The organism is Acinetobacter johnsonii CIP 64.6 (assembly GCF_000368045.1).
Taxonomy (GTDB): domain Bacteria; phylum Pseudomonadota; class Gammaproteobacteria; order Pseudomonadales; family Moraxellaceae; genus Acinetobacter; species Acinetobacter johnsonii.
Window position 1 is genome coordinate 727731 of sequence record NZ_KB849236.1, and the last position, 57671, is coordinate 785401.

52 protein-coding genes and 2 pseudogenes are annotated in these 57671 nt (G+C 40.6%); 18 read left to right on the top strand and 36 right to left on the bottom strand.

Going from position 1 to position 57671, the window contains the following annotated elements:
- Together F986_RS14645 and F986_RS18085 are read left to right on the top strand one after the other, a co-directional pair.
- The coding region (locus F986_RS14645; RefSeq protein WP_004696379.1) for an IS5 family transposase at positions 1-602 on the top strand (602 nt) is incomplete at its 5' end.
- 290 nt (positions 603-892) lie between these two features.
- Positions 893-1496, top strand: a pseudogene (locus F986_RS18085) (AraC family transcriptional regulator ligand-binding domain-containing protein).
- Here the strand turns inward: F986_RS18085 and F986_RS14655 are convergent.
- Positions 1493-2356 carry an IS982 family transposase gene (locus F986_RS14655; protein WP_004696385.1) on the bottom strand — a complete coding sequence of 288 codons (864 nt, stop codon included), beginning with the start codon at positions 2354-2356 and terminating at the stop codon, positions 1493-1495. The pseudogene F986_RS18085 and the gene F986_RS14655 sit on opposite strands and share 4 nt — an antisense overlap.
- 245 nt (positions 2357-2601) lie before the next feature.
- On the opposite strand from F986_RS14655, the gene F986_RS18635 reads away from it, so the two are divergent.
- Positions 2602-2847, top strand: a complete 246-nt coding sequence (locus F986_RS18635; RefSeq protein ID WP_004696387.1) for a helix-turn-helix domain-containing protein — start codon at positions 2602-2604, stop codon at positions 2845-2847.
- A gap of 40 nt (positions 2848-2887) precedes the next feature.
- Here the strand turns inward: F986_RS18635 and purD are convergent, their stop codons facing one another.
- The 8 genes from purD to F986_RS14700 form a co-directional block, all read right to left on the bottom strand.
- Positions 2888-4171 carry a phosphoribosylamine--glycine ligase gene (purD, locus tag F986_RS14665; RefSeq protein WP_017397144.1) on the bottom strand — a complete coding sequence of 428 codons (1284 nt, stop codon included), beginning with the start codon at positions 4169-4171 and terminating at the stop codon, positions 2888-2890.
- 128 nt (positions 4172-4299) lie between these two features.
- Positions 4300-5874 carry a bifunctional phosphoribosylaminoimidazolecarboxamide formyltransferase/IMP cyclohydrolase gene (purH, locus tag F986_RS14670; protein WP_004696391.1) on the bottom strand — a complete coding sequence of 525 codons (1575 nt, stop codon included), beginning with the start codon at positions 5872-5874 and terminating at the stop codon, positions 4300-4302.
- Positions 5875-5964: 90 nt separating this feature from the next.
- Positions 5965-6234, bottom strand: coding sequence for a DNA-binding transcriptional regulator Fis (fis, locus tag F986_RS14675; protein WP_001086304.1), 270 nt, complete (start codon positions 6232-6234; stop codon positions 5965-5967).
- A 380-nt stretch (positions 6235-6614) separates the two neighbouring features.
- Positions 6615-7514 (bottom strand): DUF3426 domain-containing protein, encoded by a 900-nt coding sequence (locus F986_RS14680; protein ID WP_004696393.1) that lies wholly within the window; start codon positions 7512-7514, stop codon positions 6615-6617.
- A gap of 18 nt (positions 7515-7532) precedes the next feature.
- Positions 7533-8435, bottom strand: a complete 903-nt coding sequence (gene prmA, locus F986_RS14685; protein WP_004696394.1) for a 50S ribosomal protein L11 methyltransferase — start codon at positions 8433-8435, stop codon at positions 7533-7535.
- Between the two features lie 114 nt (positions 8436-8549).
- A complete protein-coding gene (locus F986_RS14690; protein WP_004696396.1) occupies positions 8550-9431 on the bottom strand; it encodes a bile acid:sodium symporter family protein in 882 nt (293 codons plus the stop codon).
- A 44-nt stretch (positions 9432-9475) separates the two neighbouring features.
- Positions 9476-10363, bottom strand: coding sequence for a bile acid:sodium symporter family protein (locus F986_RS14695; protein ID WP_004696397.1), 888 nt, complete (start codon positions 10361-10363; stop codon positions 9476-9478).
- Between the two features lie 137 nt (positions 10364-10500).
- The gene (locus F986_RS14700) at positions 10501-10851 is read right to left on the bottom strand and encodes a hypothetical protein (RefSeq protein ID WP_004696401.1); all 351 of its coding nucleotides are present in this window, start codon (positions 10849-10851) and stop codon (positions 10501-10503) included.
- Positions 10852-11104: 253 nt separating this feature from the next.
- Between F986_RS14700 and mnmG the strand changes: the two genes are divergently transcribed.
- Positions 11105-12985: a tRNA uridine-5-carboxymethylaminomethyl(34) synthesis enzyme MnmG gene (gene mnmG / locus F986_RS14705; RefSeq protein WP_004696403.1), complete on the top strand. Its 1881-nt coding sequence runs from the start codon at positions 11105-11107 to the stop codon at positions 12983-12985.
- Between the two features lie 60 nt (positions 12986-13045).
- Here the strand turns inward: mnmG and F986_RS14710 are convergent, their stop codons facing one another.
- The gene (locus F986_RS14710; protein ID WP_004696405.1) at positions 13046-14791 is read right to left on the bottom strand and encodes an SIR2 family protein; all 1746 of its coding nucleotides are present in this window, start codon (positions 14789-14791) and stop codon (positions 13046-13048) included.
- A 136-nt stretch (positions 14792-14927) separates the two neighbouring features.
- Here F986_RS14710 and F986_RS18090 point away from each other — a divergent pair.
- Positions 14928-16060 (top strand): IS3 family transposase gene (locus F986_RS18090; protein WP_227509860.1). Its coding sequence is split into 2 segments (ribosomal slippage): positions 14928-15180 and positions 15180-16060, totalling 1134 coding nucleotides; the frame shifts between segments, so codons are not numbered across the junction.
- A 31-nt stretch (positions 16061-16091) separates the two neighbouring features.
- Here the strand turns inward: F986_RS18090 and F986_RS14725 are convergent.
- Together F986_RS14725 and F986_RS14730 are read right to left on the bottom strand one after the other, a co-directional pair.
- Positions 16092-16283, bottom strand: coding sequence for a hypothetical protein (locus tag F986_RS14725; protein ID WP_004696408.1), 192 nt, complete (start codon positions 16281-16283; stop codon positions 16092-16094).
- Positions 16284-16776: 493 nt separating this feature from the next.
- Positions 16777-17778 carry a helix-turn-helix transcriptional regulator gene (locus tag F986_RS14730; protein WP_004696410.1) on the bottom strand — a complete coding sequence of 334 codons (1002 nt, stop codon included), beginning with the start codon at positions 17776-17778 and terminating at the stop codon, positions 16777-16779.
- A 239-nt stretch (positions 17779-18017) separates the two neighbouring features.
- On the opposite strand from F986_RS14730, the gene F986_RS14735 reads away from it, so the two are divergent.
- The 6 genes from F986_RS14735 to F986_RS18095 all read left to right on the top strand — a co-directional run bounded on the left by F986_RS14735 (position 18018) and on the right by F986_RS18095 (position 23528).
- The gene (locus F986_RS14735; protein WP_004696412.1) at positions 18018-19568 is read left to right on the top strand and encodes a circularly permuted type 2 ATP-grasp protein; all 1551 of its coding nucleotides are present in this window, start codon (positions 18018-18020) and stop codon (positions 19566-19568) included.
- Positions 19569-19593: 25 nt separating this feature from the next.
- A complete protein-coding gene (locus F986_RS14740) occupies positions 19594-20196 on the top strand; it encodes an alpha-E domain-containing protein (protein ID WP_004696419.1) in 603 nt (200 codons plus the stop codon).
- Complete coding sequence (locus F986_RS14745) at positions 20193-20972, top strand: transglutaminase family protein (RefSeq protein ID WP_004696421.1); 780 nt, start codon at positions 20193-20195, stop codon at positions 20970-20972. The genes F986_RS14740 and F986_RS14745 overlap by 4 nt, the downstream gene beginning before the upstream one ends.
- Before the next feature lie 24 nt (positions 20973-20996).
- The gene (locus F986_RS14750; protein ID WP_004696423.1) at positions 20997-21731 is read left to right on the top strand and encodes a proteasome-type protease; all 735 of its coding nucleotides are present in this window, start codon (positions 20997-20999) and stop codon (positions 21729-21731) included.
- Between the two features lie 47 nt (positions 21732-21778).
- On the top strand, positions 21779-22204 hold the full coding sequence (locus F986_RS14755; RefSeq protein ID WP_004696426.1) for a BLUF domain-containing protein: 426 nt from the start codon (positions 21779-21781) through the stop codon (positions 22202-22204).
- Positions 22205-22290: 86 nt separating this feature from the next.
- Positions 22291-23528, top strand: a protein-coding gene (locus F986_RS18095; RefSeq protein ID WP_115613876.1) for an IS3 family transposase whose coding sequence is annotated in 2 segments (ribosomal slippage) — positions 22291-22627 and positions 22627-23528 — 1239 coding nt in all. Because the reading frame shifts where the segments join, the coding sequence is not laid out codon by codon here.
- 27 nt (positions 23529-23555) lie between these two features.
- Here the strand turns inward: F986_RS18095 and alr are convergent.
- The 14 genes from alr to ppsA form a co-directional block, all read right to left on the bottom strand.
- On the bottom strand, positions 23556-24638 hold the full coding sequence (gene alr / locus F986_RS14770; protein WP_004696429.1) for an alanine racemase: 1083 nt from the start codon (positions 24636-24638) through the stop codon (positions 23556-23558).
- 47 nt (positions 24639-24685) lie between these two features.
- Positions 24686-26131, bottom strand: coding sequence for a replicative DNA helicase (dnaB, locus tag F986_RS14775; protein WP_004696432.1), 1446 nt, complete (start codon positions 26129-26131; stop codon positions 24686-24688).
- A gap of 272 nt (positions 26132-26403) precedes the next feature.
- A complete protein-coding gene (gene rplI, locus F986_RS14780) occupies positions 26404-26850 on the bottom strand; it encodes a 50S ribosomal protein L9 (protein WP_004696433.1) in 447 nt (148 codons plus the stop codon).
- Between the two features lie 9 nt (positions 26851-26859).
- A complete protein-coding gene (gene rpsR, locus F986_RS14785) occupies positions 26860-27087 on the bottom strand; it encodes a 30S ribosomal protein S18 (RefSeq protein WP_004278792.1) in 228 nt (75 codons plus the stop codon).
- Between the two features lie 11 nt (positions 27088-27098).
- Positions 27099-27485 carry a 30S ribosomal protein S6 gene (rpsF, locus tag F986_RS14790; protein WP_004696436.1) on the bottom strand — a complete coding sequence of 129 codons (387 nt, stop codon included), beginning with the start codon at positions 27483-27485 and terminating at the stop codon, positions 27099-27101.
- 144 nt (positions 27486-27629) lie between these two features.
- Positions 27630-28385: a DUF3142 domain-containing protein gene (locus F986_RS14795; protein ID WP_004696437.1), complete on the bottom strand. Its 756-nt coding sequence runs from the start codon at positions 28383-28385 to the stop codon at positions 27630-27632.
- A 6-nt stretch (positions 28386-28391) separates the two neighbouring features.
- The gene (locus F986_RS14800; RefSeq protein ID WP_004696439.1) at positions 28392-30500 is read right to left on the bottom strand and encodes a PA5441 family protein; all 2109 of its coding nucleotides are present in this window, start codon (positions 30498-30500) and stop codon (positions 28392-28394) included.
- Positions 30501-30611: 111 nt separating this feature from the next.
- Positions 30612-31490: a heme o synthase gene (cyoE, locus tag F986_RS14805; RefSeq protein ID WP_004696441.1), complete on the bottom strand. Its 879-nt coding sequence runs from the start codon at positions 31488-31490 to the stop codon at positions 30612-30614.
- Between the two features lie 10 nt (positions 31491-31500).
- Positions 31501-31830: a cytochrome o ubiquinol oxidase subunit IV gene (locus F986_RS14810; RefSeq protein ID WP_026056475.1), complete on the bottom strand. Its 330-nt coding sequence runs from the start codon at positions 31828-31830 to the stop codon at positions 31501-31503.
- The gene (gene cyoC, locus F986_RS14815) at positions 31827-32447 is read right to left on the bottom strand and encodes a cytochrome o ubiquinol oxidase subunit III (RefSeq protein ID WP_004696446.1); all 621 of its coding nucleotides are present in this window, start codon (positions 32445-32447) and stop codon (positions 31827-31829) included. The genes F986_RS14810 and cyoC overlap by 4 nt, the downstream gene beginning before the upstream one ends.
- A gap of 4 nt (positions 32448-32451) precedes the next feature.
- A complete protein-coding gene (gene cyoB, locus F986_RS14820; protein ID WP_004696447.1) occupies positions 32452-34440 on the bottom strand; it encodes a cytochrome o ubiquinol oxidase subunit I in 1989 nt (662 codons plus the stop codon).
- A gap of 3 nt (positions 34441-34443) precedes the next feature.
- Positions 34444-35517 (bottom strand): ubiquinol oxidase subunit II, encoded by a 1074-nt coding sequence (gene cyoA, locus F986_RS14825; RefSeq protein ID WP_004696450.1) that lies wholly within the window; start codon positions 35515-35517, stop codon positions 34444-34446.
- A gap of 300 nt (positions 35518-35817) precedes the next feature.
- Positions 35818-36585 carry an RDD family protein gene (locus tag F986_RS14830; RefSeq protein ID WP_004696452.1) on the bottom strand — a complete coding sequence of 256 codons (768 nt, stop codon included), beginning with the start codon at positions 36583-36585 and terminating at the stop codon, positions 35818-35820.
- A 343-nt stretch (positions 36586-36928) separates the two neighbouring features.
- Entirely contained in the window at positions 36929-39307 is a 2379-nt protein-coding gene (gene ppsA / locus F986_RS14835) for a phosphoenolpyruvate synthase (protein WP_004696454.1), read from the bottom strand.
- A 156-nt stretch (positions 39308-39463) separates the two neighbouring features.
- On the opposite strand from ppsA, the gene ppsR reads away from it, so the two are divergent.
- Complete coding sequence (gene ppsR / locus F986_RS14840) at positions 39464-40300, top strand: posphoenolpyruvate synthetase regulatory kinase/phosphorylase PpsR (RefSeq protein ID WP_004696455.1); 837 nt, start codon at positions 39464-39466, stop codon at positions 40298-40300.
- A 132-nt stretch (positions 40301-40432) separates the two neighbouring features.
- Positions 40433-41107, top strand: a complete 675-nt coding sequence (locus F986_RS14845) for a hypothetical protein (RefSeq protein ID WP_017396990.1) — start codon at positions 40433-40435, stop codon at positions 41105-41107.
- 35 nt (positions 41108-41142) lie between these two features.
- On the opposite strand, the gene F986_RS14850 is transcribed toward F986_RS14845, so the two are convergent.
- From F986_RS14850 to F986_RS14865, 4 genes are all read right to left on the bottom strand, one after another.
- On the bottom strand, positions 41143-41706 hold the full coding sequence (locus F986_RS14850) for an NAD(P)/FAD-dependent oxidoreductase (protein WP_004696460.1): 564 nt from the start codon (positions 41704-41706) through the stop codon (positions 41143-41145).
- A 241-nt stretch (positions 41707-41947) separates the two neighbouring features.
- Complete coding sequence (locus F986_RS14855; RefSeq protein WP_004696463.1) at positions 41948-42949, bottom strand: LLM class flavin-dependent oxidoreductase; 1002 nt, start codon at positions 42947-42949, stop codon at positions 41948-41950.
- 290 nt (positions 42950-43239) lie between these two features.
- Positions 43240-43767: a hypothetical protein gene (locus tag F986_RS14860; protein WP_004696464.1), complete on the bottom strand. Its 528-nt coding sequence runs from the start codon at positions 43765-43767 to the stop codon at positions 43240-43242.
- A gap of 224 nt (positions 43768-43991) precedes the next feature.
- The gene (locus tag F986_RS14865) at positions 43992-44417 is read right to left on the bottom strand and encodes a glycine zipper domain-containing protein (RefSeq protein ID WP_004696467.1); all 426 of its coding nucleotides are present in this window, start codon (positions 44415-44417) and stop codon (positions 43992-43994) included.
- A 461-nt stretch (positions 44418-44878) separates the two neighbouring features.
- On the opposite strand from F986_RS14865, the gene prfA reads away from it, so the two are divergent.
- Both prfA and prmC read left to right on the top strand, forming a co-directional pair.
- A complete protein-coding gene (prfA, locus tag F986_RS14870; RefSeq protein WP_004696469.1) occupies positions 44879-45967 on the top strand; it encodes a peptide chain release factor 1 in 1089 nt (362 codons plus the stop codon).
- Entirely contained in the window at positions 45967-46785 is an 819-nt protein-coding gene (gene prmC, locus F986_RS14875; protein WP_004696471.1) for a peptide chain release factor N(5)-glutamine methyltransferase, read from the top strand. Before prfA ends, prmC begins: the two co-directional genes overlap by 1 nt.
- A 56-nt stretch (positions 46786-46841) precedes the next feature.
- On the opposite strand, the gene F986_RS14880 is transcribed toward prmC, so the two are convergent.
- From F986_RS14880 to F986_RS14905, 6 genes and pseudogenes are all read right to left on the bottom strand, one after another.
- Positions 46842-47663, bottom strand: coding sequence for an ABC transporter permease (locus tag F986_RS14880; protein ID WP_004696473.1), 822 nt, complete (start codon positions 47661-47663; stop codon positions 46842-46844).
- Positions 47663-48622 (bottom strand): aliphatic sulfonate ABC transporter substrate-binding protein, encoded by a 960-nt coding sequence (locus F986_RS14885; RefSeq protein WP_004696475.1) that lies wholly within the window; start codon positions 48620-48622, stop codon positions 47663-47665. Before F986_RS14885 ends, F986_RS14880 begins: the two co-directional genes overlap by 1 nt.
- 290 nt (positions 48623-48912) lie before the next feature.
- A complete protein-coding gene (locus F986_RS14890) occupies positions 48913-49266 on the bottom strand; it encodes a hypothetical protein (RefSeq protein WP_026056476.1) in 354 nt (117 codons plus the stop codon).
- Between the two features lie 479 nt (positions 49267-49745).
- Positions 49746-50705, bottom strand: a complete 960-nt coding sequence (locus F986_RS14895; RefSeq protein WP_004696479.1) for a hypothetical protein — start codon at positions 50703-50705, stop codon at positions 49746-49748.
- Positions 50706-50714: 9 nt separating this feature from the next.
- A pseudogene (locus tag F986_RS14900) lies at positions 50715-52037 on the bottom strand (sphingomyelin phosphodiesterase).
- A 328-nt stretch (positions 52038-52365) separates the two neighbouring features.
- A complete protein-coding gene (locus tag F986_RS14905; protein ID WP_004696487.1) occupies positions 52366-53391 on the bottom strand; it encodes an AraC family transcriptional regulator in 1026 nt (341 codons plus the stop codon).
- A 143-nt stretch (positions 53392-53534) separates the two neighbouring features.
- Here F986_RS14905 and F986_RS14910 point away from each other — a divergent pair, with 143 nt between their 5' ends.
- The 3 genes from F986_RS14910 (at position 53535) to F986_RS14920 (ending at position 57611) form a co-directional block, all read left to right on the top strand.
- A complete protein-coding gene (locus tag F986_RS14910; protein ID WP_004696490.1) occupies positions 53535-54305 on the top strand; it encodes a 3-hydroxyacyl-CoA dehydrogenase in 771 nt (256 codons plus the stop codon).
- Positions 54306-54567: 262 nt separating this feature from the next.
- Complete coding sequence (locus tag F986_RS14915; RefSeq protein ID WP_004696491.1) at positions 54568-55704, top strand: acyl-CoA dehydrogenase family protein; 1137 nt, start codon at positions 54568-54570, stop codon at positions 55702-55704.
- Between the two features lie 260 nt (positions 55705-55964).
- Complete coding sequence (locus F986_RS14920; protein WP_004696493.1) at positions 55965-57611, top strand: AMP-binding protein; 1647 nt, start codon at positions 55965-55967, stop codon at positions 57609-57611.
- Positions 57612-57671 lie beyond the last annotated feature (60 nt).

Sequence of the window (57671 nt, forward strand, 5' to 3'; positions counted from 1 at the left end):
AAAGTAGCGATGGGCTGCATCTACTCATGGACTCTACAGGCATGAAGTTTCTAGGTGAGGGCGAATGGAAACGCAAGAAACATGGACCTGAATATCGTCGCCAATGGCGTAAACTTCATATTGGTATAGATGCTAAAACCCTACAAATACGAGCAGTTCAGCTTACAACCAATAATGTCAGTGATTCACAGGTGCTTGGTGATTTACTTAATCAGATTCCACAAGATGAGCAGATTAACTCTGTTTATACCGATGGAGCTTATGACACCAAGCAATGCCGTCAGGTCATTGCAGATCGGCAAGGGCATGCGGTGATTCCACCTAGAAAAAATGCGAAACAATGGAAAGATACAAAGAGTAGCTCGCTAGAACGAAATGAATTACTTAGAACAATTAAACGTTTAGGCAGGACACTATGGAAAAAATGGTCAGGCTATCATCGGCGAAATTTGGTTGAAACTAAGATGCATTGCATCAAATTATTAGGAGATAAACTCAGTGCAAGGAGTTTTGATAGCCAAGTGAATGAAATCCATGCACGTGTAGCAGTCCTTAACAGATTTACGGAATTAGGTCGACCACTTACCCAAGTTACGCCTTAAATTTAGCTCAATTAGGGGCGCTTTGCATTTCAAATCTTTGTGCAACAAAGCCGTTTGAAGCGCAAAATTGATGAACAAATAAATTGCTCATAGGGCTATTCTGCCGTGGCTTTTTTATGCTAACTTGACGTAATGAGTCAATTTTTTGACGTATTGAGACAGGGATTGTGGAAATGAATCAGGATGATTCGATCGCAGTTGAGTACCCGAGAAATATCCATGAGGATATGGTGCATAGTTCAGGGCTACGTGGCTATCTAGAGGTAATGCAACATTTGGGCATCGACCCAATGCCGTTGTTTGCCAAGCATGGAATTCAACTTGCACAATTACAAGATGACAATGCATGGATTTCACATACAGCACTAATCCAACTTCTAGAAGAAAGTGCGCAACAGGCCAACTGTGCCGATTTAGGTTTACGGATCTCACAGTATCAAGATATTGGCATTTTGGGTGTACTTGGGCTGATCTTACAGTGCATCGAAACTTCATGAAGTGATTAAATACAGTTCAGATTTACTGTTTTTACATGGTTCTGCACTACGTTTATATATCAATGATCGTGTTAGCACAGATGCATTTGAACCCAGCTCGGATATTGTAGAGCTTATTTTTGATATTCAGCTCCATGACGCTACGCATATTTTGAGTAAACGACAAACCATGGATCTGGGGCTTGCTGTGTGTCATCGGGTTCTACGTTATTTGAGTGGTGAGCGTTATCAGCCGCTCCGAGTTGCACTACCGCACAGTCCAATTGCGCCCTTAAATGTGTATAAACGGTTTTTTCATGCCGAAGTCATGATAGATCAACAGCATGCAGCTTTGTATTTTCACAAAGATATGTTGAATATTACTTTAGATAACCTGAGTTCGACGAAATCTGCTTAGCCTTTTAGCATATTTTGGAAAGTTGGCTTATTGGGATTCAAACAATAAGCCACTACAGCAGCCATGATATTCACCATGAAGTTATTTACCGAACGATGACGTGAATGTTCAAGTTGATGTAAATTTTTTAATTGATCATTCACGGTTTCGATCAATCCTCTTCTGCAAAGTAATTGTTTTTCTTCTTCAGTTTGGATGGGTTTATTTTTCATATTCCGACGTGATGGGGTCAATATTTTCAGTCCTCTTGCTGCTAAAGCTTCGGCTTTTGCTTTGCTCAAATAGCCTTTGTCTCCGAGTAGGATTCCTTTTAATTCTTGAGTTAAAGATTCTAATATAGCAACATCATGAACATTTCCCGATGTCAGTTTGAGATTAATAATTTCACCCAAGTTGTTGATAACAATATGGACTTTAAATCCATAAAACCAACCTGTGCTACTTTTACCACGACCAGCTAAGCCTTTAAATACACGATGCCTTTTAATCCGAAGATTATGGCAAACTACCAATTTAGTGGAGTCAATGATACTGATTCCCGTATCTTTTCCTTTCACCTGGTGGAAGAAACTACTCAGAGCTTGCAAACAACGGGGCATGATTTCAATAAATCGGTTGTAGCTAAGCAGTTTAGTAAAAGCAGATTTCCAGAATGGAACGATCATTTGGCAATAAAAATATTTGAAGAATCTAAAACCGGATTGATGAAATAAAATGACAATGGTCATTGCTTCAGACAAGCTCAAGGCTGACTTTTTCAGCTTGGATTTTTGATCAGAAATTAAAGCTTTTTCTAAAGATTCATTAAATGTTTTGCAGAAATCGTCCAAAATACAAAATAATTCGGTAATATGATCCATCGAGAAGCCTTGTTTTATAACATTTTGTATTGAGAACCAATATGTTATAAATTCAGGGCTTTTTTTCTACTCTTTTTTATATCGAACTCAGGTTAGATAGTATTGATCATGGCTTACGTGAAATTGTCGATAGTTATCTGGAGCGGAGTTTTCGGAGTCATCAAGGTTCATTTAGTGATCGTGTACGACATGCGATACGCATTCATTTATCTGGTCCAAAAGCCAATAAAACAGATATTGCAAATATGCTCGCGATGCATCCTCGAAGCTTACAACGTAAATTAGATGAAGAAGGGACCAGCTTTGAGCAGATTCGAGATAAACTCAGACAACAGTTGTTGTTGCAATATTTAGCAGACTCAAAAGCATCGATGAGTCAAATCGCTTCTGTACAGGGTTTTTCCGAGCAGTCCGCATTAAGCCGTGCTTGTAAAAATTGGTTTGGTGTAACACCGAGACAGCTAAAAAAGCTTCGCAGCGGTTTGCAATAAAAAAACCCGCATTTAGCGGGTTTTTACGGTATGAATGTTTTTAAGCATTTTCACGCGCAATAGCACGATAACCAATGTCTGTACGATATTGCATACCCGTAAATGTAACTTGACCACAAACTTCTAAAGCATTGACTTGCGCTTCAAGTACGGTATCGCCAAGAGCTGTGACACATAAAACACGACCACCCGCAGTCAAGATGTGACCGTCGGCACTCATTGTAGTGCCCGCATGGAAGATTTTTGTGTTTTCAGGAGATTGACCAAGACCAGAGATGACGTCACCTTGACGAACAGTTTCTGGGTAGCCTGCTGCCGCAAGAACAATACCAATTGATTTGCGTTCATCCCATTCAGCTTCTGCTGGAAGATTACCTGCAATACCAGCTTCAACCAAATCGACCAATGATGATTTTAAACGCATCATAATCGGTTGAGTTTCAGGGTCACCAAAACGACAGTTAAATTCGATTACACGAGGTTGACCTTGTTCATCAATCATGAGGCCTGCATATAAGAAGCCTGTGTAAACATGACCATCTTTTTTCATGCCTTCCACAGTTGGACGCATAATTTCAGTCATTGCACGATCAAATACTTCAGCTGTAACCACTGGAGCAGGAGAGTAAGCACCCATACCACCAGTATTTGGACCTTGGTCACCTTCAAAAATACGCTTATGATCTTGTGAAGTTGCCATTGGCAGGATGTTATTTCCATCGATCATACAAATGAAAGAAGCTTCTTCACCCGCAAGAAATTCTTCAATAACAACTCGTGAACCTGCGTCACCAAATTTGTTGCCTGCAAGCATGTCATCAATTGCTGCAAATGCTTCTTCATTTGTCATTGCAACGATAACGCCTTTGCCAGCAGCCAGACCGTCCGCCTTGATCACGATTGGTGCGCCATTTTTTTCAACAAATGCTTTCGCTGCATCGACTTCAGTAAATACATCGTAGAACGCGGTAGGAATGTTGTGGCGTTTTAAGAAATGCTTAGCAAAGGCTTTTGAGCCTTCTAACTGGGCAGCAAACTGGGTTGGGCCCCAAATTTGAAGCTCTGCCGCGCGGCAAGCATCCACTACACCATTTACAAGCGGTGCTTCTGGACCCACAATAATCAAATCTACTACATTATTTTTTGCAAAGTCGATAATTGCAGAATTGTCTAAAATATTGAGTGCAATATTTTCACATTTGTTTTCTGTTGCAGTTCCTGCATTACCTGGTGCAACAAAAACTTTTGCAACTTTTTCATCTTGCGCGATTTTCCATGCCAATGCATGTTCACGACCGCCATTACCCAAAACTAAAATGTTCATCGGTTCATACTCCATGAATCGAAATGACATAAAGTCCTCAGCCTAAGAAGGAGAGGACTTTATGTAAGATTTAGAAATCTGTTTTAAACCACATGTATGACTTTGTCATTACGGTCTGCATCTATCACTTAGTGACGGAAGTGGCGCATGCCAGTGAAGACCATTGCAATACCTGCTTCATCTGCAGCAGCAATGGTTTCTTCATCACGCATTGAACCACCCGGTTGGATAATACATTTAATACCTGCTTTCGCTGCATTATCAATACCATCGCGGAATGGGAAGAATGCATCAGATGCCATGACAGCACCTTCAACCACTAAGCCTGCGTGCTCCGCTTTAATCGCAGCAATACGCGCTGAGTTAACACGGCTCATTTGACCTGCGCCTACACCAATGGTTTGACGACCTTTAGCATAAACAATGGCATTTGATTTTACATATTTTGCAACTTTCCATGCAAAAATTAGGTCATCAATTTCAGCATCCGTTGGCGCGCGTTTCGTCACGACTTTTAGATCATCTTTAGTGATCATGCCTAAGTCTTGGTCTTGAACCAATAAACCACCATTGACGCGTTTATAGTCCAATTGTGGCGTACGCTCATCAAGTGCAGGTAATTCACCACAAACGAGAACACGAACATTTTTCTTCGCGCCAGTGACTTCAAGTACGCCTTTAGCAATGCTTGGTGCAATGATAACTTCAACAAACTGACGGTCAACAATCGCTTGTGCAGTTGCAACGTCTAATTCACGGTTGAATGCAATGATGCCGCCAAAAGCTGATTCAGGATCTGTCGCATAAGCCAAGTCATATGCCGCTTGAATACCATCTAAAGACACCGCAACGCCACATGGGTTTGCGTGTTTAACGATGACACAAGCAGGTTTTGCAAATGATTTCACACATTCAAGTGCGGCATCTGTATCTGCAATGTTGTTATAAGAAAGTTCTTTACCTTGAAGTTGTTTCGCTGTTGAAACAGAGGCTTCAGTTGCTGTGCTTTCTACATAGAATGCTGCTGACTGATGCGGGTTTTCACCATAACGCAAGTCTTGAGCTTTATTTAATTGTGTATTGAAGGTACGTGCAAACTTGTCTGCTTGACCTTCTTCCTTGCCTACGCGAGCGCCTAGGTAAGAAGCAATCATGCCATCATACTGTGCTGTATGTTCAAATGCTTTAACGGCTAAGTCAAAACGAGTTTCGTAAGACAAAGCACCATTTGCTTTTAGCTCAGCAACAACAGTGTCATAGTCTGTAGCATTGACCACAATACCGACAGAAGCATGGTTTTTTGCCGCAGCGCGAACCATAGTTGGACCGCCGATGTCGATATTTTCAATCGCATCCGCAAGTGAGCAGTTTGGTTTAGCGACTGTTGCAGCAAATGGATAAAGGTTCACAACCACAAGATCGATCGCATCGATATTGTGTTCAGCCATCACAGCTTCGTCTAGACCGCGACGAGCTAAGATACCACCATGAATTTTCGGGTGTAGCGTTTTTACACGACCATCCATCATTTCTGGGAAACCAGTATGCTCTGAAACTTCGACTACAGCGATATTGTTGTCTTTTAACAACTTATATGTACCGCCAGTAGATAAAATTTCTACCCCTAGAGCAACAAGGTTTTGAGCGAACTCAACAATGCCAGTTTTATCGGAAACAGAGATTAAAGCGCGTTTAATGGTCATGATCTTCGTCACAGTTATCAAGAATTAAAACAAAAAGCCAAAAATAGCAGGTAAAAAAAATGCCTGCGGAAGCCGCAAGCATTTTATCATTTATTCACTCATTAAACCGTGAGCTTTCAACTTTTTACGTAAAGTTCCACGGTTAAGTCCTAGAATCTCCGCAGCACGTGTTTGGTTGCCGCGGGTATATTCTAAAACTACAGATAGAAGAGGTTTCTCCATTTCTGCCAGCACCATGTCGTAGACCTGAGATGGTTGCTCGCCTTGCAGTTGTGCAAAATAGTGGCGAACTGCGCGATCTACGTGAATACGAAGAGCGACATCAGACTGTGCAGTAAAAATAGGAGATTTGCTATTCATGCGAAGTAATCCGAAAAATCTAAATATCACTTGGGTAAAGTGACATATATAAAGTGGTCTAAAATTAAAATGAACTTCGTTTTAGATCCTAAAACGACTAGTTCTAAAACTGTACATTTAGCATGCCACAATATCGCCAAGTTGGTCGAAATATAAGCGTAACAATAGTTAAATATTTGTTACCGACCTTTTTTAAACAAAAAAATCTGCTCAATACGCGATATTTTGATAACGCGCATTTTTGCTGATGTTCTATTTGTATTAAAAGACTGAGGAGATTGCAGCACTAAGCTTTTGTGGCGCGTATCATACCATTGTCTAAGAAAAAGTGAGCAAGAAAACTGCATTTTTTTTCACTTTTTTTACATTTTTTTTAAATTTTAGGGCTGGACTATTTCTAAACTGTAATGATTGAAGCTTTTACGACTTACTGGCAGGCTAAATTTGAATTTGAATGGACTATTTTTAGGAATTCGTTTAATTCCAACCAGGCTATCAATCAAATATTCATTTGCATGTAGTTGATAGGTTGAATCGACTTCACCATCCACTTTTAAAATGACCTTAAGATCTGGTAGGGGAAGACTGGTGTCATGATAATTGATCAGTTCACCTGAAAATTGAGTTTTCTGTGCATCGAGACGTTTTACTTTTAATTTATTAATGCTGATCAGACTGTAACGTTCTTGTAGGCTGCTACAGTTCAGTACGAGACAAATTTTATTATAGGTTGCACCTAATGCGGGGCTATTATTGAGGATATGTGGGTTAAACCATAAGTATTGGAAACACAATAATGCCAATAAGCTGAAGTTAATCATACCCCAAAGCATATAGTACATCGGGCTTTTTTGTGGTTTCGCTGGATTGTTGTCTGCCAAATTCATGGCAGGATAGTTACCAATCGGGTCGGTACTAAAATAGTTTAAATTGTTTAAATAAGTTTTGAGGTCAATGTTGGAGTGCTCAACTTTCAGGTTGAAAATATCAAGCAAATTTGATGTCGACATTGAAAGCGCAGCAGATTGTGATAAATCAAAATGAATGCTGTCTACACGAGGAGAGGAAAATGCTGAATTTGAAGACATGCTCATGTCATTCTGATTCGACGATCTTTCCTCACCTGTGTCAACAGTATGACCCGTGGTTAAATGCGAGAGCGCATTAAAGGTCATCGAACACTTTGGGCAACAAACCATACCTTGCGCAACAGTGAGTTGCGCAACACTTACTTTGTAGATGGTTAGGCATTTAGGGCAAGAGGTTTGTTTGTCGCTCATAGTGTATTAAGGGTTCATTTAAAGGGTGTGGCGTTTACCCGAGATTCGGCACCAGTTTTCATCACGTTTCTCGACCTCTAATATATCAAAAAACTCAGAATAAACACTAGAAACATCAGAAACTTGCTCTTCAATTACACCTGCAAGTGCGAACTCTCCCTCAGATTTGACTAAAGTTGCGAATTCAGGCGCTAACATCATGAGCGGGCCTGCCAAAATATTTGCAACAAAGACATCTGCTTTTTGGTCAGCAAGCTCTAAATTAAACTCATCTGGTAAGCCGACATAAAGGTTCTCAGCCACGCCATTGAGCGCCGCATTTTGTTCAGTGGCTAAAATTGCTTGTGGATCAATATCTGTGGCATAGACTTTTTTTGCACCTAGAAGTAGAGCAGCAACACCTAAAATACCTGAACCGCAACCATAGTCGATCACGATTTTATCTTTAACATCAGTTTTACCTAACCACTGCAGGCAAAGAAAAGTAGAGGCATGGTTCCCCGTGCCAAACGCTAAGCCTGGATCAAGTTTAATGTTGACTGCATCTGGTTCTGGTGCTTCCATCCATTCAGGAACGATCCAGTATTTGTCAGCAATTTGAATTGGTTCGTAGGCATCCATCCATGTGCGTTCCCATTCTTGGTCTTCAAGAAATTCGCTACGCATCGGTGCATCAGGCATTTGAGTGCGAATAAAAGTTTCTAATGCATTGACATCAATTTCTTCGTCGTCTTCTTGCGCATAGATACCCGTCACAATGACTTTATTCCAAAGTGGCGTTTCACCTGGAAGTGGTTCAAGTAAGTCTTGGTTTTCTGCATCATCTAATGTGACACTGACTGCACCCAAAGATTCTAAAAGGGTTTCAGTAAAATCGACTTGCGCTTGATCAACCGTAATATGAATTTGTAACCACTTCACAGGAATAACCTAATATTTATGTATAAATAAATATTGTAGCGGAACGGGGGGCAGTTCGACAGCATTCCTCAAAATAAAAAAGGATGCCGAAGCATCCTTAGATCTACATCTGTTCTAGGCTTGTTCTGTACTGGTTTGAACCGATGGAGCATAACGGTTGAGTAATGTCCCAAAGATGGCTGCAAAGATATACATAAAAATAGAATAGACCGCTGCGGGCATGGCAATGGTGGTACTGGCCATCACGGTAAGTGCAATGGTCATGGCAAGGGTGCTGTTATGAATGCCAATTTCAAAGGCACAGGCCCGAGCTTGAGCACTATTGATCCCCAGTAGTCTTGGTACAAAATAACCGATCATTAAACTGCAAATACAGAAAATGACTGTGGCTAAACCGACCTGAGTCAGATATTCCAGAATATGTGCGCGTTCTTTGGCTATTGCTCCAACAATGATTAAGACCAAAAATACAACAGAAAAAATACGCAATGGTTTATTCAGCCTCTTGGTAAAAGAGGGTGCATAGTGGCGAATCAACATACCAATACAGACGGGGATAAGAATAATAGCGAAAACCTGTAAGATTTTACTAAACTGCATACTGACGTGTTGTCCATCCTGCATAAAGTATTGAATGGCAAAATTGACAATTAGCGGTAAGGTAAACGCTGCAATAACGGAGTTAATCGCGGTTAAAGTAATATTGAGCGCAATATCACCTTTAAACAAATAGCTAAATAAATTTGCCGTGCTCCCACCTGGGGAAGCCGCTAAGAGCATTAAGCCGACGGCAAGCAGTGGCGGTAAGTTGAGTACTATGCAAATTACAAAGGCAATCCCAACAAGAAGTACCAACTGACAAAATAAAGCAACCAATACTGCTTTGGGATGCTTGCTGACGCGTGCAAAATCCTTCGGAGTTAACTCTAAGCCCAAGCCAATCATGATGATGGCAAGAGCTAGGGGTAACATAATAGTGATAATTCCTGAATCCATAGGTGCATATTCTCCTTAAAATTATATAAATCATGACCGTGAACTTATTCAGCTACGGTCTCTTTCTTCAAAAATAAACGGTCATTTCTTCGCGAGATTAATAGGCCCAATAACGCAGCAAATACAAACATGAAAATAGAATAAATACCGGCAGGAATGGCCATGGCGGTGTTGCCTAAGACGGACAGGGCAACCGTAATGGCAAGCGCGGTGTTGTGAATGGTGATCTCAAAGGAGCAGGTCAACGCTTGTTTTTCTGGAATATTGGCAAGATGTGGCACAAAAAAACCAATAAACATACTACAAAAGCAGAATAAGGCTACGGCTGGCCCAATCTCAAACACATATTCAACAAAATTATGTCGCTCTAAGTACAGTGCGAGAAAAAAGATAAAAAGAAGACAGCTTGCAGACAAAATACGCATTGGGCGATTTAATCTGTCGGCAAGTTTTGGAAAGTAATAACGTAAAAACATGCCCATACTGACTGGAAGTAAAGTGATGAAAAAAACTTTCATCATTTTCATGGCGGGCATGTCAACGGGTTGTGATGTTTGTAGAAAGTACATCAGTGAAAAATTAATAATAAAAGGGAGAGTTAGTGTTGAAATGATGGAGTTCGTGGCTGTAAGAGTAATGTTGAGCGCAACATCACCTTTAAATAAATAGGTCAATAGGTTTGACGTTGGCCCACTTGGTGAAGCTGCAACGAGCATCAAACCAATCGCGAAAATAGGCGCTAAATTTAAAAATTGGCAAATCAGGAAAGCAATGCCAACTAGCAGCACTAACTGTGAAAATAACGCGATGAAAATGACTTTGGGGTGCAGTGTGAGGCGATAAAAATCAGCTGGGCGTAGGTGTAAACCAAGACCCATCATCATTAATGCCAAAGTCAAAGGCAAAAAAACTGTAAACAATTCCGAATCCATGGAATACCTTTTTTATTCGTTTTTATCTTTTGTGTTTTTGAGTGTATACAGAATTCAATAATTTACAAGGTCGAAAAAAGGGTAAAAAATGGACTATTTTTTACCCTCAATACAGCATGAACTTTAAATTGTTTTGCTTACATTCTTGGTTTAGGTGCTACAAAACCAAGGGCACATTTGCCTTTAATTTCTTTACCTTCGATATTGATTGATGTCGCTTTTGAGTCGCCTTGGCAAATGCTGGCTAACTCAGCTTCATCACCATGAATATTGGCATTTTTTGAGCTTGGGAAAAATTGAGGTTCACAGGTACCATTCCAAATAATGCCTCGATAGGCAAAACTAACCGCTGTTCCTTGTGACTTGCCTTTACAGACTTGTTGATAACGTTGACTATCATAGACCTTTTCAACTTTGTCGTTGGCTGATACAAAAGGCGAAAAAAATAAACCGCAGAGAATGGATGAAAAAAGAATCTTCTTATTCATAATGCTTACCTTTGGTTGTTGTATGATCAACTTATAGGATAAAAAATGATCAAATTAATGCAAGGCTTTTCAGGTAACAAAACGCATCCTTTGTTGAGTTTTTGCTACTGCTCTGCAAGTAAAATTACATAAACCTAGTGCTGGCGCAGTCAGCACAGCACCGCATATACAATAAATTCCACGGAATCTGTCAACTTACAATCGAAAATTTGCTATAATCTTTCGTTATCATTTTTTAATCTCCTTTACCACTATGCATTATCCTAAAGTTTACGATGTCATTGTTATCGGCGGCGGTCACGCAGGTACAGAAGCAGCATTGGCTGCGGCACGTATGGGGCGACAGACTTTACTCTTAACTCATAATATTGAGACTTTAGGGCAGATGAGCTGTAATCCAGCAATTGGTGGTATTGGTAAATCGCATTTGGTGCGTGAAATTGATGCCTTAGGCGGTGCAATGGCATTGGCTGCCGATAAAGGTGGTATTCAATTCCGTATCCTAAACTCACGTAAAGGTGCAGCCGTTCGTGCAACTCGTGCACAGGCAGACCGTATTCGCTATAAAGCCGCGATTCGTGACACTTTAGAAAACCAAGCAAATCTCGATATTTTCCAACAAGCCGCAGACGACCTGATTGTTGAGGGTGATACCGTAAAAGGTGTTGTAACTCAAACGGGTATTCGCTTTGATGCGAAAACAGTTGTACTCACCGCAGGAACATTCTTAGGTGGTATAATCCACGTGGGTCTTGAAAAATCAAGCGGCGGCCGTGCAGGTGATCCACCTTCAATTTCACTGGCACACCGTTTACGTGAATTGAATTTGCCAGTGGGTCGTTTAAAGACAGGTACGCCACCACGTATTGATGCGCGTTCAGTTAATTTTTCTGTGATGATTCCACAGCCGGGTGATTTCCCATCACCGACTATGTCATTCATGGGTGATGCATCTATGCACCCTGAACAAGTGAATTGTTATATCACACATACCAATGAAAAAACCCATGACATCATCCGTGGTGGTTTAGATCGTTCTCCGATGTACACTGGTGTCATTGAAGGCGTGGGCCCACGTTACTGCCCATCTATTGAAGACAAAATTCACCGCTTTGCCGATAAAGACTCACATCAAGTGTTCTTAGAGCCTGAAGGTTTAGATACACATGAGCTTTATCCAAATGGTATTTCAACTTCACTTCCGTTTGATGTGCAGTTTGAATTGGTTCGTTCAATTCGCGGGATGGAAAATGCGCACATTTTACGTCCGGGCTATGCTATTGAATACGATTATTTCAACCCGCAAGCATTGAAGTTTACTTTAGAAACCAAAGCCATCAATAACTTGTACTTTGCCGGTCAAATCAATGGTACGACAGGTTATGAAGAGGCGGGTGCACAAGGTCTACTAGCAGGCTTAAATGCTGCGCGTCGTGCGTGGGATCAAGAGCAATGGACACCAAAACGTGATGAAGCCTATATGGGCGTATTGGTGGATGACTTGATTACGCTCGGTACGAAAGAACCGTACCGTATGTTTACTTCACGAGCCGAATATCGTTTGATGCTACGAGAAGACAATGCGGATCAACGTTTAACGCCAGTGGGTCGTGAAATGGGTTTGGTGGATGATGAGCGTTGGGCAGCTTACTGTGAAAAAATGGAAGCGGTTGAACTGGAAACAGGTCGCTTACAACACCTTTGGGCGGCACCAAACAACCCAATGGGCAAAAAGTTTGTCGAAATGACGGGTGCAGATTTATCGAAAGAATGCTCTGCGATTGATTTGTTAAAACGTCCGAATATTTCATTTGCTCAAATTGCGGAGCTCACAGGTTCAGAAGTGTCTGCACAAGTGGGCGATCAAATTGAAATCGCGGTGAAATATGCAGGTTATATTAACCGTCAGCATGAAGACGTTGCGCAAATGAAGCGTTTGGAAGAAACCAAAATTCCAGCCGATTTTAATTATGATGTCGTTTCAGGGTTATCTCGTGAAATTACTTTAAAATTGAAAGATGTACGTCCTGAGACATTGGCTCAAGCAAATCGTATTCCGGGGGTAACACCTGCAGCAGTGCAATTGATCATGATTACGATCCGTAAAAATGCACAAGCGAAAAAATCTGCTTAATATTTGAAAGTTATTGAAAAAGTCCGCTTTATGCGGGCTTTTTTATTTCTACTGTTGTTTTTATTGCTCTTCTTTTGACTTAAGTCGTTCCATTAGTTCAATAAACCATTGTTCATTTCGAACATTGTCTAAATCAGTATCTTTGTGGAGATGCTGGTATGATTTTGATGGTAATGCATTAAGTTTTTCCGCCTTTAGAAGTAATTCTTTACTATTAATGGGATCATTATAAAGAGCATATAAACAAGCTAGATTATAATCTCTACTATTAGCATCCATTAAATGATCTTTTAATAATACAATTGATTCATAAAATAATTTTTCATCTCTTTTGGCTGCTGCTAATCTTGTTGTTGTTACATTATAATTACCTTTTATAATGAGATTTTCAGGATTTATTTTAAGAGCTTTTTGGTAAAGAAGTAATGATTCATCAATCATATTTTCATTACTTATACACTCTCCATAAGATGCTAAAATATCGGCATAATTTCCTAATAAAGCATCACTATCAGGCTTTAAATCTATAGATTTTTTGCTGATATCTAACGCTTGTTCAAATAAATCCACATCTTTTTTTCTTGATGCTAGAGAACTGAGGCTGGAAGAATAATTTCCTAATAAAACTGCTCGATTAGGATCGATTGCTATAGCTTTTTGGTATTTTGTCAGAGCCTTATGAAAAATAATTTCATTATCTTCATGTTTAGCTAATCTGGTAAGTGCTATTGCATAACCTTCGAAAAACTCACTTTCTTTAATATTAGTTTTTAACTTGAAGGCCTCTTCAAAAAAATCACATGATTTTTTATCATATTTATAAGTTTTAAATTGCAGAGCAAAAAAAGCCACCTCTATATATGCTTGATAAAAATTTGGTTCCAATTTGATAGCTTCATCAAAGCTTATTTGAAATTGATCATCATCTTTGGTCAAAAAATTTAAAGCCTTACCTAGATGGGCAGATGCAACTATTTTAGAAATGGGTTTAAGACTAAGATCAAGATTTTTAACTTGATTTAATATTGATTCAAATTTTTTGGCGTGTAAAAGTTCTCCTAATTTAATTGTTGTAATAATAGGTTTGTTGGCATCTGCAATAGCCAAAGTCTTTTTTGTATCTTCTAGTACATCAATGTCACTTTCGAATGTATTTAAAGGGAAATTATTCACATATTCACAAATGACTTTCAGATGTTTGATTGGATCTTTAAAAAGTGCTGTAGGAAAGCATTTTAATTCAATTGCTAATTCTAAAAGGAACTTATCGGCATCTTGCTCAGCTATAAAGTTTCTATGGTTAGGATTTGCATCAATGAATTTCTGAACATTGTTATTGGGCTCTTTAGCATAATCCACCCAAAATAAACGATGTTGTCCAATAAAATTTTCTTCAACTAACTTAAAAAAAGCATCAGCTCCGCCACTATATCCGATGAATAAAGTTGGTGAAGTATTAATTGTATTTTTAATATAGTTTTTTAATTTGTTAGCTTGAGATGAGGTATCAGCATCTGAGTTTGCAAGTTGAAATCCACTCCATTGTCCATGAAGGTGCACAATAGATTGATTGGGAATAGCAGAAAAGTATTCTTCTGAGAGAACTTTCAGATCATAAGTTGGTGGGAAAAAATTATCTAAGCTACATGCACGATTAAGAATATTATCAAAATTGAAAGTTAGAACTTTACCAATATAGCCTTCCTTCAAAAGACTGGCTAAAGCGATATGTGCCCAATTGATTTTTGCTTTTGAAATGTGTTTTTCTATCAGAGTTTTTTGTTCATGTGGGGTAAGCTTCCCCATACATGAACCATAATCTTTTTTCTGAGTATCAGTTGTTAATGCTCTAAGAGAGATGGATCCGGAAATTTGAACAACTCCTATAAGTGATATTCAGCTCCTCAAATGATGTTATAAACATCAATATATGGAGTATTTTATGGCACGTAGACCAAGAAGAAATCATTCAAACGACTTTAAAGCTAAGGTAGCACTTGCTGCGATCAAAGCAGAAAAAACACTTGCTGAATTGAGTTCTGAGTTTGATGTTCATCAAAACCAAATTATTGACTGGAAAAATCAACTGATTTCAGCTTCCTCGCAAGCTTTCGATCAATCAAAAGCTCCATCAGAACCCCCCATTGATCTTAAAAAGTTACATGCAAAAATCGGTGAGCAGGCATTAGAAATTGATTTTTTAGAAGGTGTGTTGAAGAAACTGGGCCGCTTCAACCACAAAAGTTAATCGATCACTCACTTCAGATTTCAGTATCTAAACAGGCTAAGTTACTGAAAGTCTCTCGTGGTTGTTATTATTATCGCCCAAAACCTGTTAGCTCATCAGATCTGAAACTGATGCGATGTATTGATGAATTACATATGCAATATCCTTTTGCAGGCAGTCGTATGATGCGTGATTTGTTGAATCGTCAAGGGCATCATATAGGACGACGTCATACACGTACTTTAATGAAGAAAATGGGTATTCAGGCGTTATATTGCAAACCAAATTTAAGCCAGGCTAATCAAGCTCACCGTAAATATCCATATCTGCTCAAAGGGTTGGCTATTCTGCGCAGTAATCAAGTGTGGTCTACGGATATAACGTATATCCCTATGGCAAAAGGCTTTGTTTATTTATGTGCTGTGATTGATTGGCATAGCCGCAAGGTACTTGCGCATAGGGTATCGATTAGTATGGAGGTGGATTTTTGTATTTCGGCTTTAAATGAAGCAATTGAAAAATATGGATCACCTGAAATATTTAATACAGACCAAGGCAGTCAGTTCACCAGTGATGCATTTATTGATGTATTGAAATCAAATGGCATTCAAATCAGTATGGATGGTAAAGGTCGATGGATTGATAATGTGATGGTTGAACGATTATGGCGGAGCGTTAAATATGAAGAGGTGTATCTCAAAGCTTATAGCAGTGTCACAGATGCGAAAAAGCAATTGAGTGCATATTTTGAGTTTTATAATTTGAAACGACCTCATTCGAGTCTAGACAAATTGACACCAAATGAGTTTTACTATGATCAGCTACCCCAACAAAACAAGGTGGCTTAACTAGAGCGGAATATCACTTATAAATACGCTTTTAGTTGTTCAAACAAGTGGGACCACCTCTAAGATTGCTTTTGAATTTTTTATTAATTTCGGCTACAAGTTCATTCGCTAAAGGCATTCCTGCACTTTTGGAACAGCCTGCACCTGTGAAAATAATGACAGGTAAACCTTGTTTTTTATTATCTTTTAAAGTTTTGGCAATATCTTTAACTGAAAAACTCATTTTATAACTTATTAAAAAATATAATTTTTTTATTATATGGAATTTAAATCAAATTAACACTGATTTTTCTCTTAAAAAAAACCGCATTATCATAGGTTTTTTATAGCTTAATTTTAGTGAATCAATTTTGAGTATGATTTGATCATAAGGTCTGTTTTTTGTTTTGGCAGATAAACAAAGCATAAGAGTTGTTTAAGATAAAAACAGATAAAAATAGCCAATCATGTTATTTCACAAAAGTATCGCCATCTTTTAAATTGATTTTACGTTCTTAACATGAGGTCAACACCATGACGATGAAATCGATCCGTTTTAACAGTGGAGAGCTTGCATGCCAATGCTAGTTTGTATCAATCACCAAAAACAGCGTACTTATCTTGGTTTAGGGGAGGCATTAAACCAAGATGAGCAATGAAAACGACAAACCCAAGCAATTCAAATATCTAATACCAAAAAGACTGTAAAGCCCCGAATACTTGGGGCTTTTTTTATTTTAGTCGGTGATGGTCTGATTAACTGCATCACGAACCTCTTTAGGTTCAATGTGACTAATTTTATGACCAAAACTACGTAACCACCACACCAGTTGATTGGTAAAAGGTACGGTAGCATCAACCAAGATTTGCCCATTTCCAAGCGGTTCTAAAACCTGATTGGTACTGAGTTTGGTTTCTTCCAAATACAGTGCATCTATTTCAGTCATAGTCAGGGTAAGTGCAACGGTTTCTGTAGGTTTTGAAAAGTCTACACGGAAACCTAATGCACCCGATTCGATGTATTCATCGATATCAAAATTGACTGGGTGTAAGGCACGAGTGTTTAAAACCGTCGCTGATTTGAAACGGTGCAGTGCAAAGGTTTGAATATCAGTTTTGTCGTGGCGGGTACAAATCAGATAAATAATTGCACCTTTTTGAACCAGTGCGAGTGGATTGAGCGTATAGGTTTTTGCTTCAACCGCTTGGTTTAAGCCTTGATAAACGCATTCCAGCTGTTTGTCTTGGAGCAGCCCTTCATAGATGGCTTGCTGCGCTGTTTTTTCCACAATCGGGGGAATCAGCGGTTGTGTCGCAGGCACAATGCGTACACGGTTAATCCATTGGCGTACATTGTTTTGGGTAGAGAGACTACGACGTGCTAAGTCAAACCATGGGTTCATTTCTTCAATTAAGCTTGGAGGAAGAAGATGTTTAAGGTGTTCTTCAACCATCATAAATGTCACCGCTTGAGAGCTGGTCATGTGCGGTAAGCTTTGAATTGGAGCATCAGAACGCCAACGCCAACCTTGAGGCACAGCCCCATTGTTTTCAATTGGGAAGCGTTGAGAGATTTGGTTTAAATCACGTTGAATAGTTCGCAAAGTAATGTCGATACCTTCACGTTGTAAAATCTCTTGCAGCTCTCGAGTGCCCATCCATTTTCCAGTGGAAAGGCGAGACAAAATTTGCCATTGGCGATAGAGACTATTGGACGTTTCTTTTTCTTGTATAGACATAGTTTAATAAAATTTAGGAGTCGAAATTACTTACTTGAATGTGAACACAATAAGAAAACTCATTCGTTTAAGCAAGCTTTGCTTGAAATTTTTCAGTTATATTTTTTGACACAACTTAATGCGAAATAGAATTGAAGCAATGTGTTTTTTATCGATTAATAAACAAAGCATCTTTAGAAATCCATGGCATAGATATTGCTACGTATGGGTTACATATCGATAACAATTGAGAGGTTTGTATGTTTAAAGAAGATAAAGATACAAATGTAAATACGATGTTGGACGGATATAAGCTTAACTCTCCTGTATTAAATCCGATTCACTCTCATGATCGTCTATCGAGCCAGCCTGTTGGATTGTTTCATCAAATGACCTCGAATTTCTTTAATGAAATGACAGATGACCAAGCGATGTCTGGTGAGGCTTGTGCGCGTATTGAGCACTGGTTGTCACAGCATAGTGTAGAAGAACTCGAAGAACTGAACCAAATTGCCAAACAGCATTTTTTATATGAAGGTATTACGTTTACTGTATATGGTGAATCTGAGGGCATTGAGCGCACCATTCCTTACGATTTAATTCCACGTGTGATCGCTAAACAACAATGGAATAAAATCTCCCTTGGCTCTGCACAACGTGTGCGGGCTTTAAATCTATTTTTACATGATATTTACCATCAACAAGACATTCTCAAAGCTAAAATTATTCCAGAACTGCAAGTTTTGACGCATGAAGCTTATCAACCGCATATGTATGAGCACCGTTTAAAAGGTCAGATTTATAGCCAAATTAGTGGAATTGATATTATCCGTGATGGGCAGGGTGAGTTTTATGTACTTGAAGATAATTTAAGAACGCCGTCGGGCGTGTCTTATATGCTTGAAAGTCGTAAGATTAGTGAAAAACTTATGCCTGATTTGATGCAGAAGAACCATATTTTAGGCATAGAACAATACCCACAATTACTCAAACAAATCTTGGCTGAAAATGCTTATGTCGATCAGCCTTTCATCGTGGTGTTGACACCGGGACGTTTTAATAGTGCCTATTATGAACATGCTTTTTTAGCCCGTGAAATGGATGTGCCTTTGGTGACATCGCGCGATTTGTTTGTGGAGCATGATAAAGTCTATGTCAAAACCATTCGTGGCCGTCAACGAGTAGATGTAATTTACCGACGTTTGGATGATGCATACCTTGACCCACTGTGCTTTATGCCGAATAGCACTTTAGGTGTCGCAGGGTTGATGTCGGCTTATTTGAGTCATAACGTGGTTATTGCGAATGCACCAGGCACAGGGGTTGCGGATGATAAGTCGATTTATCCTTATGTCGATAAAATGATTCAGTTCTATTTAGGTGAAAAACCTATCTTAAAAAATGTTCCGACATATCAATGCCGTGACAAGCAAGATTTAGCTTATGTACTGGAGAACCTTGAGCAGTTAGTGGTCAAAGAGGCGCAAGGTTCGGGTGGGTATGGTATGCTGATTGGACCGCAAGCTTGTAAAAGCCAAATTGAGCAATTTAGAGATAAGCTCATGGCGACGCCGCATTTATATATTGCCCAGCCCACTTTAGAGCTTTCAGTCAGTCCAACCATGACTGAATCGGGTGTTTCTGAGCGTCATATTGACCTTAGACCGTTTGTGCTCAGTTCACCGTATCGTACCGAAATTGTCCCTGGTGGTTTAACACGTGTTGCGATGAAAGAAGGTTCGTTGGTGGTCAACTCATCCCAAGGAGGAGGAATTAAAGACACTTGGGTCGTGGAAAACTTACATTCATAAAATAAACAAATATGAGGGTAGAACTATGATTTTATTAAGCACCAATGCTGAAAATATTTTTTGGTTAGGGCGTTATTTAACACGTACTCAATATTTGTGTGCTCAGTTTCCTTTTACCCAAGACCAGCCTGCAATGGATTATGCGCATGCATTTTGCTTGCCTGCTTTTGATGCGTGCTCACTGAATGAGCTGATTTTAAACCCAAATAATCCTGCTTCATTTAACCAGCAATTTCAAAGCGCTAAGAGTAATGTACAAGACTTGCGCGGGATTTTATCTGCAAAGGCCTACGCGGAACTGAATCAATTTATCAAAAATGCCACTGAAAACACCGCCTATATTTGTGATGTGGTTGGAGAGTGTCAGGATGTACTTGAGTCTGAAGCCAGTGATGTCTTTTTATTCTTTAGTTTGGGGCAAATGATTGAGCAGCTTGACCGTCAAATTCGCCTAAAACAAGATGCACAAAATACTTTAGTTGAAATAGAAAACATCGTCATCTTATTAAAAGAAATGGGCTGGCTAAATTTGGCACAAGCTTGGCTAGAGCTCAAATCGCAACCTGATGCGATGAATTTTTATCATTTTAGTGATTATATTCAACAATTGTTTGAGGTTGATGTATGAAACTTATGATCAATCATCAAACGCATTATCAATATAGTGAATTGGCGCTGAAAAGCATTCAATATATCAAAATGACACCTACGAATAATTCACACCAAAAGGTATGTCACTGGCATGTGAGTGTGCCAGGAGAGCGAGAAGAAAAACGGGATGCCTTCCAAAATATTTGGATTACCAGTTCGCAACGTGAAGCGTATCAACAGCTGACCATAATGGCACAGGGCATTGTTGAAATTAATAGCTTGGCAGAACATGGCATCCAAGATCGTCTGAATCCCAATTTATTTTTACAACCGACGCCCAATACTCAGTGCAATGCCGAAATGAAGGCATTTGCACATCAGTATGTGCCTGAGCTGAATCGGGAAAATTTGATGAAACTGTCAGAAGCAGTTTTAGCGCATATTCCTTATGTACCTGCTGAAACCTCGGTACTCACTTCGGCAATCGATGCATTCAATGGGCAGCAAGGCGTATGTCAGGACCATAGTCATGTTTTTATTGCCATGTGTAAGCATCTTGGCTTACCGGTACGTTATGTATCGGGGTATTTGCATGTGCCTGAAACTTCACACCTCGCCAGTCACGCGTGGGCCGAGGTGTATATTGATGATGCATGGTATTGTTTTGATACCAGTAATCAATTGTTCAAACCACAGTCACATATCTATGTAGCTATTGGGCGCGATTATTGGGATGTGGCTCCCGTTCGTGGCGTACGTGAAAAAGGTGGGGTGGAATCGATGCATTCCATGGTACAAGTTTTAAGTTGTTAAGGTTTAGCTGAAAAAGGATGTTCTATGACCTATTGTTGTGCACTTCGTCTGCAAGATGGTTTGGTTTTTATAAGTGATACGCGTACGAATGCAGGTGTAGACCATATATCCGTGTTTAGGAAACTGTATACCTTTGGTGTAGAGGGTGAACGCTTTATTGCGATTCAAACCTCAGGAAATTTAGCAACGACCCAAGCCGTGATTGGGCATTTAAAAAATCATCTGGAGCTAAGCCAAGAACCGAATTTATATAGTGTCAATACCATGTTCGAAGCGGCTGAGTTGGTCGGGCATACTTTGAAAAAAGTCTTGGCGGATATGGCACCAGACACGCAAGAACAAAGTAATTACTACTGTAGCTTATTGGTCGGTGGACAAATTAAAGGGGCAGAAATGCAACTTTATAATATTTATCCGCAGGGGAATTTTATTTGTGCGACCAAAGATACGCCGTATTTTCAAATTGGTGAAAGTAAATATGGAAAGCCAATTCTAGATCGTGCATTACGGTATGACATGCCCTTAGATGAAGCGGTGAAGTGTAGTTTGATTTCTTTTGATTCAACCTTGCGTTCCAATGTTTCTGTCGGTTTGCCCTTAGATGCTTTGGTGTATACAAGAGATAGTTTACATATTCCAGTGGGTAAGCGGATTGATGAAGAAGATCCGTATTTTTCAAGCATTAGTAAGCAATGGTCAGATACCTTAAGAAAAGGATTGCAAGAATTGGCAAAGCCGACGGATGACTATTTAGTATAAACGTGTTAGATGCTAAAAATAATGAAATCAATCAATTGGGGAAGTCTATGCGGCAAATTTGCTATGCAAGTACTTCAACTTCGGATCATGTACAGCTTCTTCAAGATGTTCGGGACATTTTAAGCGAAGCATGTGATTTTAATACAGTACATAATATTTCAGGCGTTCTTTATTATGCTGATCAGCATTATTTCCAGTGCTTAGAAGGGGGTGAAGCTGCTTTAGAATTATTAATGTCGAAATTATTGAAAGACCCTAGACATAAAGATATTAAAGTCTTTGAGGCGAAAACGATTCACGCGGCACATTTTAGAGCTTGGGGCATGAAGTATGTGCAACGTATGAGTAGCGTACATACCAAAATGCGTGAGATGGGTTTTGCAACATTTGAACCGCAGAGTATGAGTCAACAACAAATTGATCAGTTGTTACAAGACCTTTACGATGCCCAGTCTGATGAGAGTTTGTGTTGAAAAAAGCCCAAACAGATGTTTGGGCTTTTTTATTGGAACTGCTGTCCCGTCCTGAAATAAGTTTACACCTTTAAGAGGCTTATTTTATGGAACATGAACGAGAACAAAGAGTTAAACGTACACAAGGTGATTATAGCTTTGCCTTTAAAATGATGGTTGTACATGAAGTAGAAAAAGGGCAAATTACTTATAAACAAGCTCAGGCAAAATATGGTATTCAAGGAAGATCAACTGTGCTGGTATGGTTACGCAAGCACGGACAACAGGACTGGACTTCGAATATGCCGCCTTCTTCTAAACGCCAATTAACACCCCAACAACGAATCCGCCAATTAGAAAAGCAGTTAGCCGCAGAAAAGCTTAAAACTGAATTTATTCAGGATGTGATTTATCACATTGATAAAGAATGTGGGACTGATCTTGGAAAAAAGTATACCGAGCACGTTTCAAAGATTGGCAAAGCCAAAGAGGACTAAGCGTTTCACGTTATTGTCAGTGGTTGGGAATCACCCGACAAGCTTATTATCAAGCAGAAAAACGTGCTCAAATGACTGCACAAGCAACTGAACAAATACTTGAGTTGGTTATGGAATATCGTTGTCTCATGCCAAGTATCGGAACACGTAAGTTGTATTGGCTTATTAAAGGCAAATTGTTGCAGCGTGGTTTAAAGTGTGGACGGGATCAGTTATTTAAAATATTGAAAGAGCATAATTTATTGATTCGCCCCAAGCGTCGCTATACAAAAACTACGGATAGCAAGCATTGGATGAAGAAGCATCCAAATTTATTAAAGGATTATTCAGCAGTGCAAGCCAACGAAGTCTTTGTTAGTGATATTACTTATGTTGAGAGTGCTGAAGGCGTACATTATTTATCATTGGTGACAGATGCTTATACCCGTCAGATTAAAGGTTATAAGTTATCGAATGATATGCGTGCGGAGAATGTTATGCAGGCTCTACATATGGCGATGCAGCATGTGACGGATCGAGCGACTAGGATGATTCATCATTCAGACAGAGGCTCTCAGTATTGCTCTGAGCTATATCAATCGGCATTGCGCCATTATGGGATATGTCCTTCCATGACAGATGGATACCTTGCGAAACAGTGTTTCTCATATCAAAATGCATTAGCAGAGCGGATTAATGGAATATTAAAGCAGGAGTTTTTAACTACACGATGTCAAACCATGAAGGAGTTAGATCACTTAATTACGGAATCTATCATGATTTATAATTGCTATAGACCACATTTAAGTTTAAATATGAACACCCCGAATCAGATGTATGAGCAAACTAAAACCGAGCTAATTGCTTAACTCGGTTTGAAGTGGAATACTGTCAATCTATTTCAGGACAAGACATTGCTTACGTGTAGGGCGATTGCTTAACCGGCAAAGTAGCTCATAACCAATGGTTCCATTGGCTTCCGCAACATCGTCAACTAAGCGATTTTCACCCCAGAGCTCAACTTTTGTACCGAGGCCGGCATTTAAACCCGTCACATCGATCGCAATCATGTCCATTGCTACTCGGCCCACAACAGCTACTGCCTGACCATTTATAGCAACATAGTTTTGCTTTGAAAATGCACGTGGATAGCCATCTCCATAACCAATCGAAACAATGGCCAGTTCAGTTTCTTGGTTTGCGACAAAATGTGAACCATAGCCGACACCTTCACCTGCTTGAATGGTATTTAATGCAATAATTTCCGCCGTGAAGGTCATAACTGGCTTTAAGTCTAAGTCGTGTGCATTTTTATCGGCAAAAGGTGATGCACCGTAAAGCATGATGCCAGGACGAACAAAATCAAAATGAAGTTCAGGCCATTTAAAAATAGCAGCTGAGTTACAACATGAGGCTAGAATCGGTGAGCACGCTTCTTTGATGTGTAGAAATTGCGCACGTTGCTGCTCATTGAGTGGGTGATCCGCATCGGCATTGGCAAAGTGCATTGCCAGTACACATGTAAAGCCTTCTGCTTTCAATGAGTCGATGACATCAATGATTTCGGCAACTTTAAAGCCTAAACGGTTCATACCGCTGTTGAGTTTGACCCAGACTTTGAGCTTTTGTGCGATATATGCGGTTTTATGTGCGATCAACCAATCGACTTGCTGTTGCTGATGAACCACACACTCGATATTTTGCTCAATGACGGTTTGCATTTCATCTGCTGAGAAAACACCTTCAATCAGTGTAATCGGTTGTTTAAAGCCGAGTGCACGAATTTCCAGTGCTTCTTCTAAACAGGCGACGCCAAAGGCATCGGTTTCACTTAAGGCTGCTAAACAGTCTTTGACTCCGTGTCCATAAGCATTGGCTTTGACCATGCTGACGATTTTCGCGTTTGGGGCAAGTTGTTTGACACGGTTTAAATTATATTGCAGCGCTTGGCTATCAATATAAACTGTTGCTTGACGCACCCTAATTACTACTACAGGGTCATGGAAAGGCGACGATGAGGCTTTAATTATTCCTCATCATCGTACTGAGCATAAAACTCAGGGGATAAGTTACTAAAGCGGGTATATTGGCCTTCGAAAGCAAGTCGAACGGTACCAATAGGGCCGTTACGCTGTTTGCCAATAATAATTTCGGCAGTGCCCGCTTCTTTGGACTCTTTGTTATAGACTTCGTCACGGTAAATAAACATGATCAAGTCGGCGTCCTGCTCGATCGCACCGGATTCACGTAAGTCTGACATCACGGGACGTTTGTTTGGGCGGTTCTCGAGGGAACGGTTAAGCTGAGATAGTGCAATTACAGGGCACATCATTTCTTTGGCAAGAGCTTTTAGGCTTCGCGAAATTTCCGAAATCTCACCGACACGGTTATCCCCCATGCCTGGTACTTTCATCAGCTGTAAGTAATCGACCATAATGCAGCCGAGTTTACCATCGTGCTGTTTGGCAATACGACGTGCACGTGCTCGAACTTCTGTAGGTGGAAGAGCAGAGGAGTCATCGATATAGAGCTTTTTCTCTTGCAGTTGCAAAATGGTGCCCGTCACTTTTGACCATTCATCGCCATCGAGTTTACCCGAACGTAAATGGCCCTGATGGACTTTCCCGTAAGAGGAGATCAAACGCATAGCGATGGAGTCGGCTGGCATCTCCATGGAGTAAACCAAGGCAGGTAGGTCATTATTAAACAGCACGCTTTCAACCAAATTCATGGCAAAGGTGGTTTTACCCATCGATGGACGCGCTGCAACAATAATCAAATCACCTGCTTGCATGCCCGAGGTTTTATTGTCGAGTTCAAGAAAACCTGTGGTTAAGCCTGTAATGCTGCCTTCCATTTGTGATAATTCATTTAGCTTATCAAAGACATCGGCCACAACTGTATTGATGGCTTTAGGCCCTTGAGCTTTGGCATTGTTATTGTGTTGTTCTGCCAAAGAGAAAATATTGGTTTCGGCCAAATCTAAAATTTCACTGACGTTACGACCTTTGGTGTCATAGGCATTTTGTAAAATTTCAGAGCTGACCTTAATCATACTGCGCAAAGTCGAAAATTCTTTGATCTTAGTAGCATAAGTTTCCATGTTATAGAAACTAGACGGGGAGTCTGCCATCAATTGCATCAGGTACTCTTCACCACCAACCGCATCGAGTAGGTTTTGTGTGGTGAGCCAGTCATGAACTAAAACCGCATCATAGGGTGAGCTGTCTTTGGAGAGTTGCGCAATGGCGCGAAAAATATATTTATGGCGCGTCGCATAAAAGTCATTTTCAGTCAGTACATCGCCAACTTGTTCAAAGGATTCAGCAACCGTCATTAAAGCGGCAAGTACAGCTTGTTCCAATGCTAAGTTATGCGGAGGTGTACGGAATTCTTTCAGTTGCCCTGACTCATTTGGTTTATTGTCTTGTTTCGATGAGCTCTTTTGAGCAGTGGCATTCGCCTGTGACATATAACGCCCTGATTTTTAATACAGTAAGAGGGATAACTTAAGATAAATTTCACTGTAAATTTGGGAAAAAATACAGTCATTTAACTCTATGCACTTTATCAAAAAATGCAGCTGCTGTGTGCTGAATTCAAGGCTTATGGATAAAACCCATAATATTCAAATTTGGCATTTTGTGGGGCAGACTGATGAAGTTTTAAGCTGAGCAATGAAACTACTTTTTCATAGAGATAAAAAAAAGAGCATGCAAAAGCATGCTCTTTTTTTGCAAGAAATTACTCAGATACGATAGTAACGAGAACTTCAGCAACAACATCATGGTGCAATTGGATTGCGATGTTGAATTCGCCAGTGTGACGAAGTGCACCGTTCGGTAAGCGAACTTCTGCACGGTCAACTTCAAGACCAGCATTTGTTAACGCGTCAGCGATATCACGAGTACCGATAGAACCGAATAGTTTACCTTCGTCACCAGCTTTCGCAGTGATTACGATGTTAACTTCGTCTAATTGGCTAGCACGTGCTTGAGCAGCAGCTAAAACATCAGCTTCAGCTTTCTCAAGTTCAGCGCGACGAGCTTCAAAAGCAGCAGTGTTAGCTTCAGTAGCAGCTACTGCTTGACCTTGAGGGATAAGGTAGTTGCGGCCGTAACCAGCTTTAACTGAAACTTTATCGCCTAATTTACCAAGGTTTTTAATGCGTTGTAATAAGATAATATCCACAGCTCAACCTCACTTATGATTGTCAGTGTAAGGGATCAAAGACAAGTAGCGAGCTTGTTTAATAGCAAGCGCTAATTGACGTTGGTAACGAGCTTTAGTACCTGTAATACGGCTAGGAACAATCTTGCCGTTTTCAGTGATGTACTGTTTTAAAGTGTCGATATCTTTGTAGTCGATGTACGTAACGTTCTCAGCTGTAAAGCGGCAGAACTTGCGACGACGGTAAAAACGTGCCATTGATGTTCTCCTTATGCTTCAGCAGAGTCTTGAGCTTGTTGTGCTTCTTCACGTTGAGCTTTACGCGCACGTTTTTCTTCAGCACTCTTAGCCAATAGTGACTCTTCAGTGATAGCGTTCTCACGACGGATGATAAGGCTACGAATAATTGCATCGTTGTAACGGAACAATTCTTCTAACTCATCAAGAGTAGTTTGACCACACTCAACATTCATAAGAATGTAGTGAGCTTTGTGGATCTTGTTGATTGGGTAAGCCAATTGACGACGGCCCCAGTCTTCAAGACGGTGAATTTGACCTTCAGCTTCTTTGATGTGAGTTAGGTAGCGTTCTACCATACCAACGACTTGATCGCTTTGATCAGGGTGTACTAAAAGTACGATTTCGTAATGACGCATTGTCAGCTCCTTACGGTTTAAACAGCCCCTAACAAAAAAGTTGTTAGAAGCAAGGAGTCACAACCTAGGTTGTGTCGCATTAGATGCGAAGGGGGAATTTTAGAGACTTTGCTCGCCAAATTCAAGAACTTCTCTTAAAAAGCCCTAATTATTTTGAGGTTTTGAGCGTAAAAGGAAGACGACATAGCCTTTAAAGTTCGGATCATTTTCAAGCTTGGGCGGTCTATGCCACTCACCATATTGAACAATGCCAATTTTATAAGGCAGTTTTAGTGCTGAAACTTTTTTTAGATAAGCTGCATAGTTGGGTATGGTGGTTGAACTTTGATAAGTTTGAATGACCAACTCGTCGATGGTGTTATTCAGGAGGTTTAAAGTCTCCTGATTTGTCACATTGGTCCAGTCCATTAAACCCGTGATACTGAGTTGATAGTGCTGCGGCAATTGTTTTCTTAATTGACTTAAGAATAGCGCATATTGGTGAATGTGTTTGGTTTTGGCATCGAAATCAATTTGTATGCCTTGAATATGATTCCCTGCATTTTCCCATTGCTGAACGCGTTTTAAAATTTGTGTAAGTTCTTGGCCCTGCCAGTCTAAATGATAATTACGAAAAACTAGCCACACCTTTTGCTGAGGAATTTTTAAGACGCTTACGCCTTGCGGTATAAGTTTAGAGTGATGTGTTTGGGAGTCTAAACGGATTTCACCTTGTAAAATATAAAGTTCTTTAGCCACTTTTAGGTAAGGGGCAGATGAAATATTGCCCCAAATCCAAAATGCATCATAGTCTTCGGTATTTACCGAACCAAATGTTGAAGCTGGCTGACTCGGCTGACAAGCCATGATACTCAGCATACAGATCAACGTCATAACAACGGAAAAAATCTGCTTCAACATATAGTCTTACCAGTAATACTTTAAAGATTGTGCCCAAGAAGTACTTGGGTAGTCACGTTTAATGTGGTCGAACCATTGTTTACGGGTGGATTTTTCAACTTCTGCATCCTGACAGTCATTCATCCCGCTTGGTGAATAACACATGATTGAGCGATAAAGCGCATACGCTTTTAAATCAGGTACAGAACTGGATTTGATGATGTCCTTATACACTTGACCACGGGCAAAAATTGCACCTTGGAAGCTGGAAGTTTCTTTTTCTAAAGCGGTGACATAGCTTATGTTGTAGCCTTGAGTCGAGCGTGCATATTCGCCCAAACAAAGTCGGAGCTTTAAATCTTGAGATGAATTTTCAAGTTTTTGAGTCAGGCTGAATAAATCGGGGCATTGAATCTGTGGCGTGATTTTTGTTCCTACCCAAATGAAATCACTGAAAGGCGGTTGGTTTTTATAATTTTTATATGTTTCTGAGTCATATTTATACTTCGCGACATCTTGTGGTAGCAGTACAAAGGCTTGATTAAACAGTTTAAAGTTCTGATGCACCAATGATTTTTGCAAAGTTTTATATAAAGCTAAATTTTTTTGATCTGTATTTGATGCTTTGCTCTGTACAATTTGCATTAAGCTTTTTTCATTAGCTTCATTTTCAATAAAGCTTTTTTGCAATGAAGCTTGTTTGATTTTAGCATCTGAACCGATAAAGGCGCTGGCATTTTGCTGTTGGGTATAATGTGGATATAGCATCAGTTCAAATAAGCCACGCTGTTCAATGGATTTTGATTGACTCATCCAACCTTCCCAGTATTGCTGCGCATTTTGAGTTTGTCCGAGTTTCTCTAGAATACGACCTTTTAACAAGATTTGACTGAGTTGAAGGTAACTATTAATTGAAGTAGAGGAATGTTCTGGCAAATATTTTAAAGCTTCGGCTGGTTTGTTCTGCACAAAGAATAAGTGATTGGCTTGTAGGTATTGGAACAGTTCTGGCTGACTCTTAAATAGTGTTTTTTGGTTGTTGAGTTCAGACCAGCTTAAGACTTTATCTTCTGCTGATGTTGCCTGACGCATTTGCATTAAATCTGAAATGGTCAGAAAGAATGGATCTTTTAGATTTTTTGGATTGAATGAGCGGCTTTGAAAAACATGGCGATCTATTTCAAAGACTAGATTATCGAGCTCTAAATTATAGTATTTGGAATCGGGATGATTGATTTGCCATGCGAGTTCGCTGGTCAGGAGTTCGGTATTTCCACTCAGCCAATAACAACGACGCAGTAAACCGCGTGCGCTTGCCGCATATTTTCCCTCAGGAAAGCGTTTGAAGTAGGTAGTGATATGCTCATAGGTGTTTTTGAGTAAAGTCTGATCTACTTTATCGGTTTTTAAGTCGCCATATTTGCCGACACCCGACTGATAGCTTTCATTGAGGCTGCTACGAATCAACATATATTGCGATGTTTCTTTGATCCAAGGCTGATCAACCGTAGTTAAAACTGAGTAAATTTTAGTAGCTGTGGAAAAGTTACTGTTGTAAAAGGCAATGGTTGCATTTAAATAAGACGCATACTGACGTGCTTGTATAGACCAGTTCGGATTGACTTGGATGAGGGCAAGATCACGGTCACAGGCCGAGATATTCTGTCTTCCTTGAATTAGTAAATCTTTTTCCGCTTTGCTGAGATTTTTGTCAGCTTTCACCTGCTGGGTAAATTGATCCGCACCATTGTCTAGACTACTGCAATGTTCTTGGTAGGGTGTTTTTTGATTGCTCGGTTTTAATCGGGCATTCGGTCGTTTATTGGTTACGCTTTGAAACAATGTTTTAGCTGCAAATGGTACGTTGCTATATTCAGTTTCCCAAAGCGGACCATTTGGCTGATTAAAATTCAATTTGGCCAAGCCCATGTCGCTCAGAAGTAAAAGCATATTGGTTTGATTGTCATTGGCGGGCGTGAGAGCAGGCAAATTGTCACAGGCTGTATAGACATTGGTTTGAATGTTGGTCGATGGGTAGCAAGAAACATCGAAACCAGAAAAACTGTGTGTGCTATAAGCAAGAGTGATAGGGAAGAGACTAATAAAAATAGATTTTTTAAAAAATTGTGATGGCATTTTGATTGCATAGCATGAGTTATTGTTGTGTCTGCTATGGTAACAACTTAAAGACTAGACTTAAATATTGAATAAGTTGAAATAAAAAAGATAGAGAGAACTCTATCTTTTTTAAAACAGCGGCAAATGTGGCGCAGGTGAGACATAGCTAAAACTAAAACTAAAACTTAATGCAGTAATTAAAATTACTGAATATAAGAAATAGCGTTTTGCCCAAACCTGATCATTTTCAGCTTTAAAACCAATGATTGATAAATATACCCAATAAGCACAGAGTGCGTTAAAGGTGATAAGAAAAAACATATTGGTATAGCCAAAACAATACAAACCATTTAACACCGCAGCAAACAACAAGACATAAATCAAGCTTTCAACTTTCGTGCGGAAAATTGAACGTGCTACAGGTAAAATTGGAATGCCTGCATTTTTATAGTCGTCAAAGCGGTATACCGCAATTCCCCATGAATGAGGCATTTGCCAAAGTGCATATGCTAAGAAAAGCAACAATGCGGCAACATCAAATTCATTGGTCACAGCTGTATAGCCGATCACTGGTGGACTAGCACCAGAAATACTTCCAATCACGGTTTGGTGAATGGATGTGCGTTTGCTCCATAGACTATAAAAAATCACATAAACCAAAAAACCAAGTACAGCAAAGCCAAAGGCATAAGCATTAACAAAGAACCAGAGTAGGGCGAAACCTAATATTCCAAGCACAGCAGAAAATGCCAAAGCAACGGAAGGACTGATGGTTTTTTTAACTAATGCACGGTTCATCGTCCGTTCCATCTTTTGATCAATATCTTGATCAATGACGTTATTGACGACACAGCCAGAAGCAACAACCAGTGTTGTACCAAGTAGGGTGATGAGAAGAAGGAGGAAATCTACAGACCCCTGAGCGGCTAAAAAGAAGCCGCCCAGAGTGGTAACGAAGTTACCAAAGAGAATTCCTGGTTTAGTCAGGAATAAATACTTTTTCAACATGACGATCAGTTTAGATCATCATGTTGTAGTGTAAGTAGTTCATAATCCATACAGAGCCGACTAGAAGTACAGCAATACAAAGTACTGTATAGATAAATGCAATCACGTTCCAACGTTGCTCTGAAGATGAGTTCATGTGCAAGAAGTAAACTAATTGAACTAGAACCTGAGCAACCGCTGTAATTGCGATAACCGCCATAACAATACCGCGACCAAAACCACCAGCCATTACCATACCGAATGGAATTACGGTCAGGATAACTGAAAGGATAAAGCCGATCGTGTATTGCTTGGTGTTACCGTGTGAAGCACCAGCTGAGTTATGATCGTGACTCATTATAGAACTCCCATCAAGTAAACTACGCTGAATACACAGATCCAAACGATGTCAAGGAAGTGCCAGAACAAGCTTAGGCAAGCAAGACGACGAGTGTTTGGAAGAGTCAAACCATTTTTCTTGATCTGAATCATCAAAATGATCATCCATACCAAACCTGAAGTTACGTGAATACCGTGCGTACCTACTAAAGTAAAGAACGACGATAAAAACGCACTTACGCTTGGACCGTGGCCAGCATGAACTAAGTGATTAAACTCATATAGTTCCATGCCGATGAATGAAGCACCGAATAACCAAGTGATCGCTAACCAAGTTAAAACTTGGTTGACGTTCTTTTTGTATGCAGCAAGAACCGCAAAACCAAAAGTTACAGAAGAGATCAAGAGAGCGAAAGTTTCAGTTAAAACGAAACCTAAAGACTCACCGAATAATTCTTTTGCACTTGGTGTGCCCATAGGCACATGGCTACTTAAAACAGCGAATGCAATGAAGAGTGTACCGAATAGAATCAAGTCACTCATCAAATAAGTCCAAAAACCAAAGACGGTGATGTCAGTATCATCGTGGTGATGATGCTCATCGTGTCCGTGGTTTTCGTGATGAAGTACGTCAGCCATTGTCTTAGTCCTTCTTCAAATGTTTTTCAAGAATCGCGTAACGTTCATTTTCAATACGCTCAACTTCAGCAGCAGGAACATAGTAGTCCACTTTCTTCGTAAACGAAGACACGATGAAGCTGATAATAGCAGCGATGAACATTACAACAACTAACCACCAGATATGCCAGATTAAACCAAAGCCCATAACAGTAATGAACATGGCAATCACAACACCAGCAGCACGATTCGTTGGCATATGAATGTCTTCGTATGAAGTAGGTTTCGCATATGCTACGCCATTCTCTTTGTCATTCCAGAACGTATCAATACCATTGATTGTTGGAAGATGAGCAAAGTTGTAGAACGGAGCAGGAGACGAAGTCGCCCATTCAAGTGTACGACCATCCCATGGATCGCCTGTAAGGTCGAGGTTGTCGTTGCGTTGTAAGTAACCAACAACAATCTGCATAACGAAACATGCAATACCAATCGCGACTAACACAGAACCGAAGAATGCAATAGCAATGTACGGATCCCATTCAGGGTTGTCATATGTATTCAAACGACGAGTCATACCCATGAAACCAAGGATATAAAGTGGCATGAATGCGAAGTAGAAACCGAAGAACCAGAACCAGAACGCAGCTTTACCCCATGCTTCATTGAGCTTCCAACCAAACATTTTCGGCCAGTAGAAAATGATGCCGGCAAACATACCAAACACCACACCACCGATAATTACGTTATGGAAGTGAGCAATCAAGAACAATGAGTTGTGTACAAGGAAGTCCGCAGGTGGAACCGCCATTAATACACCAGTTAAACCGCCGATACCGAATGTTACAAGGAAGCCAAGCGTCCATAACATAGGAGTAGTGAAGGTGATACGACCCTTATACATTGTGAATAACCAAGAGAAGATTTTCACACCTGTAGGAATCGCAATAACCATGGTCATGATACCGAAGAACGCATTCACGTTCGCACCAGCACCCATGGTGAAGAAGTGGTGAAGCCATACTACGAACGCAAGTACTGTGATCGCAATTGTTGCATACACCATTGATTTGTAACCGAACAACGTTTTACGAGAGAACGTTGATACAACTTCAGAGTAAATACCAAATGCTGGTAATACTAAGATGTAAACTTCTGGGTGACCCCATGTCCAAATCAAGTTTACATACAACATTGGGCTACCACCCATGTCATTTGTAAAGAAGTGGAAACCGAAGTAACGGTCAAGCGTTAACATCGCAATTGTTGCTGTTAACACTGGGAATGACGCAATGATCAATACAGCTGTACACAAAGATGTCCAAGTAAAGATCGGCATGTCCATAAGTGACATACCAGGCGCGCGCATTTTAATGATGGTAACGAAGAAGTTAACACCCGTTAATAGCGTACCTAAACCTGAAATCTGAAGTGCCCAGATATAGTAGTCCACACCCACGCCTGGAGAGTATTCGATACCTGAAAGAGGAGGATAAGCCATCCAACCTGTTGCAGCGAATTCACCAATTGCAAGAGATGCCATCATTAAGCCTGCAGCACCAGCAAATAACCAGAAGCTTAGAGAGTTTAATAATGGGAAGGCAACGTCACGTGCACCAATTTGAAGTGGTACAGAGATGTTCATTAAGCCAACAACTAGACCCATTGCTACGAAGAAGATCATGATTACACCGTGTGCGGTGAAGATCTGATCGTAGTGTTCTGGGTGTAAATAACCTTCACCGCCACCTTTTGCAAGGAACAGTTGAAGACGCATCATAATCGCATCGGCGAAACCACGCAAAAGCATGATGATCGATACGAAAAGATACATGATACCAATTTTTTTATGGTCGACTGATGTGAACCATTCGTTCCACAAGTAGCCCCATTTTTTAAAGTAGGTAATACCAGCAACAACTGCGATACCACCTAAGATCATCATTGCAACTGTGACCAGTACAATTGGATCGTGCGGAATAACGTCCGGACCTAACTTACCTAAGAAGCTCATGTCTTATTCCCCTACAACTGATGAAGCAGGTTCAACAGCGGCATGTGCTTCAGATGAAGCAGCCCCGTGAGCACCCGCAGTCGCTGAGTGATCAGCACCGTGATAGTTGCTCATATATTTGCTGATGACTGACTTAAACAAGCCTTCCTCTACAGAAGAGTAGTAAGTCACAGGGTGTGGCTTAGTTGGATAAGGCTTCATTGCCTCAGCAGCAGCCTTCTCTTCAGGAGTTTTTGCTTTTGAAATCAAAACTTCAATTTGGTGTTTACCACGGTTACCGTCACGTAAAGACTCAAATTCAGCTTGATCTAAAATTGTTTTTTGTACAGCTTTAGGATTAATGCTTGTACCGTTACCTGCTTTAACTGCAGCAACCCATTCAGCGAATTGAGCGTCAGTTACAGAGTGAGCACGGAAGCGCATTTGCGAGAAGCCGTAGCCTGAATAGTTTGAAGAGAAACCGCGGTAGCCTTCAGCTGGGCTAGTTCCATCTGCTAACAAATTCAAGTGCGTTTGCATGCCTGCCATTGCATAAATTTGACCACCTAACGCAGGGATGAAGAACGAGTTCATCGTGAAGTTAGAGGTAATTTTAAGTGCAACTGGAGTTTTTTCAGGGAAACGAATTTCGTTAACCGTCGCAATGTTAAGATCAGGGTAAATGAAGATCCATTTAAACTGTTCTGCAATGACTTGAATATTTACAGGTGCTTTATCAGATTCGAGTGGGCGGTAAGGGTCATACTTGTGTGAACCCCACCAAGTTAACCAAGCCAGAATACCAATAATAATGACAGGAATACCCCAAACTACAATTTCAATTGCAGTAGAGTGTGCCCATGTAGGTTTATAGTCTGCATCTTTATTCGACGCGCGATATTTCCAACCAAACCATAATGCCATTACGACTGATGGAATAACCACCAATAGCATTAAATAGATCGCAGTCATCATTAAGTCAGATTGACCTTGTGCAACTGGACCTTTTGAGTTTAGAAGTACCATATCACCACCACACCCAGTTAAGAGCGCGGCGATCGCAGATAAAGACAATACAGCTAAAATCGTTTGTCTCATTTTACAACCTCGGTGAAGAGTCCCATTCCCTAATAAAATTGGGATAGCGATTAAAGTGTCGCATGGTTGAAAAGTTTCTTTTTAAGTCTAAAACACTTCTCAATCATAAGACACCGCTACGTTGTAGGGCATTATGCCTCATATCGACAAACTAAGCTATACGTAAAGGTGCTTTAAATAACTGTTATAAAAACCGATTTTTTCACTCGGAATTTTATAATTTATTTAGGGATTTATTTTGAATATCAATAAACTGCAGAAAACTGAGGTGAGCCAAACCTCAGCTTAAATATGGTCAAATTACTGCTTAATGACCTTAGTTTTCGCCAGCTTATCGTGCAAAGTTTGACGCTTTGCAGTTAAACCAAAGACGTGATCGGCGATGGTAATAAACGGCATGAACAGCATATTGAGTACAATAAAGACAACACTGCGTAATGTGAATACACGTAAAAGGCTGACTTTTTCGTTGGTTTCAACGTCTACAATTTTAATTTTGGTGATTTTTTTGCCAATACTTTGACCATTTTTTGCTAAGAAAAAAGCCTGGATACCGAGCATAATCAGCAGGTAAATGCCCATGGTGGTCCATGCTTCAGTTGGAATCAAACTGAACAGTTGTGCTTGCAGTTCACTGGCCTGTGTTGCTGTAGTAGCCGCTTGCATTTTTTGCTGAATTTCAGTGAGTTCACCAAATTTATCTGCTTGTAAAAAGAACGAGGGAATCGCAGCGGCAGGGAGCCAAAGAAGTAAATCAATGACTTTGGCTAAGACGCGTGTGCCTATTGATGCCAGTTCAGGTTGAGCAACTTTCGCCGCTGTACGGTTTGGTTGTGAAAATTGATTTGGCGTATGTATTGGCTCAGGAATAGGGGGCTGAGGTTGATAACCTACAGGTTCATACGCCAGTTTTCCTTGGGTGAGTTCACCTAAAGCTTTCCATTCAGGCATACCCTGATGCCAAACTAAATCCGTCAATAAAACTTGTTGGCTTGCGAGCATTTGATTCAATTGCTCTAAGGTATATGGACCGGCTTGTTGATTATTTCGTGCCAAGTAAATCTGCATATAAACTTAATCTCAAAATATAAGTTGGGATATTCAAATAATAAATGTATTTGTTTTCAGATTAAAAACAAATAAAAAATCTATGGTAAAACATGCGGATAGTCTAGAGAATTTCAAGCTGAAATTAACCAAAACTACACAAAATGCAGGACAGTGTAGCAAGGATTATGCTGCTTCTTCTAGCTTTATCGTAATGCGATCTCTTCTCAATCAAGATGTTGATGCATGAGTATCAAACTTAGTCTAAATTTTTGCATCAATATGCTTGTTTTAATGCGGATACGTTGAAAGAGTGGATATAAAAAAAGACCCACAAAAGGGTCTTTTTTATCGGATCAAAAAGTTAAGCTTTTTGAACTTTTTCTGCTGCAAGGAAGAACCAAGTGTCTAATACTGAGTCAGGGTTAAGTGATACAGATTCGATGCCTTGTTCCATCAGCCATTGCGCAAGATCTGGATGATCTGATGGGCCTTGACCACAAATACCCACATATTTACCTGCTTTACGGCATGCATGAATTGCCATAGAAAGGAGTGCTTTTACTGCTGGATCACGCTCATCAAATAGGTGAGATACAATACCAGAGTCACGGTCCAGACCAAGTGTTAACTGGGTTAAGTCGTTTGAACCGATAGAGAAGCCATCGAAGTGTTCAAGGAACTGTTCAGCTAATAATGCGTTTGTTGGTAACTCACACATCATGATCACTTTCAGACCATTTTCACCACGTTTCAAACCATTTAACGCCAATAATTCAATTACACGTTTCGCTTCATGTACAGTACGTACGAAAGGAATCATGATTTGAATATTGGTTAAGCCCATTTCGTCACGTGCTTTTTTCAACGCGCGGCATTCTAATTCGAAGCAGTCACGGAAGTTGTCAGACACATAACGGCTTGCACCACGGAAGCCCAACATTGGGTTTTCTTCTTCAGGCTCGTATAACTTACCACCGATCAAGTTTGCGTATTCATTTGACTTAAAGTCAGACATACGAACGATGACAGGTTTGTCTGCAAATGCTGCAGCAAGGGTAGAAATACCTTCAACCAGTTTTTCAACATAGAATTCGATTGGCGATGCATAACCCGCTGTACGCGCCATCACCGCAGCACGTGTTTCACGTGGCAAGCTGTCAATGTTCAACAATGCTTTAGGGTGAACACCGATCATACGGTTAATGATGAACTCAAGACGTGCGAGGCCAATCCCTTCATTTGGAATTTGTGCAAAGTCAAATGCGCGGTCAGGGTTGCCGACGTTCATCATTACTTTGAACGGAAGTTCTGGCATAGATTCGATTGAATTGGTTTGAATCTCGAAATCTAAAGAACCTTCGTAGATGAAACCTGTATCACCTTCTGCACATGAAACAGTTACTTCTTGGCCGTCTACTAGAACTTCAGTTGCATTACCACAACCGACGATTGCTGGAACACCCAATTCACGCGCAATAATCGCTGCGTGACAAGTACGACCACCACGGTTAGTGACAATTGCAGCCGCACGTTTCATTACTGGTTCCCAGTCTGGGTCAGTCATGTCAGATACAAGCACGTCACCGTCTTGTACTTTGTCCATTTCTTTAATAGACGTAACAATACGGACTTTACCAGAACCGATACGTTGACCGATTGAACGACCTTCACAAATCACAGTGCCTTTTTGTTTTAAAAGGTAGCGTTCCATGGTGCCGACGTTTTCACGGCTCTTCACTGTTTCAGGGCGCGCTTGAACGATATAAATTTGACCGTCATCACCATCTTTTGCCCACTCGATGTCCATTGGAGAACCATAATGGTTTTCAATGATCAGCGCTTGTTTTGCAAGTTCTTGTAGTTCGTGGTCGTTTAATGCGAATTGTTGACGCTCTTGTTTTTCAACATCAACCACAACAACTGATTTACCTGCAGATGCTTCTTCGCCATAAATCATTTTTTGGTGTTTAGAACCTAGATTACGACGGAGGACAGCGTGCTTGCCTGCATTTAAAAGAGGTTTAGAAAGGTAGAATTCGTCAGGGTTTACTGCACCTTGAACAACCATTTCACCCAAACCATAAGATGCAGTGATGAAGACTACGTCACGGAAACCTGATTCAGTGTCGAGTGTAAACATTACACCTGCTGCACCAGTTTCAGAGCGAACCATACGCTGAATACCAGCAGATAAAGCCACAACATCATGCGCAAAGTTTTGGTGTACGCGGTAAGAAATTGCACGGTCGTTATACAGTGATGCAAATACTTCTTTGATCGCGATCAATACGTTGTCGATACCGCGAATGTTTAAGAAGGTTTCTTGTTGGCCTGCAAAAGAAGCATCTGGTAAATCTTCTGCTGTCGCAGAAGAGCGAACGGCAACCGCGATGTCTGGGTTGCCGTTTGAAAGCTCTGCAAATGCTTTACGAACTTCTTGTTCGAGTTCTGCCGTAAGTGGAGTATCTACAATCCATTGGCGAATTTTCGCGCCTGTTTCAGCAAGAGCATTTACATCATCAACATTGAGGACTTTTAACTCTGCATTGATTTTAGCGTTTAGGCCACTTTGCTCGAGAAATTCACGATATGCTTGAGCTGTAGTAGCAAAGCCACCTGGTACAGATACACCTGCATTTGATAGGTGGCTGATCATTTCACCTAAAGATGAGTTTTTCCCACCTACAAGTTCAACGTCGTGTTTCCCTAATTTTTCTAGACCAATTACGCGCGCTTCCAAAGTTGTTACTCCACTTTTGCAGTATTTAATCACTATCTTGGCATCAGATTATAACAAATCTACTTAGCTTTTTGATTTTACTAAGCGACAGTCATGTAAGATCGGTTTACTATAAAGATTATATAGCACTAAGACAAATTTTTGAGGAGAATTTTAATGTCAGGAAGTAAACAATTTAAGCGGAGTGTTTTTTTTGTATCTGATGGTACTGCGATTACCGCTGAAACCCTTGGGCACTCGCTATTGGCGCAGTTTCCAAATGTTGACTTTGACATTCATATTATTCCTTATATTAGCTCTGAAGAAGCTGCTACAAATGTGGTTGCTGAGATCAATTTAAGGGCACAACAAGACGGACAAAAGCCACTGGTTTTTGACACTTTAGTCGACCCGTACGTGCGTGACATTATTAATACTGCAAATGCTATAAATCTTGATGTATTTGAAGGGCTTATTAGTAAATTGTCTGAAGAGCTAGGAACGCCGCCTACAACTTTAGTCGGACAGACCCATGCGGTGACCGATTCGGCGTCTTATAAAGCACGTATTGATGCGGTGCATTTTGCTTTAGATAACGATGACGGTGCACGCACACGCCACTATGACAAGGCTGACCTGATTCTGATTGGGGTGTCGCGTTCGGGTAAAACACCGACGTCAATTTATTTGTCATTACAGTTTGGGATTCGTGTTGCAAACTATCCTTTAACTGAAGAAGACTTGGATGACAACCGTTTACCTGCGGTACTTCGCGCGCATAAACAGAAGCTTTTTGGTTTGATGATTGATGCGGAACGTCTGGTTGCTATTCGCTCTGAACGTAAAGCCAATAGCCGTTATGCAAGCTTCAGCCAGTGTCAAATGGAGCTTCGCGCAATTGAAGGGATTTATATCTCTGAAGGGATTAAATACTTAAATGTCTCGGAAATGTCGATTGAAGAAATTTCAACCCGTGTACTGCAAATGACGGGCTTAAAACGTCGCATTGGTTGATATTGTCATTACATTATAAAGCGTCATATTGATGATGCTTTATAATGTCGATCAATATAAAAATACAGATTAGATCAAATGAAAATAATATCAAAATGCCTATTAGGTGTATTTTGTTTTGCTCATTTTAATATGGCTTTATATGGGAAAAATATATCAATTCAGCAGGCTGAGCAGGCCATTGATCAAAAATATGCAGCGCTAGATTTTTATGCGGTGAATCAACAGATCGAAAGTGATATGGTTGATTTAATCCGTGAAAATGCAGAAAGTTATGCTTATTCTTTCCCTAAATTGACTGAAAATCTTAGACTAAAGATTAATGCCTCACCGGACCAACTGCTTAAATTCTATACCTTTGATGTAGGTGGTGGCGGTACTATGGGTGAATTTTCATCCTATGTGCAGATGAAATCGAGCACGTCCACTAAACTTCAGCCTTTAGAAACAGGCTATATTTTAAAGATTGACCAAGTGAAATTGGGTGCACAGCCGATTTATCTGATTCAAAGTTATTACAAAGGTGATAGCTGTCACGGTCTCTATCAAATTCAAGCCTTTAAAATGCATGCCCAAGCTTTGACAGCAACACCAATTTTCCAGACCAAAAACCAGCAACTAAGTTCGATTGAAGTAGATTATGACTGTCATTATGACGAAGAGCAGCGCGGTTCATATATTCGTGTTTCAAAAGACTTAAACAAGATTGATATCACTTTATTAGATCAAAACAGCCAACCGACTGGAAAATACTTACGTTATCAGCGCTCAAATACAGGCTATCGGTATATAGGTGTGACGAAATAAACAACGGGTAAGTGGGTAAAACTTACCCTATACGGTTAATGGCTATAGGTGGTAATGATCACATCGACTGGATATTCGGCGCCATCTAAACTTTGAATATCATGTTCACGAATTTTGACGATTGGCCAAGTGATTAGCTTACAGTTGTCGCGCTGTAGGGCATGATAATAATGATCGGACTTAAAAAAATTAAGTTTATCGGCAGCGGAGTTAGGTTTGAGTTGGTGTCTAAGCCATGGGTCTTGGACTTGGGTTTCTAAAAAGCGTAGAGCCAGTAGGCATTTGATCCGTGTATTAAATAGACGTCGGTTCTTAATAACCAGAGGATGTTGGATTAAGCGCTGAATTCCACGCTCTGTTTTTGGCAAGATAAATTGCGGTGCGTTTTGAAAAACATAGACCGATTGAGCGACCTGACAAATCGATTCGAGGGCAGTTACTGTATGCTGGTTAGTGCCAATAATTGCGACACGTTGCTCAGCAAAAGTATGTTGTTTAATTTCTGATGAGGGAATTAGTTGACCTTTAAAATGCTGAAAATATTCGGGATGGTTTTGAAATAAACCAGATATATTGTCTGTTGAATGTAAATTGACCATGCTTGATCCTTAATTGTTTTTTATCGTCTTCCTTAATTTATTATTTTTAGTGCTTTTGCTCTAAAAAGGCAAAGTGATAAATTGTCTGAGCAGTCACGCTAACTTTAGTCTAGACATAGCAGCAGTTTTTGCAGGGTTTTAAGGATCTTTTAGATATCGGCTGAGATTTTAATTATTCATTTATGCACGTCGCCTTATGGGTATGCATTAATACGCATAAGGCGATTAACTTCATTTGTACTTAGCTATTTTTGATCTGCATGAGACGTTCAAAATTTTCTAAACGTTTGTCCGTGTCATAGATGTCACAGGTGAAAATGAATTCGTCGACATCATATTCTAAAAGAAGCTGTTTCAAACCTTCTTTCACTGTGCCATTGGAACCGATTTGCGCCATGGCATAAAAACTGTCTACTGACATTTTTTCCGCAGGTGACCATAGACCGTCCATACTGGCAATCGGTGCTTTTAACTTTAAACTTTGACCGCGCATGAGACCTAAAACTCGTTGGTAGGCACTGGTCGCTAGATATTCAGCTTCAGCATCGGTTTCAGCAACGACCGTCGGGACACCCATAGATACATAAGGTTTGGATAAGTACTCAGAGGGTTCAAAGTTTTCACGATAGAGCTGAATCGCTTGTTTTAGCATACGTGGTGCAAAGTGTGATGCAAAAGAGTAGGGAAGACCGAGTTTTGCAGCCAGTTGTGCACTAAATAAACTTGAACCGAGTAGCCATACAGGAACATGTGTCCCTTGCCCCGGAGTTGCAATGATACGCTGATTTGGCTCAGCGTCCTTAAAGTAATGCAGAATTTCTAAAACATCTTGTGGGAACTGATCTTCAGTTTCTTGACGGCCACGGCGAAGTGCGCGCATGGTCACTTGGTCTGTACCCGGTGCTCGACCTAAACCTAATTCGATCCGGTTTGGATAGAGTGTCGCAAGCGTACCGAATTGCTCTGCCACGATCAGCGGGGCATGGTTTGGGAGCATGATACCGCCAGAACCGACCTTTAAGGTTGAGGTATTCGCAAGTAAATAGCCGAGTAGCACCGCAGTTGCAGAGCTGGCAATACCATCCATATTATGATGTTCTGCAAGCCAAAGTCGGCTATAGCCTAAACGCTCAGCTTGTTGGGCTAACTTTAAGCTATGCTGTAGGGTGAGTTGTACAGTTTGATCTTCGCGGACAGGAGCTAATTCTAAAATAGAAAATTGAGTCTCGGACAACGTGCGCATTCTATTTCTCAGTTTTGTTTTATATATCGAAATAATACGATATAAGTGCTATCTTGTATATCGATTTTATTCGATGTTCTGATTGTTTTATATAAGGTATTGATTTAAAAATGAAACAAAATTTATATTCAACATCGTTGAACAGCACCAGCCACACATGCGTTTAAAACCAAAGTGGTAAGCTGCTGCATTCAGTAGAAACGATGCAGTGTCTTTTTTGAGTGTAGTTGTCAGATAAATAAAAAAGCACCCGAAGGTGCTCTTTTATTTGAAAATGTTTTATGCGGTACTTAGCGTTTACCGTTTTTGTACCAGCCTAAGTGACGGCCATTGTCACCACGGTAGTTGTGACCATTATATTTATAATTGCTATTACGGTAGCCACGGCTGTCATAACGACGATCATAACGGTCGTCGTAACGGCGGTCATATTCGTCATTATAACGACGGTCTTCAGAGACTTTTTTACCTAGAACTGCACCACCCGCTGAACCGAGACCTGCACCAATATACCCACCATTGGTACCGCCCATGTTTTTACCTACGGTATAACCACCTGCACCACCGAGTGCTCCACCAATGATTGCACCATTACGGTCACGTTTGTTGGCTGAAGCGGCTGCACCTGCACCACCACCAATGGCAGAACCAATCATCGCGCCTGTTTGTCCACCCATTTGGTTACCAATCGCGGCACCGACAACACCACCTAATGCAGATGTTAGTGCAGTATTGGTTGTATTACCTGCATATGTTGTGGTCATCGTTAATGCTGAAGCTGCAATTACGGTACTCATTAAAATTGATTTAATTTTCATTTTTAAACTCCTAAGAGCATGTCTATTTTGTCTTGATTTCACTTTAGCGAAACAAGTGGGAAGAATAATGAAGAGAAATTTTATCGAAACCATTGCTTTGGTAAGTGCTGTGTAACGACTCTTCGTATTTTCTACCAGTTTGGCTGATGTGTTGTTGCGTCTAAATCTGTGCCATAAAAAAGCACCCGAAGGTGCTTTCAATGACATCTTTACGATGCAGCTAATTAATGGTGTTTATGTTTTTTCTTCCATTTTTTACCATGGTAAGAGTCATACTGTTTATCTTTTGAGATTTTGTTGCCGAGTGCTGCACCGCCCGCTGCACCTAATGCAGAACCCACGTAGCCACCATTGGTTCCGCCCATGCTTTTACCTACGGTATAGCCCGCACCACCACCGATCGCACCGCCAATAGCAGATTCAGTACGATGACGTTTGTCACTTGCAACTGCTGCACCACCTGCACCACCAAGTGCTGCGCCAATAGTTGCACCAGTTGTGCCGCCCATGTTTTTACCAATTGCTGTCCCTGCAACACTACCTAAAGCACTGGCTGCTGCAACGCGAGTTGTGCTGTCTGCATACGCAGTTGCAGTAAACATAGATGCCGTTGCTAATGTTGCTGACATTAAGAGTGTATTAAGTTTCATGTGTTTCTCCATGTCCAACATTGGTTGAACTGTCTTACTTTTTTCGATGTGGCTAATGTAACAAAAAGATTCCAGTTAATTGTGGAGAGTTAAAACTAAATTGAAACCCGTTGGTTTCTTGTTTGTATCAGTTTTATTACAAATGTGAATAAGCAGAATGAAATTTATCCAAAATCATGCAAATGTGGATAAACCTAGGAGTGATGCAGTTCACACTCTGAATTTTGAGCTGAAATGACCTATTTAAAAGATGTATATGAAATAAGCTGTTTTGCATTTTTTAAGCGTTAGTAAGCGCATAAACACGCTTTAAAAGTGTATCAATCCAATGAGGTGTATAAAGTAAACGTCGCTCAGGATTGAATAAAGATGTTCTTTGCGTGATAGAGCCGTTAAACTAAGCGCAAATTTTTTGGTGCTGTGAAACTGTATTGCAGCCTTTATATTGAGATATTTTCCTAATGAAAGAATCGTTACGTTTACGATTAGATCAACTTTCTGACCGTCACGAAGAATTAACAGCATTACTTGCAGATGTAGAAGTCATTTCGGATAACAAACGCTTTCGTCAGTTGTCACGTGAACATAGTGATTTAAGTGAAATCACAGAAGTTTGGACCAAGTACAAACAAGCAGAAGCTGATATTGAAACGGCTGAAGCGATGCTGTCAGATCCTGATTTTAAGGAAATGGCTGTTGAAGAAATTAAAGAAAATAAAGCTATTATTGCGTCTTTAGAAGCTGATTTAAATATCTTAATGATTCCGAAAGATCCAAATGATGCGAACTCTGCATATTTGGAAATTCGAGCGGGAGCAGGCGGTGATGAAGCCGCTATTTTCTCGGGTGACTTATACCGCATGTATAGTAAATACGCTGAATCACAAGGCTGGCGTATTGAAGTGTTGTCTGAAAATGAGGGCGAACACGGTGGTTATAAAGAAATCATTTGCTTAGTGAATGGTGAAGGTGTTTACGGTCGTTTGAAGTTTGAAAGTGGCGCGCACCGTGTACAACGTGTGCCTGCAACGGAGTCTCAGGGTCGTGTGCATACTTCGGCGTGTACCGTTGCGATTTTGCCTGAAATTGATGTCGATACAACGGTCGAGATTAATGCATCAGACTTACGTATTGATACCTACCGTGCCTCAGGTGCGGGTGGTCAGCACATCAACAAAACCGATTCGGCTGTGCGTATTACCCACATTCCAACAGGAACGGTGGTGGAATGTCAGGAAGAGCGTTCGCAGCATAAAAACAAAGCCAAAGCGATGGCTTTACTTGCTTCACGCTTGGAAAATGCAAAACGTGCAGCAGCTGATGCAGCAACTTCTGAAATGCGCCGTGACTTGGTCGGCTCGGGTGATCGTTCAGAACGTATCCGTACCTATAACTACCCGCAAGGTCGTATGACTGATCACCGTATTAACTTAACTTTATACAAGTTAGACGCGGTTATGGAAGGTGATTTAACTGAACTATTAGATAGCTTACATCGTGAATATCAAGCAGATCAGCTTGCGATGCTTGCACAGCAGAATGGTGGATAATGAATATTGCCCAAGCTTTGGCTTTACGTGGTGAAGCCGAGAGTTACGAACGTCAAGAGAACGCATGGTTGCTGGAACACATCACCAAAATTGATTCTTTTGATTTGGTTATGAAAAAAGATCAAGTGCTGACCGATGAGCAAGAGCAAGCCTATGTTGCTGCCTTGGCACGAATCGAAGCAGGTGAACCTTTGGCTTATGTGACAGGTTCACAGCCGTTTTGGACGCTAGATCTGATTGTCACGCCTGACACCTTAGTGCCACGTCCAGATACCGAGGTACTGGTAGAAACTGTATTACGTTTAGACTTACCTGAAGATGCCCGCATTGTCGATTTAGGTACGGGGACGGGTGCGGTTGCACTTTCATTGGCCAGTGAACGAGACACGTGGGACATCACGGCTACCGATATTTATGAGCCAACTTTAGCTGTTGCGCAGCAAAATGCAGAAAAACATGACTTAAATGATGTGACTTTTGTGTGTGGCAGTTGGTTTGCACCGCTAAATCGAAAGTTTTTTGATGTGATTGTCTCGAACCCACCGTACATCGATGCCGATGACGCCCACATGCAAGACCTAGCAACTGAACCTGAACGTGCTCTAGTTGCTGCGGATCATGGTTTGGCTGATTTAAAAGTCATTATTCAGCAAGGTAAAAAGCATTTAACTCTTGATGGTTGGGTGGTACTTGAGCATGGTTATGATCAAGCTGACGCTGTACAGAAAATCTTTAAAGAAGTGGGCTATAAACAAGTCCGTACGGTGAAAGATTATGGTGGAAATGACCGCGTCACTTTAGGGCAGTGGACACAATAATTTTTTTGTTCTCTTCAAAATAAAAGCGCATTCGATGCGCTTTTATTTTTTCTACCTTATGTTCCAAATACGTCACGCCAACGCAGTAGCCAAGTCTCGATGGCTTTCATGATGCTATCACTGAGTTTTCCGAGCACGGCTAAAAGAATAATCGCTAAGATCACAATATCAGGACGTGAAGTTTCTCGGCCATCACTCAGTAAGTAGCCTATGCCTTGTGTCGCTGCAATGAGTTCTGCGGCAATCATAAACATCCATGCCAAACTTAAACTGTTGCGCAGTCCCGTTAAGATCCCTGGAGATGCTGCAGGCAAAATAATCTGTTGTACTTGCTGCCAGTACTTCAATCGATAGACTTGTGCGACTTCGATAAGCTTGCGATCGACACTTTTAATAGCCGCGACCGTGTTGGTATAGGTCGGAAAAAATGCGCCAATCGCAATCAAGGTAATCTTCGATGCTTCATCAATTCCCAACCACAGTAAAAGTAGCGGAATCCAAGCTAAACTCGGGATGGATTTAATCGCTGAAAAACTGGGTTCTAAAAACGCTTCAACCTGTTTATTGAGTCCCACCAAAATCGCAAATATTAAAGCCAGGGCACTCCCAATAAAAAAGCCTAAAAACACTCGCCATGTACTGGTCCACACATGCATCCATAAATCTGCCTGCCATAAATCTAGAAAGGTTTGCCATAGACTACTGGGAGCAGGCAATAAATAAGGTTCAATAAAACCTGCACGGACCAGATATTCACAAGCAATCAGTAATAGCACTGGAAGGGTGATCGCTTTGAGAATACTCTTCAATTTCAACTGAAATGAAGAACTCTTTTTCACTTCAATATGGCTAAAAGAACTCGCGACTGACTTGGTCATTATTTGCTTACAACCTTTTGTGCATATTGTGGTTTAAACAACTGAGTCACCACTTGATTAACATTGGTGCCTTTACGAACTAAGTCTTCTTCATTCAAAATACTGCCAGACTTTTGTAATGCGGCAATCTGTTTGGCAGACGGAATATTTTGATCAAAGTTGGTACGGCTTAATTGTAATTTTGCGACATTCAACGGAAGTTTGGACTCTCGTGCCAATAACTCCGTCAGTTTCTCTGGGTTAGCTTTGGCCCATTTACGTGCTTGCTCATAGGCTTTAATCACTGCTTCAATGGCTTCGGGACTTTGCTGAGTAAAAGACTCTTTGACACTGAGTACGCTATAACTGTTAAACCCAATATTTCGATACAGCAGTTTTGCGCCAGATTGCACTTGTGCCGATGCCATCAATGGATCTAAGCCTGCCCAAGCATCGACTTGACCACGTTCTAAAGCTGTTTTGCCATCCGGATGTTGTAAGTGAACCAGTTGTACATCACGTTTATTTAGACCCACTGTATCCAGCGCTTGTAAGGTAAACAGAAATGGATCTGTGCCTTTGGTTGCGGCAATTTTTTTTCCTTTTAAGTCTTTTAGGCTTTTAATTTGGGAGTTCTTAGCAACCACCAAAGCGGTCCATTCAGGTTGGCTTTGGATATAAACGGTATTGATTGGACTGCCGTTGGCACGACTGAGTACGGCTGCAAGCCCTGCGGTTGAAGCAAAATCTACACTGCCACTATTTAAATATTCCAGTGAACGGTTACTGCCTTGGCTAAACACCCATTTAATTTCAGTTTTAGGTAAGGCTTTTTCTAACAGCTTTTGTTCTTTCACTACGAGGCTGGTTGGTGCGTAGTAGGCATAATCGAGTTTGAGCGTGTCTGGAATAGCGGCATGGGCATACGAGCCGATCAAACCTAAAATCAGTGAAGTGCTCAGTAGTTTAAAGTTTTTCATGTTGCATCATTTAAATAAGTTCATTTGTGGGTTCTTTTAACCTTATGTATGCGAAAAATAAAAAAAGAAAAATGGATAATAAAATATTAAATTGAAATAAGCAGATAATCTTAATTTAAGTATCTGAATTTTAATAACTTGATTGAGCTTTTTGCGGTTTTTTAAGTATAGAATAACTTTAAAAAAGCATAGAATAATTTCTTCTTATATGAAGATTGCATAACTAAATCATTCATTTTGAATGTAAAAAAGCGACTGTAATAGTCGCTTTTTTTAAGGGGGCTGCAAGCTTACATAGGATAGTCTTGTAAGCTGTCAAACACTTCAACTTGCTCTAAAGCATCAGTTTCAAGTGCAAGACAAAGTGTCACAATTTTCTTTAGATCAGCTAAATATTGTTCATCTTTAAACGATGCACCTAACTGAAGGGCTTGAATACGGTCAGCGCTAATATCCAACGCTTGAGCAGCTTCAATCGCATTAACTTCATTAAAAAATGCAGTAACAGCATGATTTAATTCAAGGTCTGATGCATTGAGAATACCTTGACCCAGTTGCTCTTCAAATTGTGGGGTAGGAGACTGCAAAGCTTGAGTAAAGTTTTGCACCAGACGTTGATCGAGAACATCAATCATTTTAAGCATGTCATAACCTTTAAAAGAAATAAGGTGATTAAACAGGGGGAGTACAGCCGGAAAATAAGCATTAAAGAATGCTTTAAAATTGGTTGAAAAATAATCCATTTTGGAACTTTTTGCAAATAGATTCCGATAAATGAAAGATGGATTTGTTAAGTGAATGAAAAGCCTAAATTTATTGAATAGAGTGCCTGTTTAAATTTTACACTATTGTTCTAATGGACTCGGATCGATCAAACAGAAGTATTCAATGTAAAATATTGTGGAGTTTTAATCAAAAAGTTCTTTTATTTTTACCTAATTTATTGAATTATAATAACTTTATTTAAATTATCATTGCAGTGCTCTTTATTTTACGCATCACTGATGTGAACTCAAAACATTGTGGAATTGCAATTTATAAGGACATGCTAAAGCAACATGAGGTATATCACCTTGTTTTAGCTGTCTTTGTTTGATGTGGAGAATGATGAACGTTTAAGCCACTAGTTAAAGTGCTTTTGCCTCAGTTGTTCTAGACGGAGTTGATATTGCTGTTGCCATGCACTTTCAGCTAAGTTTTGTTTTTGTTGGTTCATTTCTTGGTTTAGAGCAGCAAGTTCAGATTGATAACTGGCGATCTGTTGTTGTTGTCGAGCGACTTGTTGTTCGCGTTCAGCCAACTGCGCCGCTTCTTTGCCTGAAAAGTAGCTGTTACGAATTTGTTGGGTAATTTCTTGCTGTTGTATTGGGTCGGTGACGCCAATTAACGCCAATTTAAGGGCTTTATCGTAACTACCACTTTGACCATCAATATTTTTGCTCGGGTTTTTGTATTGTTGCTGTAATTGCGCAAGTTCATTCAGACGTTGTTGTAGCGTCATCTGCGGTGCTCGGCCCAAGAGTTCACCATAAGCAAACTGATAGCTGGCAAATTCTTTTTCTTCAGCAAAGCCGAGTTGTGTTTCTTGCTTACCTAAAGTCTGTTCACGTAAGTTCCAAATTTCCTGATAACGCTGTTGCGGTGTCATTTGTGTGGACATGGTTTTAGCCTGCATTTCTTTTTCATACAGTGGTAGACGTTCTATCAATTGTTTTAAAGTCTGGGCAAACTGCTGATCTGGACATTCGGCCAAAACCTGTTTTAATAAAGCCTGACAGTTAGTATCGGGGCAGTTTTGTTGTAACTGGTTTAATAATTGTGTGATATTGCCTGGATTTTTTTGAAAGTGTTGAATCATTTGTTGGATGGATTCTTGTTGCTGTTGTTGCTGCATTTTTGACTCGTCATTGTTTGCAGCGGCAAGCTTCTCTTGCAAACTGCTGGGTTGAGCAGTCTCTGTAAGGGACGGTGAAGATGCCTGAGTTTGACCTGATGTGGCATATGATGAGCCAAGGCCCAACCATATCACCACACCGATCACCAATATACTCAGCACCAAAGCGTTAACCCCAAAGCGCTTCATTGTTCTTCCTTATGGGTTGTATTGGAATTGACCCATTACTGGGAAGTGGTCAGATAAGTCCCAAGTCATAAATACGGGGTCGGCAGCCGAGCGAAGAATGCGGACATCATTACGTGCTTGCATAGGCTGACGGTGGTTATTGGATGACACCACGTAGTCTAAATACTCTACGGTAGAGCCACCCGTAAGTCCTGCACCTGCGAGTTTATTCACTCGTGGATCGAAGTTCGATGCGGTATATCCTGTGCTGACTGGTACTGTACCATTCAAGTTAATTTGCATTTGAGCATAATCTTGTGGCCACAGGAGTTTGTTGACATTAAAGTCACCGCCCATGAGCACTGCATCAAATGACGGGATATTTTGCTTATCGACCAAAGCGCGGATTTGCTTAAATTGTTGCTGGCGCATATCACGTGCCGCGTCGGTATCAAACGATGCGGTATGCGTGGAGGTTACATGATAGGCTTTGCCATTCTTGAGAATTTCAGCATAAATCACGCCTTTATCGGCAAAACAGTCAATGCCTGTACAGCTCGGGTAAATAAAATGATCCGTTTTTACAATTGGATGGCGACTTGCAACCAATATGCCGCTGTCATAGATATTGAAACCTGAACCGATTGGAATATAAGTTTGGTACGGATATTCCTGCGCTAATTTGGCCAACATGGCGGTACGACCAGAAGCAAAGGTTTCTTGGAATAAGATCGCGTCGTAGCCTTTTAGGTTTTGCGGCAGTTGTTCTAAACGCGAATCAATTTTACTTGCCACTAAAGGAAGAGCATAAATATTGTAGGTTAAAACTTTAAACTCATCGGCACTGCTGACAACGGGTTCTGGCACGGTATTTTGATGGATAGTGTAGTGGAAGTCGTCATAACCACCAGTGTATTCAGCTTTAAAAGCAGTCTGCGCTGCTTTTCCTGCATAATTGGTGTTGAAGCGCTGAATGTTACGATCGTTAAACCATGGTGCAGAGAAATCACTGCCAGATGCAGAGTGTTTAATATCACTGCCAGACTAATTGCCAGTCATAGATTGCTTCAGGGTGACACTGGAACCACCGCCTGTAATCACGGTATCAAAATTATAAGTTTGACCTGACTTTACCCCAGTATAACGGTTAAAACGCAGTACACGTTTGGTTTCATAAGGTGCAATTTGGGTGGCTTCTTGAGCCCATTGACTCCCCTGAGTTAAGGTGCGTGTACCATGATGATTAATATTGACGGATACCGTTTCTGGGGTGGTATTGGTCACATAAATGTATGAGTCTGCTATCACTTGCTGACTGCACAGCAATAATGATAACCATCCGATATTTTTCATTAAGTTTTTATTTAATTGGGTGCTCATGTGTTCCCTCCATGATGTTTTTATTCAATATTGTGTAAAACAATATGACGAGATCACTATGGCAGGTAATTTTTTTAAGTCAGTGACAAAGTGCGACAGCACCCTGATTTTCCGATGAATGAGCATCAAAAATTCAATTTAATTTATAAGCTCTGTTGACATTTCATTTTGCAAATCAAAACCCAAGCCTGAACAGTTGGATGATAAGGTTTAACTTGAACGAGAAAATTTTATGGGTTGGTTATTTATTATGTGGAAAGAGCATGAGCGTCTCATTGCCACCTATATCAATCGACTGAAATTAAGCGTCCTTATTTTGACGATAAGCGCCGGGGCTGACGCCTGTCCATTTTTTAAAAGCACGATGGAAAGCACTCGGATCATGAAAATTGAGTTCAGTGCTAATGTCTTGTAATGATACTTGGCTGTTGCTGAGTAGCTCAATCGCCATATCACGGCGTATATCATTTTTGAGCTGTTGATAACTGAAACCTTCACTTTTCAGTCGACGCTGAATTGTTGCCTCAGACATATTGAAATGATGGGCAATTTCAGACAGTTCAAGCCACTGTATCGGGGGTTCTTGCATTAAATAGCGACGAATTTGGGCACTGGTTGAATGTGGGTTTTTATAACGGGTCAGTAAAATATGTGGGGTTTGTTGAATAAATTGATACCACGATTTACTGTCCTGTTTTATGGGCATTTTTAAATAATTGGCATCGAACTGAATATAGTTTTCAGCCATTTGATACTGGATATTTTCACAAAAACGAACTTTGTAATCGATGTCATCTGTAGGTGCATCACATTTGAGTTGAATTTGATTCAAAATCACCCGTTGACCCACTAGCCAACACATCAGCGCATGAATCAGCATGATGTAAGTTGCGTAACTAAATATACGCTTGGGTTGTTGTCGTTCATAAATCACAATATAAGCATAATGTTCTTGCACCATGAGTTGGCTACTAAAGTCGTCTAACATCAAATTCATAAATTGCAAAATATGCTGAATGGCTTGATCTAACTGGGTAGTGTGTAATAGTGATTTGGATAAAAACTGAAAACTGCCACGGCGCATAGCATGGCAATCCATTCCAAAAAACTCATCATTCATGACATTGGCCAGTTCAGTCCAGAGCTGTGCATATTGATTGACTGAGACCCGTGCTTTTGTCGCACTTAACAGTTCGCTATTGATGCCTGCATTTTTCAAAATATCAGCAACTGCATATCCCTGCTTTTCAGCTTCAAACAATGCTTCGTGTACCAAAGCAATTGAAATGGAATCTTTCTGGGCGTTTGCATGTTCCGATGCAGTCATAGTGGCTTCCATATTTTTATTGTGCATTTTGAGCATTGTCCAAAACCATCATGGAAGATGCAATATTTGGAAATTGTACTCAAGTGCTTCTGTGTTTACATTTCTTCTTAAGTCGTAGCATTCAATCATACAAGGAAAAATAAATGAAGATTCAAGGGAAGGTTTTTGTCGTCACTGGTGGTGCATCGGGTTTAGGTGCAGCGACAGCACGTCATTTGATTGAGCAAGGTGCGAAAGTCATTTTGGTGGATATGAATCAAGCTTTAGGTGCAGAGCTACAGCGTGAGTTGGGTGAAAATGCTCAGTTTAAAAGCCTCGATGTTACTGATGAGCAGGCTGTGCAAAGTTTCTTTCAAGAAGTCGAGGCGGAATATGGGCAATTGAATGGTTTGGTGAACTGTGCGGGTGTAGCACCTTCAGCCAAAGTGTTGGGTCGTGATGGTATTCATGAACTGGCGTTATTCCAAAAAGTATTAAACATCAATGTCTCAGGTACTTTTAATATGCTGCGTTTTGCTGCGCAGTTAATCGCGAAATATGAACTTCAAGCTGGTGAAGAAGAACGCGGTGTGATTGTGAATACAGCTTCAGTTGCAGCCTATGATGGACAAATTGGACAGACTGCTTATGCAGCCTCTAAGGGTGCTGTTGTCTCGATGACTTTACCACTGGCACGCGAGCTAGCACGTGAAAAAATTCGAGTGATGACTATTGCTCCGGGCATTATGGAAACACCAATGTTGAAGGCGATGCCGCAAAATGTACAAGATGCGTTGGGTGAAATGGTGCCATTTCCGAAGCGTTTGGCAAAACCTGAAGAGTTTGCTCAGCTTGTGGGGCATATTTTTGAAAATAGTTATTTGAATGGTGAAGTGATTCGTTTAGATGGCGCGATTCGTATGCAGCCTAAATAATCTATTTTGACTTGTGATCCTTGAGTTTATGACGAAGTCTTTGCGTCGATAAGTAATGGCTTCTTATAACCTTCGGTTCGACCTACTATTCTTTCGAAAAAAGTAGGCAAAACCATCTCCATTCACAAAACCTGTTCTATTGAATTTACAGACTACTTTCTCGCAGAAACATTATCTTTTGAAAGGCTTTCAGGTTGCGAATGGGTCGCCGTGTATCAAATATTTATTAAATTTAATAACCTGAATAGAGAAGGGATACTCCATGCTTTTAAATGAAGAACAAAAAATGGTTCAGGATATGCTGCGTAGTTATTCGCAGGAAAAACTGAAACCAACTGCAGCTGAACGTGACAAAACGGCACAGTTTCCTGCGCAAGAACTTAAAGAGCTGGGTGAGTTAGGTGCTTTGGGTATGACTGTTTCACCTGAATGGGGTGGTGCAGGCTTAGATTATATTTCACTGGTGGTAGCACTTGAGGAAATTGCAGCAGGTGATGGTGCGATTTCGACCATTGTCAGTGTGCAAAACTCACTGCCGTGTGGCATTACCCAGCGTTATGGAACTGATGCGCAAAAGCAGAAATATTTAAGCAAGCTTGCCACAGGTGAGTGGTTGGGGTGCTTTTGTCTCACTGAACCACAAGCAGGATCAGATGCAGGTGCGTTGGAGTGTAAAGCTGTTCGTGAGGGCGATGAGTGGGTGCTGAATGGAACCAAACAATTTATTACCACAGGAAAGCATGCACAAGTCGCTTTGGTTTTTGCAGTCACAGACAAAGCTGCGGGGAAGAAAGGTATTTCTTGCTTTTTAGTCCCAACCGATACCGAAGGCTATATTGTCTCTCGTATAGAAGAAAAGATGGGGCAGCACTGTTCGGATACGGCAACCATTGTTTTGGAGAACTGCCGCATTCCGGCAGATCATTTGCTAGGTGCGGAAGGTGAGGGCTACAAAATTGCGCTTTCGAATTTGGAGTCAGGACGTATTGGTATTGCAGCGCAATCAGTGGGTATGGCTCGAGCCGCTTTAGATGCAGCAGTTGAATATGCCAATGACCGCAAAGCCTTTGGTGTTGAAATTGTACAACATCAGGCAGTTGCTTTTCGTTTAGCCGATATGGCGACGCACATTGAAGCTGCACGTCAGTTAATTTTCCATGCAGCCACTTTGAAGGATGCAGGATTGCCGTGTTTAAAAGAAGCCTCTATGGCCAAACTGTTTGCCTCAACCATGGCAGAGCGTGTTTGTTCTGATGCTATTCAAATTTATGGTGGCTATGGCTATGTTTCAGATTTTCCTGTTGAACGAATTTATAGGGACGTCCGTGTGAGCCAGATTTATGAAGGGGCATCTGATATCCAGCGTCTTGTCATTGCACGTGAAGTCACCAAGGTTTAAGTCGACTCAGTTTTAGACCTTGGTCGATGTTCAAAGCCTGCACTTTCATTGAGGGATTTGGAAATTGTAGGTGCATTTAAAACATGGTTATCTAGGTACAGCGGTTAAGTACAGTCATTAAATAGAGCAGCTGAGCTGCTCTAGGTTTTCAAATAATATAGAACTGACAATGAGGTCAGTTCAACGCTTAAAACGATAAAGAACATGGACGGCCAAAGTGGATTTGGCCTTAAAAAAATGGATAATACGAGGTTGTCGTGATGAAGACATTAGAACAAGCCCACCAAGAATTTAACTATGAGCAACTGATTCAGGAACAATTGGTCGGCCAACCCAATGCAATAAATGCCTATATTGAGTGCTGTCAGCGTTATGTCGGGTTACAAAAAACAGCACTCATCTGGGAAGGAAAAAATGGTGAGTCAGAGCAATGGAGTTTTGAACAGCTCGATGTTGCCTCAGCACAGTTGGCAAATTATTTTAAAAAGATCGGGATTCAAGTGGGGGACTGTATCGCAGGGCTGTTACCGCGTACGCCTGAACTGCTGATTACGATTTTAGCAACATGGCGGATCGGTGCGATTTATCAGCCTTTGTTTACTGCTTTTGAGTCGAAGGCGATTGAACATCGAGTTTTAACTGCGAATACTAAATTGATTGTGACCAATGCAGAGCAACGTCCAAAGCTAAATCACGTCGAAGTCAAACATATCCTTACCGTGAATGCGGGAACAAACTTAGCCAGCAATGAAGCTGATTTTTGGCAGGAAGCAAAACAACAGTCTGATCAATGTGAAGCTGTTTTAGGTAGCTTTGATGATGATTTTCTGATGATGTTTACCTCAGGCACCACAGGTTTGGCGAAATCAGTGCCTGTCCCTTTAAAAGCGGTTTTGGCGTTTAAGGGTTATATGCAACATGCAGTCGATTTAAGAGAAGACGATTCATTTTGGAATTTAGCCGATCCGGGCTGGGCTTATGGGTTGTACTACGGTATTACAGGCCCGCTCAGCTTGGGGCATAGCATCATTATGGATGAGCGTGCATTTAGCGTCGATCATGCGGTTGAAGTCATTAAAAAGTATCGCGTCAGTAATTTAACGGGTTCGCCTACGGCTTTTCGGATGTTCTTTGGTTTTAAAGAAAAGTTTGATCCTTCAATTAAAACCCACTTGCGCGCCGTCAGTAGCGCGGGGGAGCCTTTGACCCCAGAAGTGATTCATTGGTTTAATAATGATTTGAACGTCAACATTTATGACCAGTATGGACAAACTGAGTTGGGCATGGTGATTGCGAACCATCATGCATTGGAGCATGAGAAAAAGGTTGGTTCGGCAGGCTTTGCCAATCCTGGACACCGCTTTGCTGTGCTTGATGTCAACCACCAAGAAGTGAAGCGCGGTGAAATAGGAATGCTAGCTATAGACTTTAGCCAGTCACCACTGACATGGTTTAAAGGCTATGGTGGCAATAATCGTAAGTCCTTTGTGGGACAGTATTATTTAACAGGTGATACGGTCAAGCTGAATGAAATTGGTGGTATCGACTTTGTTGGGCGTGCTGACGATGTCATTACAACGTCAGGCTATCGAGTTGGACCTTTTGATGTCGAAAGTACTTTGCTTGAGTGTGCGGAAGTACTCGAGTCAGCTGTGATTGGTAAGCCTGATCTAGAGCGCACTGAAGTGGTGAAAGCTTTTGTGGTGCTAAAGCCACAGTACCAAGCCTCTAAAGAGTTGGATAGCAAACTCCAAGCCTATGTGCGTTCACGTTTATCTAAACATGCGTATCCGAAAGAAATTGAGTTTGTTGAAAGCTTGCCGAAAACGTCGACTGGCAAAATTCAACGTAATTTACTGAAACAGCAAGAAGTGGCAAAGATACAAACCTTACAAGCTGCAATTTAATTTAAAAATAAAAGGGTCTTAGTGGTAAGTCGAATTCGCAGTAATTGTTGATCTAACCGA

Excerpts from the sequence above, each read along its gene's own strand:
- F986_RS14655 (WP_004696385.1), bottom strand. The coding sequence starts at position 2,356 with ATGGATCATATTACCGAATTATTTTGTATTTTGGACGATTTCTGCAAA.
- F986_RS18635 (WP_004696387.1), top strand. The coding sequence starts at position 2,602 with ATGCTCGCGATGCATCCTCGAAGCTTACAACGTAAATTAGATGAAGAA.
- purD (WP_017397144.1), bottom strand. The coding sequence starts at position 4,171 with ATGAACATTTTAGTTTTGGGTAATGGCGGTCGTGAACATGCATTGGCA.
- purH (WP_004696391.1), bottom strand. The coding sequence starts at position 5,874 with ATGACCATTAAACGCGCTTTAATCTCTGTTTCCGATAAAACTGGCATT.
- fis (WP_001086304.1), bottom strand. The coding sequence starts at position 6,234 with ATGAATAGCAAATCTCCTATTTTTACTGCACAGTCTGATGTCGCTCTT.
- F986_RS14680 (WP_004696393.1), bottom strand. The coding sequence starts at position 7,514 with ATGAGCGACAAACAAACCTCTTGCCCTAAATGCCTAACCATCTACAAA.
- F986_RS14690 (WP_004696396.1), bottom strand. The coding sequence starts at position 9,431 with ATGGATTCAGGAATTATCACTATTATGTTACCCCTAGCTCTTGCCATC.
- F986_RS14695 (WP_004696397.1), bottom strand. The coding sequence starts at position 10,363 with ATGGATTCGGAATTGTTTACAGTTTTTTTGCCTTTGACTTTGGCATTA.
- F986_RS14700 (WP_004696401.1), bottom strand. The coding sequence starts at position 10,851 with ATGAATAAGAAGATTCTTTTTTCATCCATTCTCTGCGGTTTATTTTTT.
- mnmG (WP_004696403.1), top strand. The coding sequence starts at position 11,105 with ATGCATTATCCTAAAGTTTACGATGTCATTGTTATCGGCGGCGGTCAC.
- F986_RS14710 (WP_004696405.1), bottom strand. The coding sequence starts at position 14,791 with ATGGGGAAGCTTACCCCACATGAACAAAAAACTCTGATAGAAAAACAC.
- F986_RS14725 (WP_004696408.1), bottom strand. The coding sequence starts at position 16,283 with ATGAGTTTTTCAGTTAAAGATATTGCCAAAACTTTAAAAGATAATAAA.
- F986_RS14730 (WP_004696410.1), bottom strand. The coding sequence starts at position 17,778 with ATGTCTATACAAGAAAAAGAAACGTCCAATAGTCTCTATCGCCAATGG.
- F986_RS14735 (WP_004696412.1), top strand. The coding sequence starts at position 18,018 with ATGTTTAAAGAAGATAAAGATACAAATGTAAATACGATGTTGGACGGA.
- F986_RS14740 (WP_004696419.1), top strand. The coding sequence starts at position 19,594 with ATGATTTTATTAAGCACCAATGCTGAAAATATTTTTTGGTTAGGGCGT.
- F986_RS14745 (WP_004696421.1), top strand. The coding sequence starts at position 20,193 with ATGAAACTTATGATCAATCATCAAACGCATTATCAATATAGTGAATTG.
- F986_RS14750 (WP_004696423.1), top strand. The coding sequence starts at position 20,997 with ATGACCTATTGTTGTGCACTTCGTCTGCAAGATGGTTTGGTTTTTATA.
- F986_RS14755 (WP_004696426.1), top strand. The coding sequence starts at position 21,779 with ATGCGGCAAATTTGCTATGCAAGTACTTCAACTTCGGATCATGTACAG.
- dnaB (WP_004696432.1), bottom strand. The coding sequence starts at position 26,131 with ATGTCACAGGCGAATGCCACTGCTCAAAAGAGCTCATCGAAACAAGAC.
- rpsR (WP_004278792.1), bottom strand. The coding sequence starts at position 27,087 with ATGGCACGTTTTTACCGTCGTCGCAAGTTCTGCCGCTTTACAGCTGAG.
- rpsF (WP_004696436.1), bottom strand. The coding sequence starts at position 27,485 with ATGCGTCATTACGAAATCGTACTTTTAGTACACCCTGATCAAAGCGAT.
- F986_RS14795 (WP_004696437.1), bottom strand. The coding sequence starts at position 28,385 with ATGTTGAAGCAGATTTTTTCCGTTGTTATGACGTTGATCTGTATGCTG.
- F986_RS14800 (WP_004696439.1), bottom strand. The coding sequence starts at position 30,500 with ATGCCATCACAATTTTTTAAAAAATCTATTTTTATTAGTCTCTTCCCT.
- cyoE (WP_004696441.1), bottom strand. The coding sequence starts at position 31,490 with ATGTTGAAAAAGTATTTATTCCTGACTAAACCAGGAATTCTCTTTGGT.
- cyoC (WP_004696446.1), bottom strand. The coding sequence starts at position 32,447 with ATGGCTGACGTACTTCATCACGAAAACCACGGACACGATGAGCATCAT.
- cyoB (WP_004696447.1), bottom strand. The coding sequence starts at position 34,440 with ATGAGCTTCTTAGGTAAGTTAGGTCCGGACGTTATTCCGCACGATCCA.
- cyoA (WP_004696450.1), bottom strand. The coding sequence starts at position 35,517 with ATGAGACAAACGATTTTAGCTGTATTGTCTTTATCTGCGATCGCCGCG.
- F986_RS14830 (WP_004696452.1), bottom strand. The coding sequence starts at position 36,585 with ATGCAGATTTACTTGGCACGAAATAATCAACAAGCCGGTCCATATACC.
- ppsR (WP_004696455.1), top strand. The coding sequence starts at position 39,464 with ATGTCAGGAAGTAAACAATTTAAGCGGAGTGTTTTTTTTGTATCTGAT.
- F986_RS14845 (WP_017396990.1), top strand. The coding sequence starts at position 40,433 with ATGGCTTTATATGGGAAAAATATATCAATTCAGCAGGCTGAGCAGGCC.
- F986_RS14850 (WP_004696460.1), bottom strand. The coding sequence starts at position 41,706 with ATGGTCAATTTACATTCAACAGACAATATATCTGGTTTATTTCAAAAC.
- F986_RS14855 (WP_004696463.1), bottom strand. The coding sequence starts at position 42,949 with ATGCGCACGTTGTCCGAGACTCAATTTTCTATTTTAGAATTAGCTCCT.
- F986_RS14860 (WP_004696464.1), bottom strand. The coding sequence starts at position 43,767 with ATGAAAATTAAATCAATTTTAATGAGTACCGTAATTGCAGCTTCAGCA.
- F986_RS14865 (WP_004696467.1), bottom strand. The coding sequence starts at position 44,417 with ATGAAACTTAATACACTCTTAATGTCAGCAACATTAGCAACGGCATCT.
- prfA (WP_004696469.1), top strand. The coding sequence starts at position 44,879 with ATGAAAGAATCGTTACGTTTACGATTAGATCAACTTTCTGACCGTCAC.
- prmC (WP_004696471.1), top strand. The coding sequence starts at position 45,967 with ATGAATATTGCCCAAGCTTTGGCTTTACGTGGTGAAGCCGAGAGTTAC.
- F986_RS14880 (WP_004696473.1), bottom strand. The coding sequence starts at position 47,663 with ATGACCAAGTCAGTCGCGAGTTCTTTTAGCCATATTGAAGTGAAAAAG.
- F986_RS14885 (WP_004696475.1), bottom strand. The coding sequence starts at position 48,622 with ATGAAAAACTTTAAACTACTGAGCACTTCACTGATTTTAGGTTTGATC.
- F986_RS14890 (WP_026056476.1), bottom strand. The coding sequence starts at position 49,266 with ATGCTTAAAATGATTGATGTTCTCGATCAACGTCTGGTGCAAAACTTT.
- F986_RS14895 (WP_004696479.1), bottom strand. The coding sequence starts at position 50,705 with ATGAAGCGCTTTGGGGTTAACGCTTTGGTGCTGAGTATATTGGTGATC.
- F986_RS14905 (WP_004696487.1), bottom strand. The coding sequence starts at position 53,391 with ATGACTGCATCGGAACATGCAAACGCCCAGAAAGATTCCATTTCAATT.
- F986_RS14910 (WP_004696490.1), top strand. The coding sequence starts at position 53,535 with ATGAAGATTCAAGGGAAGGTTTTTGTCGTCACTGGTGGTGCATCGGGT.
- F986_RS14915 (WP_004696491.1), top strand. The coding sequence starts at position 54,568 with ATGCTTTTAAATGAAGAACAAAAAATGGTTCAGGATATGCTGCGTAGT.
- F986_RS14920 (WP_004696493.1), top strand. The coding sequence starts at position 55,965 with ATGAAGACATTAGAACAAGCCCACCAAGAATTTAACTATGAGCAACTG.